The 57,671-nt window shown below is 44.6% G+C and carries 55 protein-coding genes and 1 pseudogene (1 of these 56 only partly in view); 45 read left to right on the forward strand and 11 right to left on the reverse strand.

Features of this window, described 5'->3' with window-relative positions:
- Positions 1 to 288: 288 nt before the first annotated feature.
- The 3 genes from BM049_RS08360 to BM049_RS08370 are packed head-to-tail and all read left to right on the forward strand — an operon-like array spanning position 289 to position 2,164.
- Positions 289 to 759 (forward strand): PTS sugar transporter subunit IIA, encoded by a 471-nt coding sequence (locus BM049_RS08360; RefSeq protein WP_177188652.1) that lies wholly within the window; start codon positions 289 to 291, stop codon positions 757 to 759.
- A 15-nt stretch (positions 760 to 774) separates the two neighbouring features.
- Positions 775 to 1,089 carry a PTS fructose transporter subunit IIB gene (locus BM049_RS08365; protein WP_091530460.1) on the forward strand — a complete coding sequence of 105 codons (315 nt, stop codon included), beginning with the start codon at positions 775 to 777 and terminating at the stop codon, positions 1,087 to 1,089.
- Between the two features lie 10 nt (positions 1,090 to 1,099).
- A complete protein-coding gene (locus tag BM049_RS08370) occupies positions 1,100 to 2,164 on the forward strand; it encodes a PTS fructose transporter subunit IIC (RefSeq protein WP_091530462.1) in 1,065 nt (354 codons plus the stop codon).
- A 52-nt stretch (positions 2,165 to 2,216) separates the two neighbouring features.
- Here BM049_RS08370 and BM049_RS08375 read toward each other — a convergent pair whose 3' ends face one another.
- Both BM049_RS08375 and BM049_RS08380 read right to left on the reverse strand, forming a co-directional pair.
- Complete coding sequence (locus BM049_RS08375) at positions 2,217 to 2,885, reverse strand: potassium channel family protein (RefSeq protein WP_091530465.1); 669 nt, start codon at positions 2,883 to 2,885, stop codon at positions 2,217 to 2,219.
- Between the two features lie 12 nt (positions 2,886 to 2,897).
- On the reverse strand, positions 2,898 to 4,286 hold the full coding sequence (locus tag BM049_RS08380) for a TrkH family potassium uptake protein (protein WP_091530467.1): 1,389 nt from the start codon (positions 4,284 to 4,286) through the stop codon (positions 2,898 to 2,900).
- Positions 4,287 to 4,512: 226 nt separating this feature from the next.
- On the opposite strand from BM049_RS08380, the gene BM049_RS08385 reads away from it, so the two are divergent.
- Positions 4,513 to 5,967, forward strand: a complete 1,455-nt coding sequence (locus BM049_RS08385) for an alpha-amylase (RefSeq protein ID WP_091530470.1) — start codon at positions 4,513 to 4,515, stop codon at positions 5,965 to 5,967.
- A 390-nt stretch (positions 5,968 to 6,357) separates the two neighbouring features.
- Here BM049_RS08385 and BM049_RS08390 read toward each other — a convergent pair whose 3' ends face one another.
- A complete protein-coding gene (locus BM049_RS08390) occupies positions 6,358 to 6,900 on the reverse strand; it encodes a YtxH domain-containing protein (protein WP_091530473.1) in 543 nt (180 codons plus the stop codon).
- A 30-nt stretch (positions 6,901 to 6,930) separates the two neighbouring features.
- Positions 6,931 to 7,392, reverse strand: a complete 462-nt coding sequence (locus tag BM049_RS08395) for a DUF948 domain-containing protein (protein WP_091530475.1) — start codon at positions 7,390 to 7,392, stop codon at positions 6,931 to 6,933.
- 270 nt (positions 7,393 to 7,662) lie between these two features.
- On the opposite strand from BM049_RS08395, the gene BM049_RS08400 reads away from it, so the two are divergent.
- The 10 genes from BM049_RS08400 (at position 7,663) to BM049_RS08445 (ending at position 18,118) form a co-directional block, all read left to right on the forward strand.
- Positions 7,663 to 8,202: a PTS sugar transporter subunit IIA gene (locus tag BM049_RS08400; protein WP_091530477.1), complete on the forward strand. Its 540-nt coding sequence runs from the start codon at positions 7,663 to 7,665 to the stop codon at positions 8,200 to 8,202.
- Between the two features lie 93 nt (positions 8,203 to 8,295).
- On the forward strand, positions 8,296 to 9,009 hold the full coding sequence (gene yycF, locus BM049_RS08405; RefSeq protein WP_091530480.1) for a response regulator YycF: 714 nt from the start codon (positions 8,296 to 8,298) through the stop codon (positions 9,007 to 9,009).
- Positions 9,010 to 9,015: 6 nt separating this feature from the next.
- The gene (gene walK / locus BM049_RS08410) at positions 9,016 to 10,875 is read left to right on the forward strand and encodes a cell wall metabolism sensor histidine kinase WalK (protein WP_091530483.1); all 1,860 of its coding nucleotides are present in this window, start codon (positions 9,016 to 9,018) and stop codon (positions 10,873 to 10,875) included.
- Complete coding sequence (locus tag BM049_RS08415; protein ID WP_177188653.1) at positions 10,872 to 12,188, forward strand: YycH family regulatory protein; 1,317 nt, start codon at positions 10,872 to 10,874, stop codon at positions 12,186 to 12,188. The genes walK and BM049_RS08415 overlap by 4 nt, the downstream gene beginning before the upstream one ends.
- Entirely contained in the window at positions 12,178 to 13,131 is a 954-nt protein-coding gene (locus BM049_RS08420) for a two-component system regulatory protein YycI (protein ID WP_091530488.1), read from the forward strand. The genes BM049_RS08415 and BM049_RS08420 overlap by 11 nt, the downstream gene beginning before the upstream one ends.
- 105 nt (positions 13,132 to 13,236) lie before the next feature.
- Entirely contained in the window at positions 13,237 to 14,046 is an 810-nt protein-coding gene (locus BM049_RS08425; RefSeq protein WP_091530604.1) for an MBL fold metallo-hydrolase, read from the forward strand.
- Positions 14,047 to 14,394: 348 nt separating this feature from the next.
- Entirely contained in the window at positions 14,395 to 15,597 is a 1,203-nt protein-coding gene (locus BM049_RS08430; RefSeq protein ID WP_091530490.1) for a S1C family serine protease, read from the forward strand.
- A gap of 548 nt (positions 15,598 to 16,145) precedes the next feature.
- Entirely contained in the window at positions 16,146 to 16,571 is a 426-nt protein-coding gene (locus BM049_RS08435; protein ID WP_091530493.1) for a MarR family winged helix-turn-helix transcriptional regulator, read from the forward strand.
- 16 nt (positions 16,572 to 16,587) lie between these two features.
- Positions 16,588 to 17,067: a 23S rRNA (pseudouridine(1915)-N(3))-methyltransferase RlmH gene (rlmH, locus tag BM049_RS08440; protein WP_091530496.1), complete on the forward strand. Its 480-nt coding sequence runs from the start codon at positions 16,588 to 16,590 to the stop codon at positions 17,065 to 17,067.
- A 289-nt stretch (positions 17,068 to 17,356) separates the two neighbouring features.
- Positions 17,357 to 18,118, forward strand: coding sequence for a dihydrofolate reductase family protein (locus BM049_RS08445; RefSeq protein ID WP_091530498.1), 762 nt, complete (start codon positions 17,357 to 17,359; stop codon positions 18,116 to 18,118).
- A gap of 258 nt (positions 18,119 to 18,376) precedes the next feature.
- Here BM049_RS08445 and gloA read toward each other — a convergent pair whose 3' ends face one another.
- Positions 18,377 to 18,757, reverse strand: coding sequence for a lactoylglutathione lyase (gene gloA / locus BM049_RS08450; protein WP_091530500.1), 381 nt, complete (start codon positions 18,755 to 18,757; stop codon positions 18,377 to 18,379).
- Positions 18,758 to 19,154: 397 nt separating this feature from the next.
- Between gloA and BM049_RS08455 the strand changes: the two genes are divergently transcribed.
- From BM049_RS08455 to BM049_RS08475, 6 genes are all read left to right on the forward strand, one after another.
- On the forward strand, positions 19,155 to 19,421 hold the full coding sequence (locus tag BM049_RS08455; RefSeq protein WP_091530503.1) for a hypothetical protein: 267 nt from the start codon (positions 19,155 to 19,157) through the stop codon (positions 19,419 to 19,421).
- 120 nt (positions 19,422 to 19,541) lie between these two features.
- Positions 19,542 to 20,792, forward strand: coding sequence for a DEAD/DEAH box helicase (locus BM049_RS08460; RefSeq protein WP_281242219.1), 1,251 nt, complete (start codon positions 19,542 to 19,544; stop codon positions 20,790 to 20,792).
- Positions 20,793 to 20,804: 12 nt separating this feature from the next.
- Entirely contained in the window at positions 20,805 to 21,029 is a 225-nt protein-coding gene (locus BM049_RS12120; RefSeq protein WP_281242220.1) for a DbpA RNA binding domain-containing protein, read from the forward strand.
- A 179-nt stretch (positions 21,030 to 21,208) separates the two neighbouring features.
- The gene (locus tag BM049_RS08465) at positions 21,209 to 22,081 is read left to right on the forward strand and encodes a DegV family protein (RefSeq protein ID WP_091530607.1); all 873 of its coding nucleotides are present in this window, start codon (positions 21,209 to 21,211) and stop codon (positions 22,079 to 22,081) included.
- A 220-nt stretch (positions 22,082 to 22,301) separates the two neighbouring features.
- A complete protein-coding gene (locus tag BM049_RS08470) occupies positions 22,302 to 22,775 on the forward strand; it encodes a YbaK/EbsC family protein (protein ID WP_091530505.1) in 474 nt (157 codons plus the stop codon).
- Between the two features lie 14 nt (positions 22,776 to 22,789).
- Positions 22,790 to 23,098 carry an MGMT family protein gene (locus tag BM049_RS08475; RefSeq protein WP_091530508.1) on the forward strand — a complete coding sequence of 103 codons (309 nt, stop codon included), beginning with the start codon at positions 22,790 to 22,792 and terminating at the stop codon, positions 23,096 to 23,098.
- Positions 23,099 to 23,475: 377 nt separating this feature from the next.
- On the opposite strand, the gene fabV is transcribed toward BM049_RS08475, so the two are convergent.
- Positions 23,476 to 24,672, reverse strand: coding sequence for an enoyl-ACP reductase FabV (gene fabV, locus BM049_RS08480; protein WP_177188655.1), 1,197 nt, complete (start codon positions 24,670 to 24,672; stop codon positions 23,476 to 23,478).
- Between the two features lie 177 nt (positions 24,673 to 24,849).
- Here fabV and gloB point away from each other — a divergent pair, with 177 nt between their 5' ends.
- The 5 genes from gloB (at position 24,850) to BM049_RS08510 (ending at position 31,497) form a co-directional block, all read left to right on the forward strand.
- Positions 24,850 to 25,554 carry a hydroxyacylglutathione hydrolase gene (gene gloB, locus BM049_RS08485; protein WP_091530511.1) on the forward strand — a complete coding sequence of 235 codons (705 nt, stop codon included), beginning with the start codon at positions 24,850 to 24,852 and terminating at the stop codon, positions 25,552 to 25,554.
- 871 nt (positions 25,555 to 26,425) lie between these two features.
- Positions 26,426 to 28,648: a putative bifunctional diguanylate cyclase/phosphodiesterase gene (locus BM049_RS08495; protein ID WP_091530514.1), complete on the forward strand. Its 2,223-nt coding sequence runs from the start codon at positions 26,426 to 26,428 to the stop codon at positions 28,646 to 28,648.
- A gap of 173 nt (positions 28,649 to 28,821) precedes the next feature.
- Complete coding sequence (locus tag BM049_RS08500; protein WP_091530517.1) at positions 28,822 to 30,000, forward strand: GNAT family N-acetyltransferase; 1,179 nt, start codon at positions 28,822 to 28,824, stop codon at positions 29,998 to 30,000.
- A 119-nt stretch (positions 30,001 to 30,119) separates the two neighbouring features.
- The gene (locus tag BM049_RS08505) at positions 30,120 to 30,995 is read left to right on the forward strand and encodes an alpha/beta fold hydrolase (protein WP_091530519.1); all 876 of its coding nucleotides are present in this window, start codon (positions 30,120 to 30,122) and stop codon (positions 30,993 to 30,995) included.
- A 109-nt stretch (positions 30,996 to 31,104) separates the two neighbouring features.
- Positions 31,105 to 31,497, forward strand: coding sequence for a VOC family protein (locus BM049_RS08510; protein ID WP_091530522.1), 393 nt, complete (start codon positions 31,105 to 31,107; stop codon positions 31,495 to 31,497).
- Positions 31,498 to 31,532: 35 nt separating this feature from the next.
- On the opposite strand, the pseudogene BM049_RS08515 reads toward BM049_RS08510, so the two are convergent.
- Positions 31,533 to 32,023, reverse strand: a pseudogene (locus BM049_RS08515) (cupin domain-containing protein).
- A gap of 159 nt (positions 32,024 to 32,182) precedes the next feature.
- Here BM049_RS08515 and BM049_RS08520 point away from each other — a divergent pair.
- The 7 genes from BM049_RS08520 to corA all read left to right on the forward strand — a co-directional run bounded on the left by BM049_RS08520 (position 32,183) and on the right by corA (position 39,408).
- The gene (locus BM049_RS08520; RefSeq protein WP_091530525.1) at positions 32,183 to 33,076 is read left to right on the forward strand and encodes a metallophosphoesterase; all 894 of its coding nucleotides are present in this window, start codon (positions 32,183 to 32,185) and stop codon (positions 33,074 to 33,076) included.
- Between the two features lie 111 nt (positions 33,077 to 33,187).
- Entirely contained in the window at positions 33,188 to 33,631 is a 444-nt protein-coding gene (locus BM049_RS08525) for an OsmC family protein (RefSeq protein WP_218147234.1), read from the forward strand.
- 257 nt (positions 33,632 to 33,888) lie between these two features.
- Positions 33,889 to 34,734, forward strand: coding sequence for a MurR/RpiR family transcriptional regulator (locus BM049_RS08530; protein ID WP_091530527.1), 846 nt, complete (start codon positions 33,889 to 33,891; stop codon positions 34,732 to 34,734).
- Complete coding sequence (murQ, locus tag BM049_RS08535; RefSeq protein ID WP_091530530.1) at positions 34,734 to 35,624, forward strand: N-acetylmuramic acid 6-phosphate etherase; 891 nt, start codon at positions 34,734 to 34,736, stop codon at positions 35,622 to 35,624. Before BM049_RS08530 ends, murQ begins: the two co-directional genes overlap by 1 nt.
- A 30-nt stretch (positions 35,625 to 35,654) precedes the next feature.
- A complete protein-coding gene (locus BM049_RS08540; protein ID WP_091530533.1) occupies positions 35,655 to 37,082 on the forward strand; it encodes a PTS transporter subunit EIIC in 1,428 nt (475 codons plus the stop codon).
- Positions 37,069 to 38,109, forward strand: coding sequence for a MupG family TIM beta-alpha barrel fold protein (locus tag BM049_RS08545; RefSeq protein ID WP_091530535.1), 1,041 nt, complete (start codon positions 37,069 to 37,071; stop codon positions 38,107 to 38,109). Before BM049_RS08540 ends, BM049_RS08545 begins: the two co-directional genes overlap by 14 nt.
- Positions 38,110 to 38,451: 342 nt before the next feature.
- Positions 38,452 to 39,408, forward strand: coding sequence for a magnesium/cobalt transporter CorA (gene corA / locus BM049_RS08550; protein ID WP_091530538.1), 957 nt, complete (start codon positions 38,452 to 38,454; stop codon positions 39,406 to 39,408).
- 127 nt (positions 39,409 to 39,535) lie between these two features.
- Here corA and BM049_RS08555 read toward each other — a convergent pair whose 3' ends face one another.
- Positions 39,536 to 40,186: a peptide-methionine (S)-S-oxide reductase MsrA gene (locus tag BM049_RS08555; RefSeq protein WP_091530540.1), complete on the reverse strand. Its 651-nt coding sequence runs from the start codon at positions 40,184 to 40,186 to the stop codon at positions 39,536 to 39,538.
- Between the two features lie 569 nt (positions 40,187 to 40,755).
- Here BM049_RS08555 and BM049_RS08560 point away from each other — a divergent pair.
- From BM049_RS08560 to BM049_RS08580, 5 genes are read left to right on the forward strand one after another with little or no spacing between them, the layout of a single operon-like run.
- Positions 40,756 to 41,667 (forward strand): alpha/beta hydrolase, encoded by a 912-nt coding sequence (locus tag BM049_RS08560; protein WP_177188656.1) that lies wholly within the window; start codon positions 40,756 to 40,758, stop codon positions 41,665 to 41,667.
- Between the two features lie 15 nt (positions 41,668 to 41,682).
- Positions 41,683 to 43,032, forward strand: coding sequence for a condensation domain-containing protein (locus tag BM049_RS08565; RefSeq protein WP_091530542.1), 1,350 nt, complete (start codon positions 41,683 to 41,685; stop codon positions 43,030 to 43,032).
- A complete protein-coding gene (locus BM049_RS08570; protein ID WP_091530544.1) occupies positions 43,029 to 43,697 on the forward strand; it encodes a DUF6320 domain-containing protein in 669 nt (222 codons plus the stop codon). Before BM049_RS08565 ends, BM049_RS08570 begins: the two co-directional genes overlap by 4 nt.
- A gap of 30 nt (positions 43,698 to 43,727) precedes the next feature.
- Positions 43,728 to 44,129, forward strand: a complete 402-nt coding sequence (locus BM049_RS08575; protein ID WP_091530547.1) for a (deoxy)nucleoside triphosphate pyrophosphohydrolase — start codon at positions 43,728 to 43,730, stop codon at positions 44,127 to 44,129.
- The gene (locus BM049_RS08580; protein WP_091530550.1) at positions 44,126 to 46,990 is read left to right on the forward strand and encodes a DEAD/DEAH box helicase; all 2,865 of its coding nucleotides are present in this window, start codon (positions 44,126 to 44,128) and stop codon (positions 46,988 to 46,990) included. The genes BM049_RS08575 and BM049_RS08580 overlap by 4 nt, the downstream gene beginning before the upstream one ends.
- A gap of 47 nt (positions 46,991 to 47,037) precedes the next feature.
- Here BM049_RS08580 and BM049_RS08585 read toward each other — a convergent pair whose 3' ends face one another.
- Entirely contained in the window at positions 47,038 to 48,894 is a 1,857-nt protein-coding gene (locus BM049_RS08585; RefSeq protein WP_177188657.1) for a diguanylate cyclase domain-containing protein, read from the reverse strand.
- A 272-nt stretch (positions 48,895 to 49,166) separates the two neighbouring features.
- On the opposite strand from BM049_RS08585, the gene BM049_RS08590 reads away from it, so the two are divergent.
- The gene (locus BM049_RS08590; RefSeq protein WP_091530557.1) at positions 49,167 to 50,165 is read left to right on the forward strand and encodes a potassium channel family protein; all 999 of its coding nucleotides are present in this window, start codon (positions 49,167 to 49,169) and stop codon (positions 50,163 to 50,165) included.
- 54 nt (positions 50,166 to 50,219) lie between these two features.
- On the opposite strand, the gene BM049_RS08595 is transcribed toward BM049_RS08590, so the two are convergent.
- Positions 50,220 to 51,167 carry an alpha/beta hydrolase gene (locus tag BM049_RS08595; RefSeq protein WP_091530560.1) on the reverse strand — a complete coding sequence of 316 codons (948 nt, stop codon included), beginning with the start codon at positions 51,165 to 51,167 and terminating at the stop codon, positions 50,220 to 50,222.
- Positions 51,168 to 51,321: 154 nt separating this feature from the next.
- Here BM049_RS08595 and BM049_RS08600 point away from each other — a divergent pair, with 154 nt between their 5' ends.
- The 5 genes from BM049_RS08600 to BM049_RS08620 all read left to right on the forward strand — a co-directional run bounded on the left by BM049_RS08600 (position 51,322) and on the right by BM049_RS08620 (position 54,962).
- Entirely contained in the window at positions 51,322 to 51,639 is a 318-nt protein-coding gene (locus BM049_RS08600; protein ID WP_091530563.1) for a rhodanese-like domain-containing protein, read from the forward strand.
- A gap of 1 nt (position 51,640) precedes the next feature.
- The gene (locus BM049_RS08605; RefSeq protein WP_091530566.1) at positions 51,641 to 53,323 is read left to right on the forward strand and encodes an FAD-dependent oxidoreductase; all 1,683 of its coding nucleotides are present in this window, start codon (positions 51,641 to 51,643) and stop codon (positions 53,321 to 53,323) included.
- Entirely contained in the window at positions 53,316 to 53,612 is a 297-nt protein-coding gene (locus BM049_RS08610) for a rhodanese-like domain-containing protein (RefSeq protein WP_091530569.1), read from the forward strand. Before BM049_RS08605 ends, BM049_RS08610 begins: the two co-directional genes overlap by 8 nt.
- A gap of 1 nt (position 53,613) precedes the next feature.
- Positions 53,614 to 53,874, forward strand: a complete 261-nt coding sequence (locus tag BM049_RS08615) for a metal-sensitive transcriptional regulator (RefSeq protein ID WP_091489208.1) — start codon at positions 53,614 to 53,616, stop codon at positions 53,872 to 53,874.
- A gap of 443 nt (positions 53,875 to 54,317) precedes the next feature.
- Positions 54,318 to 54,962, forward strand: coding sequence for an HD domain-containing protein (locus BM049_RS08620; protein WP_091530618.1), 645 nt, complete (start codon positions 54,318 to 54,320; stop codon positions 54,960 to 54,962).
- Between the two features lie 22 nt (positions 54,963 to 54,984).
- Here BM049_RS08620 and BM049_RS08625 read toward each other — a convergent pair whose 3' ends face one another.
- Positions 54,985 to 55,878, reverse strand: coding sequence for a CPBP family intramembrane glutamic endopeptidase (locus tag BM049_RS08625; RefSeq protein ID WP_091530571.1), 894 nt, complete (start codon positions 55,876 to 55,878; stop codon positions 54,985 to 54,987).
- A gap of 128 nt (positions 55,879 to 56,006) precedes the next feature.
- On the opposite strand from BM049_RS08625, the gene BM049_RS08630 reads away from it, so the two are divergent.
- Together BM049_RS08630 and BM049_RS08635 are read left to right on the forward strand one after the other, a co-directional pair.
- Entirely contained in the window at positions 56,007 to 56,795 is a 789-nt protein-coding gene (locus BM049_RS08630) for an ABC transporter ATP-binding protein (protein ID WP_091530573.1), read from the forward strand.
- A protein-coding gene (locus BM049_RS08635; protein ID WP_091530576.1) for a hypothetical protein crosses the window boundary here: on the forward strand, positions 56,785 to 57,671 show its 5' portion. The gene runs 778 nt beyond the window's last position; the window shows 887 of its 1,665 coding nt (coding positions 1-887); the start codon lies at positions 56,785 to 56,787; its stop codon lies beyond the right edge, outside the window. Before BM049_RS08630 ends, BM049_RS08635 begins: the two co-directional genes overlap by 11 nt.

A 57,671-nucleotide genomic window follows, 5' to 3' on the forward strand; every position in this document is an offset into this window, starting at 1 on the left:
GCTGGAGGTCATGGAATGAGGTGGCGCGTGCCCTTCATGATGAGAAAGTCGTGTTGAAGGTCACGCCATCAAAATCTGTCCCATAATGATGAAGAAAGAAAAGTATTAGAGGTCATTAAAAAGAAACAACAAAGTGGTGGCGGAAGAGATATTTAAAGCGATGCACTGAAATACGATCGAAATTTCATCCGAAAAGCACTGATTAATTTTAAATGTGGCATATCTTTTCTTCTCTAACAAATTAATTGGTATAATAAGACTACTTTTTAAGCAAAAGGAGTGAGGATATTGAATGAGTCAGCAGACAGGAGTGTCGATTACTACATCGATCCGTCCAAAATCTTTCAGTCGGGAAAAAAAACTGAGATATTCAAAGAAATGATCGATGACGTGATAAAAAAATCAGCGTTTGACTTTGAAAGAGAAGAAGTACTGGAGGAGATCGAAAAGCGTGAATCGCTCAGTACAACAGGATTTGGGAATGGCTTTGCTATCCCTCATGGAAAGTCAAGTCAGATACATACTCCGATCGTGGTACTGATGAAAACGGAACAGAAGCTTGAGTGGGAAGCGTTGGACGACCAGCCAGTCTCCATTATCTTTCTGCTTATTGTACCCAAAGAAAAAGGGGAAGCGATTCATCTAAAACTCCTGTCCAGATTATCCTATCATTTAATGGATAAGAAAATTCAGGAAGCATTTAAAGCTGCTGAAACGAAAGAGAATTGTGAAGCACTGTTGAATCAGCTCTTAGTATAGGAAGGCGGGATAATAATGAAGATCGTAGCAGTGACGGCATGTGCCACGGGGGTCGCCCATACCTTTATGGCTAAACGTGCCATCGAAGATGCCGCTAAAGAACGCGGTCATGAGGTGAAAGTGGAAACACAAGGAGCCACAGGGATAGAGGATGAACTGACTCGCAAAGATCTGCGGGAGGCAGACATCCTGATCATTGCCTCAGACGTCAAATTAGCACGGACTGAGCGCTTTGAAGGGATCAGGAAGGTCAACATACCCGTAGCCGCTGCAATCAAGAATGCGGGAAGTTTAATAAAGAAAATAGAAGAAAAATTAAAGGAAGAGTGAGGGAGAACAGATGAAAAAATTTCAGCAAGCATTGATGACCGGCGTTTCGTATATGCTGCCGCTCATTGTCTTTTCAGGTATGACGATCGCTGTAACAGGCATGATCGCCCAGTCAGCAAGCAGTGAGATCCAAGCCGTCACGCTTTTAAACGGTTTTGCCTGGACCATGATGAATATTATTCCGGCCATTTTTGCCGCGTATATGGCCTATGCGATCGGAGATAAAGCTGCCATCATTCCGGGATTCATCGGCGGGTATATTGCAGCCCATCCACTGGTCGAAGGCACTTCAGCCAGCGGGTTTTTAGGAGCCATCCTGGCAGGTTTTCTAGCCGGTTACGTTGTACTGGCCTTGAGGAAACTGCCCATGCCGGAGTTTTTACAGTCGATCCATAAAACGCTGTTTATCCCTGTACTGACAGGGTGGCTTTTATATTTCGTAATGGCTTATCCTGTAGCCATTATCGTAGGGGCATTGAATGATGTGATTATTGAGAATCTTATTACCTTATCACAGGCTCCTCAATATGCTTTCCTGCTCGGCGCCATTTTAAGTGCGATGTGTGCCTTCGATATGGGAGGCCCACTCAATAAAATCGCTATTACCTTTGTCTTTGCAGTCTGGAACAATCCAAGCGGTATCGGATTCATCGTTAATGCAGCTGTCTTTCCCGGTATCATGGTCCCGGCACTATCAGTCGGTATAGCAGCACTGCTGGCGAAAGAAAAATACACTGAAGATGAAATCAAACTGGCTCCAGCATCTATCTTGTCCGGGCTTGTCGGAATTACTGAAGCAACCTTACCCTACGCGTTCCGTGATCCGATCCGTGTCATTGGTTCGAATATGCTGGGAGCAGCGGTAGGCGGTGCGCTGATGATGGGAATGGGCATTTCGACATCTGGTGTGTCAGGCGTCTTCGGTTTACCGATGGCCAGCAATATCGTGTTATTCGTGTTAGCGATACTTGTAGGCACAGCGATTTCTGTCGGGACACAGATCGCCTGGAAGAAACCGGCCACACAAACCGTAACCGCTGAAGAAGATGATCTGGAATTTGATATTACGATGTAAAGACGATAAAGAAAACAGCGTCGACCGGACTGTCCGGTCGACGCTGTTTTTTCTACTTCAGCTGATTTGTGTAATCAAGGTGTTCAAATGTCTCGGGTTTACCGATCGCGACAATAAAACTGCCCGGTTTGATTTTTTCCTCAGGTGGGACATTGATGATAAGTTTTCCATTCGGCTCAGATTTCATGCCGATAACATTGATTTTATATTTTTTTCGAAGATCCATGTCTTTCAAGCTGCGTCCAATCCAGCGATCAGGAGCAGTGAACTCGATAATGGAATTTTCCTCATCAAGGGTAATCACATCCAGGATATTATTACGCATGATGTTTCGGGCCACTTTATCGCCCATTTCTTTTTCAGGGCGAATGATTTCGTCCGCACCCATTTCCTGCATGATTTCCATGTGGGTACGGTTCTTAGCTTTAGCCACGATACGCTTGATACCCAGTTTTTTACAGTTCATGATCGCCAGAACACTTGACTCCAGGTTTGACCCTGTACCGATAACAGCAACATCGCAATTAGAGAAGCCGATGCTTTTTAAAAGTTCGATGTCTGTGAAATTTCCCTGAACGGCCTGAATAACATACTCTTCAACACGATTGACATCCACTAAGTTTTTATCAACGGCGATAACATCGTAATGCTGCTCACCCAATTCTTTAGCAATAGTCGAGCCAAAAACCCCCAACCCTAATACTCCAACTGTTTTAACCACGTTGAACAACTCCTAACCAATTAATATGCTTCCTGTAGCGTATTTGATATCCCGTTTTCTTCTGTCTCTATTGCCCAAGGCAGTAAAGATGGTGATCGGTCCGATTCTCCCGATAAACATGCAGAACATGATGACGGTCTGACTGTACCTTGAAAGTGTGGCTGTCAAGTTTGCGGATAAACCGACAGTACCGAAAGCCGAGACGGTTTCAAAAAACAGATACTGCAGCGGGACATCTTCATCAAATATAGTCATCAAAGATAATGCAATGAAATTAAGTAAGATAAACATAACGACGATAACCAGTGCCCGCTTGATGATATCCATTTCCAGCGTTCTGTTTTTATAATTGATGTTCGTCAAACCTTTGATTTCAGTCACAATGAGTTTGACCACCAAAGCCACAGTCGAGGTCTTTGCACCACCGGCTGTTCCGCCAGGTGAACCACCGATGAACATGAAGACAGTGAAGGCGACGAGCGTGAACATATGGAATTCAGCGAAATTCAAGGTGCTGAAACCGGCTGTTCTCAGCGTGACTGCCTGAAAGAAAATCGCCTGTATTTTACCTGAAAAACTCAAACCTCCCAGCGAATCAGGATTAGTCCATTCAGCTAGAGTGAAGATCACCATGGCGGCAAGGATCAGCATCAAGGACCACTTGATGACCAGGCGTGAATGGAGGGTCAAGTGGCGGTATGTCCCTTTGATATCCAGCCAGCTTTTGGCTGATCTGAATTGTTTAAAATGCTTGGCAACGTCAAACCAGACGGAGAAGCCGATACCTCCCAGAATAATGAGGACAGGGACAACGATGTTCACGACGGGCATCGCTACAAAGTCCTGAAGACTGCTCGTTCCGAGGTTATCAAAGCCGGCATTGTTGAAGGCAGAGATCGACAGGAATATGGAATTGAATATGCCCGTCCCCCATCCGAAAAGAGGGATGAATTTAAACATGAATATAAATGCGCCCAGCGCCTCAAAAATCGTCGTGTACTTGACGACATTAAGTAAAAAATGCCTGAACCCTTTCATATCGTTCCGGTTCAAAGCCTGCTGTAAGGTGATTTCTTCTTTCATACTTACTTGTCGGCCAAACTGCATAATGATAGCTGAAACGATCGTGATCAAACCTAAACCTCCGAGTTTGATCAGTACAAGTGTAACGATCTGACCGAACAGATTATACGTTTGCGCAACCGGAACGGTAGATAAGCCAGTCACAGCAACCATTGATATAGCGCCAAACAGATGATCAAAATAAGTGGCTTGAGACGTTTCCAATTGACTGAATGGCATAGCCAGTATCAGAGAACCCACAAACATAGCAAACGCAAAACTGACTATGATTTTAATGGATATCGGCCAATTGGAAAATTGACTCAGGAATTTTTTCATCAGTAACAATCCTTCCTCATATATACTACTCTTTATTGTAACGAAACAAAACAAGAATAGCTAGATTTTACCGTGCTTTATCCATAAATACAAGCCTTCTTTATAACCAGCTTTAAGGACGGTCATCACGTATTCAAAAAGGCGTTAAAGTTGTTAAGGGCAAGTATTCAAGGTAGAATTATAGGGTGCAGTATTTCAGGCTGCAGGGTAATGGAGGGAGAAAAATATGAACGGAACGATCATGCAGTACTTTGAATGGGACCTGCCCAATGACGGCAAGCATTGGCAGCGATTGAAAGACGATGCAGAACATTTGAAAGAAATAGGGATCACTTCTGTATGGATTCCTCCGTGTTATAAAGGTGTCGGACAAGAGGACGTCGGTTATGGTGTTTATGACATGTACGATTTAGGAGAGTTCGACCAGAAAGGCACGGTCCGAACGAAATATGGGACAAAAGAAGAACTCCTGGAAGCGATCGAGGCTCTGCATAAACAGGGGATTCACGTGTATGCCGATGTGGTATTGAATCATAAAGGCGGAGCCGACGAGACAGAAACCTTTGAAGCGACCCCGGTGAGTGAGGACAACCGTCATGAAGAGATAGGAGAAACCCGCGAAATCGAAGCGTGGACCTATTTCAATTTCCCGGGGAGGAACAGGGAGTATTCAGACTTTGAATGGCACTGGTATCACTTTTCAGGTGTTTCTGATGATGAGAAGACCGGTGACCATGGCATTTTCCGTATCGAAGGCGAAGACAAAGGCTGGGCTCCTGACGAGCATGTGTCGACGGAGTACGGCAATTTCGATTACCTGATGTTTGCGGATATCGATTACAGCCATCCGGAAGTGGTTGAAGAAACAAAAAAATGGATCCACTGGTTTATTGAAGAAACGCAGATCGACGGCATCCGGCTCGATGCAGTGAAACATATCGATAGTGCCTTCATGAAAGACCTGATCGAAGATGTCAGAGCTGCGTATGATGAAGACTTTTTCTTTGTTGCTGAATACTGGCATCAGCGCTATAAATTCCTGGAAGATTATCTGGAAGAACATGAGTATGCTATTTCTATGATGGATGTGCGGTTCCATTATGCGCTGCACGAAGCCAGCAAACAGCATAATGCGTTCGATCTCAGACGTCTGATCGATGGGACGCTCTATAAATCGAATGCAGAACAGGCGGTCACCTTTGTTGAAAACCATGACTCGCAACCGGGGCAGTCTCTGGAATCGTATGTCGAACCCTGGTTCAAACCGCTGGCGTACGGTTTTATTCTGTTAAGTTCTTACGGCTATCCGTGTGTGTTCTACAGTGATTACTATGGATACAGCGGCGATATAGAGTATGACGGATGCCGGAAAGAAATCGATATCCTGCTCCATGCGCGTGAAGAGTATGCGTACGGCGAACAAAGTAATTACCTGGACCATGACAACTGCATCGGTTTCACGCGGACAGGGGATGATGAGCATCCGGAAGGGTGTGCCGTCATTATGTCCAATGGCGAGGAAGGTTACAAAGAAATGTATGTGGGCGACCTTCATGCAGGGGATGTCTACATCGACTTACTGAAAAACCGCGAAGAGGAAATAACGATCGATGAAGAGGGGAAAGCGACCTTTCTGGTCAATGCAGAATCGCTTTCTGTGTGGGTCAGAAAACCCGAATAAAGAGTGGAAGAGGCTCGGACAGCTGTCCGAGCCTCTTCTGTGTTAATTAAGATCAGTAAAGCAGCAGCTAGTAGTGGTTGGACTAATTCGTTCAGCAGTTTAAGTTCATGAATCCCGCTGTAAGGTGTTCCGCTATGTGCTGCGAAGGGGTCGTTCCACGCTATTGCGACCACTTCCTGAGACTAGGGGGCCTGAACGAGTCGCAAAACGGCTATTGCGACCACTTCCTGTGAACGCGCGGTCTGAACTGGTCGCATTACCGATATAGGCACCACTTCCCAGGAACATAGGTACCTGAAAACGCCGGAATATCGCTGGCAGCATACGCTGACTTGACTAAATACAGAAAAAGGCCGGGACTTGTTGACCCGGCCTTTTTCTATTCAAAACTTATTCGTTGGGGTTCACTTTCAGTGAAGCCTCGTCTTTGCCTTCAGCTTCAGATTTATCGATGTCGAAATCTTCATCATCTGACAGGTAATTATCGTGCAGGGCTTCATCCACTTTGTCTTTTGGAATCGCCTGATCATGTTCAGGTTCAAGCGGTGTATCTTTTACATCGCCTAATTTATCATCCGCATACACAGCCTGACTGGCAGAAGCGGCATCGGAATCAGTGGTTGTGGCTCCCTGTCTTTCGGCTTCACTTAAAGCCAGATCTCTTTCGATTTCTTCGATGGTCTGATTTAGCTTCGCCTGCTTGGCATCCAGTTTGGCCTGCTCTGACTCCAGCTCTTTTTCTGCTTCCATGTAAGACGTTTTGAAATCATCAACCAGTTCATGGGCTTTTTCTTCCCCTGAGTCTTTTAGTTTCAGGGCCTCATCTTTCAGGTCTTCTCTGAAGGCTTTACCGTTTTTAGGGGCAAACATCAGCGCAGCGAAGGCTGAAGCGGCACTCATGAGTACAGCTTTTGTTAAACTTACTTTTGGCATAATTCAGTCATCCTTTCAAAATAATATGATTTATAATGTGTTTGGCGGGGTGTTCTGGTGACGCTGTTTTTGTTTTTCCACAGTTCCTTTGAAGGCGCGCTTGAAGGTCTTGGCTAAACGCGGCCCATCGGTTTTGATTTCCGTATAGGTATTCTGAGCGATACCTTTGGAATACTCAGCGCTGTGTTCTTTCAGATAAGTCAGAGAGTGAGACAAACTGGACGCATGTTCCGACAGTTCATTCATTCTTTCCAGGCTGGTCTGTGCCACCTCTTGGGTATTATCGACGCGGTTCATGATCAGATCCACTTTCTTTTTCATCACATCCGCTTCATTATTAAAATGTTCGACCTGGTCTTGTACGTTGGTTCGTGTCCGTTCAATATTTTTCAGTGTCGGCTTCATTTTCTTCATGGCATAAAAACCCATGACGACGAGAAAAACGATTGATACACCTATAATAATGAGCGATATAAGATAACCGGCTTCCATTATATGCCCCCTTTACTGATCAGTTTCATTATTTTTACATCTATAGTATTAGAATACCATGAAGTAAAAAGAACACCAACTGAAACGCTAGCGAAAAGATATTGCTTGAAAGAGCTTTAATTGTTAGAATAGTAGCAACACAATAGGATTTTTGTGCGTTGTATCTGAAGTAGAAACAGGCGAGTGAAGGATCAACAGGATGAGATAGAGAAAATGCCGTCACTCTGCTTTTTTATATAAAAAATCTGTCGCTTTAAAAAGGAGAAAAAAATGAGTAATGAACGCAATGGGTTCGGTGATCAGGAAAGAGAGCAGGGACACGAGACCGTAGAAGTGATGCTGAGTGCTGTCACAGATGGGGAAATCATTTCCATCGAGGAAGTGCAGGATGATTTGTTTTCCCAGAAGATGATCGGCGACGGCTATGCGATCAAGCCTTCATCGGAGGTGGTCTATGCGCCTGTTTCGGGCAAACTGATCGAAGTAGCAGATGCCAAGCATGCTTATTATATAGAAACAGATGAAGGACTGAAAGTTCTGATACACATCGGTATCGACACGCTGCTGATGAACGGTGAAGGCTTCCAGACATCTTTAAGAAAGAATGAACGCGTGGAAAAAGGGGATCAGCTGGCAACGTTCGACCAGAAGCTGATCAGCAAAAAAGGCTTCAACATCGTGATACCTGTTATCGTTCTGGAACATGACGCCGTCGTAGCGCTGGAAATGTTACCTGAAAAAAAGGCCATAGCCAGAGAAACAGATGCCTTGAAAGTCACCTTGACCCGTGGAGAGTCCGCCGGGCGATGAAGTAAAATTGAACACGCTTTGCAGGTAGGGTATAATCAAAGTGAAATGCATCACAGTTTATGTCTATTAAAACAGTTCTGAGGAGGAACATCTTTGAAAAAGATACTAGTTGTCGACGATGAAAAGCCGATTTCCGATATTGTTAAATTTAATCTAGAAAAAGAAGGATTTGAAGTGGTTACTGCCTTTGATGGCGAAGAAGCCCTAAAAAAAGTCGAAGAAGAAAATCCGGACCTGATTGTTTTGGATCTTATGCTGCCTAAAATGGATGGACTGGAAGTCTGCCGTGAGGTCCGAAAAACCAAGGACGTCCCGATCATTATGGTCACAGCCAAGGATCAGGAGATCGATAAGGTGCTGGGTCTGGAGCTCGGAGCAGACGATTATGTCACGAAGCCATTCTCTAATCGCGAATTAGTGGCACGCGTGAAAGCCAATGTCAGAAGACAGGCCTCCCTGCAGAGCACGGAAGCTGCCAAAGAAGAAAGCAACGATATCGAAGTGGGAGACTTGACTGTGCATCCTGATGCCTATATCGTCTCCAAACGCGGGGAGTCCATCGAACTCACTCACCGGGAATTTGAACTGCTGCATTATCTGGCCAGACATATCGGTCAGGTCATGACGCGGGAACATTTGCTTGAAACAGTCTGGGGTTACGACTACTTTGGCGATGTCCGCACGGTAGATGTCACCGTCAGACGACTGCGTGAGAAAATCGAGGACAATCCAAGTCATCCGACCTTCCTCGTCACACGCCGAGGTGTAGGGTATTACCTGAGAAGTCCTGAACAACAGGAGAAGTAGTGATTTATGAAAAAAAAGATTCGCATTTATCAATCGATCAACACTAAAATCGTATTCGTGATCGTTCTATTACTTGTATTCGCCCTGCAGCTTATCGGGGCGAATTTTATTACCCAAATTGAGCGCCAGCTGGTTGCCAATTTTCAGGAAGACCGGCAGGTACAGATGAATTTTCTGGAAAGTACGATCCTTCCCGCGCTGGAACGTGAGGAAAACGGAGAAGAGGGTGAAGTCAGCCCGGATCAGGAGATCAGTAATCTGCTTACCGAGTTTTCAGGCAGCGGCATTACTGATCTTCAGGTCGTGAATGCTGAACTGATCGTCATGGGGACGAGTGACACGACCCAGCAGAACATCATCGGGCAATTATCCGATGATGTCGATCTGAGGCAGGCTCAGATAACTGAAAATTCTATCACCCGACAAGTGATCGATCCGGTCACTCAAAACAGAAGATGGAAAATCGTCGAGCCCGTTTTTTCAGCGGGTGAAGAGTCTCAGTTTTTAGGGGCGATCTTAATGGAAAGCAACATCGAGTCCGTTTATGAACAGATCTCTCAAATCACCGAGATATTTCTACAGTCCAGTGCGGTGGCGATCATCCTTTCCCTCGTGCTGGCGAACATGGTCTCACGGGCCTTGACGAAACCGATCAAAGAAATGCAGATCCAGACACGTCAGATCGCTGAAGGAGATTATTCAGGCACGCTGAAAGTATACGGTGAAGACGAATTGGGACAGCTCGCCGCTTTGATCAATGACTTATCCGATGATGTGGCTGATGCGCAGGAATCCATCGACGCAGAACGCCGACGTCTGGACAGTGTGCTGACCCATATGACGGACGGGGTCGTGGCCACGGACAGACGTGGCAAAATCATGATCATCAATGAGATGGCTCAGTCCATGCTGGACAAGGATCAGGAGGGCGCCCTCGGCAAAAATCTGCTGCCTATACTGGACGTCGAAGAAGATATCACCCTGCGCCGTATCCTGGAAAAACAGGATGATATATTGGTGAACAGCAGACAGAATGGTATTCCGATCATCCTGCGTGCTTCTTTCTCTCTGATCCAGAGAGAGTCCGGTTTTATCAGTGGGATCGTCTGTGTGCTCCATGACGTCACGGAACAGGAACGGATAGAAGAAGAACGTAAGCAATTTGTCTCCAACGTCTCTCACGAACTGCGTACACCGCTGACAAGTATGCGCAGTTATATCGAGGCCTTGGCAGACGGCGCCTGGCAGGATCCGGATCTGGCCCCGCGCTTTTTAGAAGTCACACAGAATGAAACGGACCGTATGATCCGTATGATCCAGGACTTGCTTCATTTATCCCGGATCGATTCGGGTAAAAGTGTACTGAATCTGGAGATCGTCGATCTTACAGAAATGCTCGAACATGTCCTGAACCGGTTCGACATGGTCATTCATTCGGCCGAGTATGAAAGTAAAAACTATCAGATCAGAAAAGACATCCTGCAGGAATCCGTGTTTGTGGAAGTGGATCCGGACAGAATGATCCAAGTCCTGGATAATATCATGAACAACGCCATCAAGTATTCACCTGATGGCGGGACCATCACCGGTAAAATGGAAAAACGACAAGACACTGTGCTGATCAGCATTCGTGATGAAGGGATGGGCATCCCTAAAGCCGATCTCACTAAGATATTCTCCCGTTTCTATCGTGTGGATCGTGCCAGGTCACGAGCCATGGGAGGCAGCGGTCTAGGTCTGGCTATTTCCAAGGAAGTCGTGGAACAGCACGGCGGCCGTATCTGGGCAGAAAGTACAGAGGGCAGGGGAACGACCTTTTATCTCTCCCTTCCTTATGTCCCTTATGAAGAGGAGGAATGGGAATGATTTGGTCTAAAATCAAACAGCTGCTTTTGGTCGTCCTTATTGGATTGAGCCTGTTCTTGAGTTTTCAGATCTGGACGACCGGCGTGCAGCTGCGCGAACCTTCAAGAAGTGGGGGGACCCCCGTTCCAGCCTCTCTGGTCGACCGGTCACGAGTGGAAGTCTTTTCACCTAAAAAAATCATCTGGCACCGCAATGAGCTGGACAGAAAACTGGAAATCAATACGTTTTATGCAACAGACTGGGCTGAAACATATTTATCGACTACCGCATTTGGGGAAGTGCAGTCGCCACAGCGATTGAGTTTTGCTTCTTATCAGGAATATCTTAACGACGACAGCTGGGTGGAATTCGTTTTTGATGCCCCAGTCCCGTTCGGGATATTTGAGGACGGCTTCAATGATCTGTCGACTGACTATGAGAACCGTACCTTTACGCATGTATTGATGAATAAAGAGAACCCGGAACTCGCCGGTTTCTATGACTCACATAACGCGTTTCTTTACCAGATCGATGGTACCGAGTATACAGAAGAAATACTCGATGAACTGCTCTACGCAGAGGACAATATCACGATCGATGTCGAAGCTTTTGAAGTCAATGAGCGGTTCATTTATCTGCCTGTAGATGAGCAGGAAGTGGAGTACCGTGACTATCTGGTCGAGCGTCTGCCGAACAATCTGTTCGTTCTGCAGTTTTTCTCTGATACATCGGAAATCGATGCGAGACGCACGGGGAGTACGACCCGCTATATCGATCTGACGACCGAATTGAGAATAAACGATTCCACGAATACCTTAACGTATCTGAGACAGCGTTCGGACATGGGACAGATGACGTTCAGTGAGCGCCTTTTAAGCAGCTATCAGACGCTGACTCAAGTCGAAAACTGGACAGAACACGTGCATTATCAGGGCTATGTACCTGAAACGAACGAAGTGACGTTCCAGCGTTATATTCAGGGGTATCCTATATACAGCTCCCAGCAATATGAATCGATGATCGAAGTGACGGTCGTCGAAAGCGGTCTGACGAGTCTGCAGGTTCCCGTGCGGGTCGTTCAGACCCCGCTGACTTTGACCGGGGAACGGACAAAAACCTTGCCGAGTGGTGCAGACATCATCGCCCAGCTCGAAGAGGCCGGCCCCGCGCTGCAAAGGATCGATGATATCCGAATCGGTTTGACATGGACAGAGAGCCAGGAAGATGAACGCGTCGTTCACTTTGAACCTCACTGGTATGTCGAATCTCAGGGCAACTGGATAGAAGTCAACCGATTTATTGAGACACTGGAGGCGTCTTTAAATGGATTTTAAAAAAATTGAAAACATTTTTCTGATTACGTTTCTGCTGTTGAATATCTACCTTCTGGTCAGTTACTTTAACCGGAACGACATTCAGCAGGCGACGAGTGCGCCTGGCCAGGTCAATCTGATACGGGAAATGGAGCAGATCGGTATCGAACTGCCCTCGCTCCAGGAAGAAGAACAAAAAGTCTTTTATGTTCAGGCGGACAGCAATCGCCTACTGGAACAGAATGTCGATCAGCTGGAAAATCAGGCCGGTTCAGTCGCGGCAGACGGGTCTCTTTACACGAGTATTCTATCTGATCCGATCGAGATCGAAGGCAATCCTGACGAGGGATTCACAGAAGCAGACTTCGCGAGACTGAACACGTTTATTTCAAGTGACTCAGTGTTGTTCGGTGAAGAGTATGCCTATTTCAGATATGACCGCAGTCAGAACCGCTTTGTTTATACCCAGATGGTGGAAGGGATCCCTGTGGCAGATGGGACATCCGAAATCTCTCTCTTTTACGGCAGTGACGGCAACATCATCTCTTACCAGCAGACCTATGCGGGACCGATGACCCCTCAGGGAACCACACAGCCGGTCATCACTGACAGACAGGCCATTGAGGTCCTTTTTCAGAACAATGAAATCAGCTCCAACTCGGTCGTTGGACAGCCGCTCCTTTCTTATTACCGGACCCTGCATCTGGAAGACTTAAGTATGTACGGTCCGGTCTGGTATGTCCCGGTCAGAGATACTGGCGGCGAGCGGATCCTTCGCGTCGATGCGCTGGAACGCACGATCATTACAGAACCGGCCGCCCCGTTAGTCCCAGAAGAGCCTGAAGAACCCGAGGAACCGGAGGAAGGAACGACCGAAGAACCAGAAGAAGATGCCGAATCGGCCACTGAAATGGAAGTAGAAACGACTCTTGAATTCGATGCAGAAATCAGTAGTGATGAATGAGAAGAATAGCTGAAAAAAGGATCTGGAAAAGTGGTCTTGCTTGTGGGTGGAGACTTGTTGTAAGATAGACAATGAGTATTCGCAGAGAGAGGAATCATTGTCATGATGCAAACAGAACGATCCGGCTTGCGTATCAGCGTATTAGCCAGCGGAAGTACCGGAAACATCACCTATATCGAAACAGATCAGACAAAAGTGTTGGTGGACTGCGGATTCAGCGGCAAGAAAGCAGTCGAAATGATGACGAAGATAGGACGTCGTCCGGAAGATCTGGATGCCATCTTAGTCACACATGAACACACGGATCACATCAAAGGCGTGGGGATCCTCGCCCGTAAATATGACTTGGATATCTATGCCAACGAAAAAACCTGGCAGGCGATGGAACCCAAGCTCGGTAAGTTGAAAATTGAACAGAAGCATCATTTTTCAAAAGAGAAGACGCTGACGCTTGGGGATATCGACATCTCCAGTTTCGGTGTGTCCCACGATGCGATCGATCCTCAATTTTACACGTTCCAGAAAAACAATAAACGCTTTGTCATGCTGACCGATACAGGTTACGTCAGCGACCGTATGCGTGGTCTGGTGAAGGACGCCGATGCGTACCTCTTTGAGAGCAATCATGATCTGAGCATGCTGCGTATGGGGAAATATCCCTGGTCGCTGAAGCAGCGTATCATCGGTGATAAAGGCCACTTGTCCAATGAAGACGGGGCGCTTGCCCTGGCGGAGATCATTGGGGACAATACCAAACGGGTGTATCTGGGTCATTTGAGCAAGGAGAACAACATCAAAGAAGTCGCCCATCAGACGGTGGAAGACATCCTTTTGAAGAAAGACACAGGCGTCAACGAACGGTTCCAGCTCTATGATACGGATCCGGCGGAACCATGCCCGTTGTTTATTCTGTAAAAGCCATCAAGTTTCCGCCATCTTTAACGTATCAGTTAGAGATGACGGAGGCTTTTTTTATGGAATTTAACTACTGTCAACACGCCGGATGGAGGAATTGGCATTTAAGGAAGAAGGGGACAGTTAACAGAAAGACCTGCCGCCTTCATGTATCGAAGAGAGGGATCAGACTGTGTGGAAATATTTTTAACACTAAATAGTCTAAATTTCTTCAAAAAGCTTAATAATACGGAAAAAAAAGCGATTATGATAGAATTGTATCATGATATAATTGCTAAAAAGACATAGAAATGTCATGGTTGAGCGTTAATATAGATAGTGAAATACGTTTACTGGAGGAATCAACGGATGAAAACAAAAGCTTATCAAACATTATTGGCATTAAGCCTTTCAGGAGCCTTACTCGCAGGATGTGATGCAATGGATCCGGAGACTGAACCTGAAACTGAGAATGAAGAAACAGTGGAAGATACGCCTGTTAATGAAGAAGGTGATGTTCAAGTATCCGAAGTACGGGTAGATGTGACCTCTGACATCACAGATGCTGTTCAGGAAGTGGATGAAGCAGTTGTTTCCATTATCAATATGCAGCGTGTGGGACAAAATCCCTACGGCTGGTATGAAGGGTCTCAGGATGCAGATGCAGAGGGAGAAGACCTGCAGCAAGTAGGCACAGGGAGTGGCGCCGTTTATAAAGTGGATGGCGATACCGCTTATGTCTTTACGAACAATCACGTCGTCGATGGCTCTGACGCTATCGAAGTGCTGTTTAAAGATGGGTCGCGTGTAGAAGCCACTATCGTAGGGGCAGATTTGTGGACTGATCTTGCCGTATTAGCGATCGACTCAGAAGACATCACGACGGTCGCGGAGTTTGGTGATTCAGAAAACCTGACCGTGGGGGAACCGGCTATTGCGATCGGCTCGCCGTTGGGAACGAACTTCGCCTCGTCCGTCACGTCAGGGATCATCTCTGCAACAGGACGAACGGTGCCTGTGGATACGAATATGGATGGCGAAAATGACTGGGAAATGACAGCTATTCAGACAGACGCTGCCATCAACCCGGGTAATTCCGGCGGACCGCTCATCAATATCGCCGGTCAGGTCGTCGGGATCAACTCGATGAAAATTTCATCTTCCACCATTGAAGGGATGGGCTTTGCCATTCCAAGTAATGATGCACTGGATATCATCAATCAGCTGGAACAGGACGGTGAAGTAGTCAGACCAGTCATAGGGGTGGCCATGGTCGACTTATCCATGGTGTCACCGCAGCAGCAGGAAGCCATACTGAACCTGCCGGATGATGTGACAGGCGGCGTCGTGATTGCAGAAGTCCAGCCTGACAGCTCCGCAGATGAAGCTGGACTGGAAGCGAATGATGTGATCGTGTCATTCAACGGTGAAGAAGTCGCGAACGGCATCGAACTGAGACAGGAAATCTATGACACTGAAATCGGTGACGAAGTGGAAATCGAATTCTATCGTGACGGCGAACTGCAGTCAGCCACACTGACGATGCGCACCACCGAAGACCAGACATTATAAACAAGAGAAACCAAACGCACAGCCTGTGAAAAGGCTGTGCGTTTTTATTTTGGGGAAAAGGTAAGAATTAACCTGTTCGGGTGTGAACAACTTTTTATAAAAAACATTTACACCGGGGATTTATCAAAAATAGTTATACACAATGAACAAACAGGCTGTGCATAACTTAATTGTTATAAGATGAGAACAATTGATTATCCCTTTAGGTAAAAGGTTATTGTGCAGGCTGACCATAAAGTTAATCCACTATCAAGGTGTGTATAACTTTCGGGATAAACGAACTGGATCTGGACGGAGCTTTAAGCTTTCATAAAGAGGAACGGGAACAAAGCCTGTGGATATGTGCATAACTTTGTGGATAACTGTGGAAAATGTGGGTATAAAAATAGAGATTTCCTGTTATACCAACAGAAAGTCCCTGTGGAGAGTGTGATTAACTCGAAGTAATCTGTTCGCGGCACGGTTATTCACAGGTCCGTCAGTTCAGTTAATACCTATAATCTTTTCCTGTTACTTGCTATAATAAGAAAGAAAAGGAGTGAATCTACATGACGAAAAATATATTAAAATTAAGCAATCAAGTGTGTTTCCCATTATATGCGGCCACAAGACAAATCACCCGACTGTACCGTCCGATGCTTGAAAAACTGGAAGTGACCTATCCGCAATACCTGGTTTTGCTGGTCTTGTTCGAAGAAGAGACTGTCACAGTGAAAGCACTGGGCGAACGCTTATACTTGGATTCAGGAACCCTGACACCGATGCTGAAGCGTATGGAAGAGCACGGCTTGGTGGAACGCAGGCGGTCCAGTAAGGATGAACGGGTCGTGGAAGTAACACTAACAGAAAAAGGACGTGGGATCGAAAAGCAGGCAGAAGAGATCCCCATCAAATTTTCCAAAGAGATACACCTGGAGCAGGAGGAATTTGAAGAACTGAAACGTCTGTTGACCAAAATACTCGATCAAGTCTAAGTAAAAGGAGCCAGTTATGGATATTACGATTTTGTCAGTAGGCAAGCTGAAAGAGAAGTACCTGAAAAAAGGCATCGATGAATACACCAAGCGTCTGGGTGCCTACACGAAAATAAAAGTCGTGGAAGTACCGGATGAAAAAGCACCTGAGAATTTGAGTGAAGCTGAGATGGAGCAGGTGAAGGAAAAAGAAGGGGAGCGTCTGCTTTCAAAAATACCGGATCAGGCCTACGTCTTCACCCTGGCCATCCAGTCTAAAGAACGCACCTCAGAATCCTTCGCCAAGGAAATCGAACAGCTCATGATCCACGGCAAAAGCAAGCTCGTCTTTGTGATCGGCGGCTCACTCGGTCTAAGCAAAGCCGTCATGGACCGCAGCGACACCACCATCTCCTTCGGAAAAATGACTTACCCCCACCAGCTCATGCGCCTGATTTTAGTTGAACAGATCTATAGAGCATTCCGGATCATGCGGAATGAACCGTATCACAAATGAATGAGTTTCACAGTAATTTAAAACATAACTGATGTAGCTGAAGAACAGAATCTTTATTATATGATTCAAAAATTCAATTATGCGTTACGCTAACCTTTAAACAGATAAAGGATGAAGTATTTGTTTCTTTGATGAAAATGGGCGACACATGGATCAGGAGAGTAGAAAATGCTTCAAAGGGGGAAAAATTATCCCTGATCAAGACAATAAAACTTAAAATTAATAACTCCCACTTATCCCCCTGCTTTATTAGATATACTATAAGTATACAATACGAGGAGAGATATATATGAAAAGACCAAATATTGTTTTGATGGTAGCCTCTTCTGTAGATGGAAGAATAGCTATACGTCCTAATATTACAATGTGGGAAGAGATGAACGATCACCGTACCCAAACGGCTGGGGGGAGTGAGATCTGGAAAGAAGTAGAAGATAGTATAACCCATGCTTATAAACCCCAAGGAGATATATTAGGAAGCAACTCTCTTGTCAAAGAAGGAGAACCACTTAGAATACTTCCCTCCTTTGAAGGAGACAGCAAATATCTATATGATGATTTTCTTCCGGATGAAGCCATAAACAGAAAAAACCATAAAAGCTGGTTAATTGTTGTTGATGGAAAAGGACGTCTAAGAAGCGGATATCAAGGAGATGAAAGTACTGGGAGATACATGGTTCACTTAGTTTCCCATGGCGTTCAGCCCGAGTACTTATATTTTCTGCAACAAAATAACATTCCCTATTTGATCTCTGGTGAGGAGCGAATAGATCTTAAGTTAGCAATGGAAAAATTAAAAAATAAGCTAGGGATAGATAATTTAGTAACGACGGCAGGAGGAAAGTTAAGTGGTGCCCTTTTAAGGGAAGGCTTAATTGATGAAGTTAACATTGTATTCAAACCACTTTTATATGGAGGATTTAAAACGCCTTGTTTATTTGACTCCCCAGAATTAAAGGATAACGAAGAACCATCTAAATTACAGTTGATCAAATCAACTACTTACAAGAATGGTCATGTATGGTTGAGATATAAAGTAGCCAGTAAATAGCACTTTAGATTACCAAGCTGAAGATGCACCCAACAAGTATAGAAATATGGTCGCCCATGATAGAGTTGCTAAGAAAAATAATATGTTTATCAAAAGTGCAGTCAGGAAAGCTTTACATTGTCACAGGAGATAGATACGATAATATAAGAATCGTATGTACAACGATATGCAAACCCTTATCATAAGCAACTTAAATTTAGAAATAGAGTAAGCCTATCGGCAACAACCAATAGGCTTACATTTAAACTACGCAATACGTTATTTTCTGCGTTTGACTTCAATGCGGTAGCCATCAGGGTCCGTCACGAAGAAATAGCTCGGTGTGCCGCCTGACAGTCCTTTTAACTCACCTGTCTTGTAAGCAGAAGCTTTACATGTTTCATGCATGTCTTCTAAGTCATCGACAGTGACGCCTAAATGACTGAAGCCATTCCCTACCTCATAGGGGTCGGCGTCGTAATTGTAAGTCAGTTCGATCTGTACAGAAGAACCAGGCGAGTTCAAATAAACTAAATCAAACTTCTTTTCAGGGAATTCTCTTCGGCTCGCCACTTCAAAATCAAATAGATTCGTATAGAAGTCTAATGTCGCATCGATATCTCTCACACGCAGGCAAATCTCAACAAGTTCTTGGCTCATACTATCATCCTCCAATAATTTCTTATCTTTATTCTAGCATGAATTAGTCTTAGAGGCATTTATTCAACTCGTACTATCTTCCCTATTGTTTTTAATAGAGCAATAGGAAAAAAGCACAGCGTTTATTCTGTTAAGACGAGCATTCGTTTATAGAATGACATTCGATAAAGTGATCAAGGATAACTGTCTTATCTAAATACAATCCAAGAAGTAGTTGATAGTCTGAATGAATGCAAGAATCAGAGTGTCTAGAGTCATTTGTTTTAGCTCATGAGAATAAGAATCTTTTGCCATACCTATGTAAAGGTACTGGCAGTAGCTAGTTGAATAGGGTAAATAAAGTCAGGACATATAACATCTAAAAGAGTATTAAAAATATACGTAGGAGGCAAACACAATGTGGATAATGAGTCAAGGTAAAGAAGATCTGGTTAAATGTGTAGCATTTTCAGTAGCAAAGAATATTGGAGGCAAGAAAAAACATGCATTGACCGGCACTGTTTCGAATGGAATCTGGGGGAGAAAAGAAATTATCCTGGGGTTATATGAGACGAAAGAGACAGCTCTAAATGAATTAGCGAATATTCAAGCTGGAATAGCAAATAATTCTAAAGTATTTGAAATGAGCGATGAGAACTTAGCTGAACTTGAAAACAACGGGTGACGAACGATCAACTACACAGAAAATACATTTAAATTGATAGAGAAACTGATCTTATCATAATTAACTCAATAAGAAGATTCTGCTCTAAGTACACTAAAGTTTTCAAATTCTGTTATACTGATGGAACGTAGAAAAAGAAAGCAGGAGAATATAATTAAACAATCATTTGAAACATTTGGGCTCAGTCCCGAGATAGTAAAAGCCTTGACGCGTTTGCGTTATTTTAAACCGACAGCGGTGCAGGAAACCGTCATTCCGTTGGCTCTGGAGAGACAGGACGTCTTGGTCGAGTCCCAGACAGGCAGCGGGAAGACCGTGGCCTTCGGCATTCCACTTTGTGAGCAGGTCGAGTGGGAGGAGAATAAACCTCAGGCTCTGATCTTGGTTCCAACACGGGAATTAGCCCTGCAGGTCAAGAACGACCTCATGAATATCGGTCGCTTGAAACGGATAAAGGTGACGGCGGTATTCGGGAAAGCCTCCTTTAAAACACAGAAATCTGAACTCAAGCAGAAAAGCCATATCGTGGTCGGTACGCCGGGGCGGATGCTGGAACATTTAAGAGAAGGCACATTGGTCGTTGATGAAGTCAGCAGTCTTGTTTTGGATGAAGCGGATGAAATGCTCAATATGGGCTTCATCGACCAGGTGGAAGACATTATTGAACATCTACCGACAGAACGCCAGACGATGCTGTTTTCCGCCACGATGCCCCCCAAGATCGAGGAGTTAGCCAGTTTTTACATGAGTCCGGACCGGGCTTCTGTCAAAATGGAACAGTCCGAGGCGAACACGCCTAAAATTTTACACTCTTACATCAACGTGGATGAAGCAGGAAAGGAAAAACGGCTGCTGGATCTATTGACCGTTGAGAACCCGGATGCCTGCATCATCTTTTGTAACACCAAAGATGCGGTGGATGCTGTTGAAAAACACTTGAACAAAGCCGGTCTGCCGATCGACAAGCTGCACGGCGGGATGGATCAGGATGATCGTCTGGCCGTCATGGATGATTTCCGCTCCGGGAAACTCCGTTATCTGGTGGCGACGGATGTGGCTGCCCGCGGGATCGACATCGACAATGTGACCCACGTCATCAACTATGATGTGCCGTTTGAAAAAGAGAGCTACACGCACCGGACCGGCCGAACGGGTCGCGCAGGTAAAACGGGACTGGCTTTAACCATGGTCAGTCAGACTGATGAGAGACGCTGGCAGGACATACGTGACTATGCCTTTAGTGACAGTCAGGAACTGACGGAAGTCTTTGCCCCGAACGAACGCCTGGTCAACCGTTCCAAGGCAGCCTTTGAGAAGAAAATAAACACCCGGGTCAAACCGAAAATTGCCCGGAATAAAGAGTTGAACTAGGACATTACCAAGGTGTACTTCAACGGCGGCAAGAAGAAAAAACTGCGTGCCGGTGATTTTGTCGGCACACTGACGAGTATCAGGGACGTGTCAGCCGACGATATCGGGATCATCACGATTCAGGAGAACGTCACCTATATTGAAATACTGAACGGCAAAGGGCCCTATGTCATCTCAGAAATGCAGAACCGCACGGTTAAAGGAAAAACACTGAAAGTCCGTAAAGCCCGCAAGTAAAGAGTACCTTCCATAAGTTAAGTACTAGCTTATGGAAGGTTTTTATTGTCGCAGGAGTAAAACTTTTAAACGTTATTAACCTCGCTTTAAATTTTTAGTGTTATATTTTACTGAAACACAGTATACTATGCAAGAGTCCCCGAGTGTTAACTAGGGATAAAATAATGGGGGAAACAAAAATGATTAAACTTATGGCTGATTCAACGTGTGATTTGTCGCAGGAGATCGTGGAGCGATATAATATTGGCATTGCACCGTTGAACATTGAAATTGAAGGCGTTAACTATCGCGACAAGGTGGACATAACGTCAGACGATTTTTTCAAACGCTTACCAGATATGGAGGAGCTGCCTAAGACAGGAGCACCGAGTCCTGAGGCTTATTTGAATATTATTGAAGAAGCAATGACAGAAGGCTACAGCGAATTTTTATGTATCTGTATGTCCAGTGGTACAAGCGCCTCTTATCAGGCCGCAGAAATCGCAAGGGAAGCTTTTTATGATAAATACGAGAAGACAGACGTGAAAATCCATGTCGTCGATTCCTGGTCAATGAGTCATGGGAGCGGCTGGCTGATACTGAAATCTGCCCAGTTACTTGAAGAAGGGTACACCTTTGAAGAACTGGTTGCTTTCAATGAAACACATAAAAAACGCGTGAAACACTTCTTATGTGTTGAGGATCTGCATAATCTGACGAAAAGCGGCCGTATTTCGAATACGGGTGCCTTGATCGGGAGTCTCCTTCGGGTCAAACCGATCATGTCCATGAAAGACACGAAAGGGGCCATCGTGGCCAAAGCAAGAGGCACGAAGAAAGCGCTGAATTATTATGTCGAAGAATTTCAGAAACGCTATGACCCGGAATGGACCAACTTTATCATCATCGGGTATTCGAATGATAAGAGCATTGCCCATGAACTGAAAGAAAAAATCAAACTAAAAACAGACTTTTTAGGCGACATGCATATCATGCAGATGGGCGTGGCCGTGGGGACACACGTCGGTCTAGGCGGCTTGTCTCTGTTCTTTATGGAAAAAGAGAATATGTAAAATGATGTAAGTCCTTCAGGATATTATCTGGAGGACTTTTTCTTGTCCTGAATGACTTAAAGATAGATGATGAGAGAGTCTCTGTCGATATCTTTGATTTAGGAAGGGAGCAGAGTATACTGAAACCAAAGGACCGGAAAAAGCGTGAGATATAAACCGCTTGATAACCCTGTTGAACGGGTAGTCTTTTACAAAATCACATAGAGGAGGACTGACTTAAATGCTCGTCGATCTTGAAGCATTTTTAAACAGGTATGACATTTATTTTGAACTGTACGAACACGATCCGATCTACACCAATGAAGATGCGGTAATCATGAAAGAAGCAAAAGGCTTTACTGGGACAGAAACCAAAGCGCTCTTTCTGAAAGGAAAGTCCGGGCGATATTATTCCTTCGTGACATTCACGACGAAAAGTGCCGATTTCAAGCAGTTGAAGAAAACGGTGGGAGAGAAGGTCTCCATCGTGAAACCGGCTGAAATGGAAGAAGTTACCGGCCAGAAACCGGGAGCTGTGACGCCCTTGGGCTATGAACGCTCCATCCCGATGATCGTGGATGCGGAGTTGTTCGAGCAGGAAAAACTAGTCTTCGCGCCTGCACGGCCGGATCAGACGATGGTCATCCGTGCTGAAGACTTGGAGAAAATCATCAGGTTGCTGGGCAATAAATTATTGATCTACCATGAAGAATGAAAGGATAGACTGCAATGAACCGTGTTTTAGATGAGGCATTGATTTATGAAATTTTGTCTGTGGTCGAGGAAATCCCAGAGGGGCAAGTGGCGACTTACGGACAGATTGCCAGGCTGATCGGCAGGAAAAGAAATGCCCGGCTTGTGGGCCGAGTGTTGAGTATGGCTGAATTCTATGGCAGCTACCCCTGTCACAGAGTCGTGAATCATGCCGGACGACTGGTGCCTGGCTGGAGCGAACAGAAACAGCTCCTGGAGGCCGAGGGCGTGGCTATGAAGAATATGGACCATGTCGATATAAAAAGACATCAATGGAGTCTTTGAGCTGATTTGAATTAAGTGTAAACACTGGACGCCCATTTCGAAGCGCAGGAAAACCAGGCAACTTCTTGGAGCTGATAGAAGTCGCCTGGTTTTTCTGTGCATTAAAACAGCTAAAGAAGTTTATCTTCAGAAGTTGGGACAAAAATACAGGAAACTCCTGAAGATAGGCAGCGTTTCTTCAGAACTTTTACCAAAAAATGTGCTCACTTCTTACGTTTATCATGAAACTTAAGAAGTCGCCGATATTTTTCTGAAAACTTCTGAAGATCCCGAAAAATATTCTCGTTTTTAGATAGAAGAATAAAAAAATCAACAGTAACGTCAAATGAAAAAAGGTCATGGCTCATTTTCGCCATAACCTTTTTTATTTATTTCAATCAGTACTCCAGTGCTTTCAGTTCCTCGATCGTCACGTTCTGTTCCTCGCAGTTATCGACCATGAAGCCGCTGAGATTGGAGAATTCTTTATAAAAGAGAGCATAGGCAGTCTTGTCGGTAGTGAAATTCTCTTCATTGATTTCACCGATCAATGCCTTCGTCTGCGCCTGGGTGTCGCTGTCCAGCTCCCAGCTGTCGGGTCTTAGGCGTCCTTGCTCGTCGTACTCGGACTTGTTACCGTATATCATCTCGCGGTAGATACGGTCCATATGCATGATCGGTGTTTCATGCGTCCCTTTTTCCGACATCACTTTATACAGGCCGATGCAGTAGACCGGGAAGAAGGGGATGACGGAACTGGCTTTCGTCGTCACGGCTGTAGCCACGACGATCTGAGCTTTGCCATCGATGTCTTTAAGCAGTTCATTGATATTCTCCGCTTTTTCGTCACAGTCGGCTTTGGCGCGGCCAAGTGTCCCGTGACCGTAGTAAGGGTGGTTCAGCTCTGACCCTAAATAAGAATAGTTGGTCGTCAATACGCCGTCAGCCAGCACGTCGGCCTCTTTCAGTGCTTTCATCCAGCGTTCCCAGTCTTCGCCGCCCATCACTTTGACGGTATCTTCGATTTCCTGTTCTGTTGCCGGTTCCAGCGTTTCTGTGTAGTATTCTTCCTTTTGCATGTTGATGTTCGGGCCGACGACCGGCTCACCGATGGCTTTGATCGATGACGTGTAAGTCTCGCCAGTTTCGGAATCGGTGCGTCTGCCGCTTGCCAGACTGTAAACCACGAGGTCGACTTTGCCGCCGAATTCGTTTTTGATATAGTTGATGACTTCCTGTTTGGTCTCGTTGCTGAAGGCGTCCTGCACGAAATTCTTGGCGATCAGTCCCTCTTTTTCAGCGGCTTCTTTGAAGAAAATGTTGTTGTACCAGCCCGCTGTTCCCAGGTTGCGTTCGCTCTTCGGTCCCTTTTCAAAGGAAACACCGATCGTATCGGCGCCGGCACCGAAAGCGAGACTGATCCGTGTCGCTAAACCGTAGCTGGATGACGCGCCGATGATCAGCACTTTTTTCGGCCCTTCATAACTTCCTTGACTTTTGACATAATCGATGTGATTCAAGACTTGCTGTTTGCGTCCAAGCGGGTTGACACTGACTGCAATGTTCCCCCGAAGTTTTTGTTCGAATTCCACCATGCTTTTTCCCCCTGTTAATGTGTTATAGGACTATAATAGCAGAAAACAGATTTATTTTGAATATCAAAGTAATTTTTCTTCTCGCCATTTAGTGTAATACTCGATGAGTTAGATTAGGCTAAAAAATCTGCTATACTGAATGGAGAACGATCAATTTCTGAGCGAGGAGTGCTTCATATGACTATTCATCCAATCAACGCTTTATCTGACAATTATATATGGGTCATTGAGGAAAATGACGAGGCTATCGTCGTCGATCCCGGCGAAGCTGAAGGCGTATTGAAATTATTGGAAGATAAACAGCTCTATTTAAATGCCATTATTCTGACGCATGGCCATGAGGACCATACAGCAGGGGTAAACAGGATCTTAGCTTGTTTTCCAGAAACGCCTGTCTATGGACCGGAAGAAACGGCTGACCTGAACACGGAGACACTGAAAGGCGAGGATACCGTTGAACTCTTAGGGCAGGATTTCGATGTATTCGTAACAGCCGGACATACACACGGGCATATCAGTCTTTTGATGAATAATGACGCCCTTTTCTGCGGCGATGCCTTGTTTTCCGGCGGATGCGGCCGAGTCTTTACGCAAGATTATCAGGCCCAGTTTGCGGCCATAGAGAAATTCAAAGAGCTGGATGATGACGTGAAGGTCTATGCCGGGCATGAATATACAGAAAAAAACCTGAACTTTGCCCATACGATAGAGCCGGACAATGCCGTCATTTCTGAAGCCCTCGAAAAGGTCGAACGTCTCAGAAAAGAAGGTCGTCCGACACTACCGTCGACCATCGGCAGAGAAAAAGATATCAATCTGTTTCTTCAGGCTGAGACGTTAAAAGCCTTTAAAGAACTGCGTCAGGCACGGGACGACTTTTAGTGGATGCGGCAAAAAAAATAACCCCTCACTGACTGCGTTCAAACGACGCAGTCAGTGAGGGACCTTACATAACGGTTTTACCATTCTCCAGGAGTACAGGAGGATTTTTTTAAGAGCTGGTTTTTCTCTTTTGTGGATAAATAGAGCCACCGTCCGATAGGCTTTTTGACCAAGTAGATGTTCATGATCTTCCCATCGTTCGTAAGTAAGATGAGACCTTTGGAATCCTTATCCGGACGATCGATATGAAACACACGGAACGGGTGGTTGATCAGATCGACGATGCTGCCTTTGAGGTTTTTTCGGTCGTGCTCGTGACGCCGACAGGCACGTCATCTCCGGGTTCGACCTGACTGTTGAAATGTGAGGATGTCCTTCTCTTATTCACTATACATTAATATGAATGAGGAATCCGGATATGAGCGACTTCAATACGGACTGGCTGTTTTGTCTATCTATCAGTTTCCTTTATATAATGTTGAAGTCAATTCAAAGCTATATATTTGAGTAGAATGGCAAGATAGATACCATACTAAAGAGGATAGTGACAGGGGGAGCTGGTTTCACTGTTAAGATTTTTATTAAAATAATCTTAACTTACTATAAAAAAGTGCGACAATAAGACTGTAGACTATATAAAAAAGAAAGCGTTATACTTACATGGTATTAGTAAAATAGCGATGAAAAAATGAAATAAAAATAAAGAAGTGACTTGAATAAGATTCTGCCAAGGTAAGAGGCAAAGATATGTTTCAAGTGAACACGCTATGATAAACTGTGTCGTTTATGAACTATATATTCAAGATAAAGAGGGATAAGAGTGTTAAAACGTGGAAAATTTATTATCGGCATACTAGGAATAAATATAATAATGTTTTATGGGTGGCGGTTGTATAGCGGAGATAATTCCTGGCTGTTAGCAATAGGAATCAATATGCAGCACATACTCGGGCTGGTATTTGCCAATGTTTTTACTTTTAGAGCGTTTAAACGCTCTAAAAATCAAGAGTGGAAATTCTGGTTCACGCTTAATTTGGGTTTGTTCATTTATCTGCTTGCCAACCTCTTCTGGATGGTTTTTCTTGTTCAGAGAGAAAGTCTGATTTTATCAGATACAGCCTATTCTCTATGGTTGACTGCATATGCTTTATTTTTATCTTCGCTTATTAACTGGTTAAAGTGGGCAAAACCTAATACGTTTAAAGGTGTTTATTTATTTAACATCATCGTTTTTATGATCACGGCAGCTTCTATCAGTCTGCACTTTCTGATTGAACCAATCATTACCCTATCCAATTCCTCGATGTGGAAGATCATTACTATGCTAGCCTTTCCTATTATAGATCTAAGTCTGCTTTTTCTTTCAGTCATCACTTATTATCTAATTCATAAAGATACGGATAAGCGAGTGATGCTGCTTATCGTATCAGGGATTTTTTTACATACGATGGCTGACTCTTATGCTGTTTATTCCGGTGCATTAGAACAGTATACACGAGGGGGACTATCTGATTTTCTCTGGCTGAGCAGTATATGGCTGATAGGTCTGGCCGGATATTATATGACAGCAGATAGAGATGAGCCTTCAAAAAGTTTCGAAAAAACATATGAGCAAATGACTGGGATTTTACCTTACATTAGCACAGTGGTACTGATGCTCTTAGTTTTGGAAAGCTATCAATGGGATCTAAATACGTTGATTCTCGGTCTAATTATTATAGTAGTTATGATAATAGCGCGTCAGTTACATATTCTGAAAGAAAACAACCAACTCATCGACGAATACCGGCACTTAGCCTATCATGATCCGTTGACCGGCTTAAGCAATCGGGAAAGTTTCGAAGAGCAGATGAATAGCGAGATGGAAAATAACGAGAATAGCCTTACGGCATTGCTGCTGATCGACTTGGATCGCTTTAAAGTGGTTAACGATACGCTGGGACATCAGGCCGGCGACTATATCCTCGTGAAAATCTCTGAATATTTACAGCAGATACTAGGTTCAGATACGCCATTATTCAGACTGGGCGGCGACGAATTCACGATCATCCTCTCTGATGCAACGGTTGAAAAGTGTGAACGGGTTGCCGGGACGATTCTTGAAACATTCCAGAAACCTTTTGCTATTTATGATCATGAAATCATCGTAACGGCAAGTATGGGCATCAGTATGTATCCTGACCACGGAGAGACATTTGAAAAGCTGTTCAGATTTGCTGATGCTGCTATGTATCTTGCAAAGGAAGGCGGAAAAAATGGGTATCGATTTTACAATGATGACTTGAATCAGAAAATGTTGCGGCGGATGAGGATCGAGAGTGATTTAAGAAAAGCTCTTGAAGAAGAACAGTTTGAAGTGTATTACCAGCCAAAAGTCGAATTGAAGACGAAAAAAATAATAGGGATGGAAGCTTTACTAAGATGGCAGCATCCGGAACTTGGCTGGATCTCACCGGCCGAATTCATTCCAATAGCTGAAGAAAATGGACAGATTATCTCGATTGGAGAATGGGTTCTTAAAACAGCTTGTCTTCAAAGTAAACGCTGGCAGCATGACGGTTTGTCGCCGACAAATATATCGGTCAATGTTTCAGTGCGGCAATTCCAGCAGGGAACACTCCTGACATTGGTCAAAGAAGCCTTGCAAGAGGCAGAGTTGGTTCCCAGTCTACTGGAAATCGAAGTGACAGAAAGTATCATGCAGAATACGAAAGAGAGCACAGAAATCATTCGCGGATTGAGAGACCTGGGTGTACAAATCTCGATCGATGATTTTGGAACGGGGTATTCTTCGCTTTATATCATCAATCAGCTGCCTATTGATACGATCAAACTGGATAAAACCTTCATCGATGATATGAAGAGTGTCGATCAGCAGGCCATGGTCAGAACGATCGTTGACTTGGGCATGAATATGAAGTTAAAGGTCGTGGCTGAAGGCATAGAAACGGATTATCAGCTGAATAAACTGATCGAAGCTAAATGTGAGTATGGACAAGGTTACCTTTTTTCTAAAGCTGTGCGGGCAGAAGAAATTGAGAATCTGCTCCAGGAGGCCCCAGAACCAGATACACAACTGGCTTTGTCTCACTAAAGAATGACAGTTGAACACAGAGACACTGGTGAGATACCAGTGTCTCTTTTTTAAAAAAAACCGTTTGAGATGCCTTTGAATACTGGGAAAAGTCAGGATCGTTCACTTTAACGTTTCAAAGGAATATCACGTATAATAAGACCATCAGACTTTATCAAAAAGGAGACTGCAGGATGGATAACATTGTTCATTTACCAAAAGAGAAGTGGGAAGGCACGCTCATCCCGATAAAATACAGCACGAACCAGTATTTCGATGTAAGCATCGGTCATGAGCCAAGAGGTTATCGCATAGCTATTGAGAAGAAGGACTTTCTGCACACAGTGACCCATTCAGTAGAAGAGGATGATCAGCCGGATCGTTTATACGCGGATCACTGCGAGCATCCTTTTGCCTGGGGGATCATTGATGAGGAGAAACTGGTGGCGGCGATCGAAACGGATCAGGAAAACTGGTCGAACCGGCTGCGGATCACAGAGCTCTGGGTAGCAGATGACTACCAGAAAAAAGGCGTTGGCCGGGCTTTGATCGCTATCGCCAAAGAGCAGGCGAGACATGAACGTCGCCGGACTGTCATACTGGAAACGCAGTCATCCAACGTGAATGCAATCGGCTTTTACCGGCATCAAGGATTCGACCTGATCGGCCTGGATACATGCAGCTACAGCAATGACGATGTAGAACGGAAGGAAGTCAGACTTGAATTCGGCTGGTTTCCGGCTGACAAGGAAAAACTGTCGCGCGATGAGATAGATATCCGCCAGGAAACAGAAAAAGATCACCATGCTGTCGAACTGATGACTCAGCGCGCCTTCTGGAACAAATATAAGCCGGGGTGTGATGAACATTATCTCGTCCATCTGTTGCGTCAGGACAGCCAGTATCTTCCTGAGTTAAGTCGCATAGCCATTAAAGATGGACAAGTCATTGGATGCATCATGTACTCAAAAGCGGAGGTCGTGGAGGGGGATCGATCGCAAGATGTTCTGACTTTTGGTCCTTTATGCGTTGACCCCAAATGGCAGGGGATGGGTGTTGGTGAAATCCTTCTAAAAGAAACGATGGCACTGGCAAGTGAAGCAGGATACAAAGGGATCATCATTTTCGGCGACCCCGATTATTATCCACGGTTGGGGTTTGAACCGTGCGACAGATTTGAGGTCACAACAGCCGGCGGTGAAAACTTCGATGCCTTCATGGGGACCGAGCTATATGAAAACAGCCTGAAAGACGTTAAAGGAAAGTTTCATGCCTCACCAGTCTTTGAAAATATTCCAGAAGAAAAAGTGGAAGAGTTTAGCAGAAACTTTCCCCCCCTGCAAAAACGGCAATTCCCGGGACAATGGGAATGATTGGAGCTGCCGGTCATTATATTTGAATAGTCTGTTCCAGATAAAATAGTATGAAGGTAAGCAAAAATATCAAATTACTAACAAATCGGCTTTCACTAAAAAATAAGGAGGAAATTTGAATGAGCTCTCTGGAACATAACTCTATCAAAACCAATAGGATCCGTCTGCATGTTGTTGAAGCAGGCCCCAAGGACGGTGCCGGTATTCTTTTTCTGCATGGCTTTCCTGAGTTCTGGTACAGCTGGCAAAAACACCTCACTTATCTTGCAGATAAAGGCTACCGGGTCATGGCACCGGATCAGCGCGGCTATAATCTGAGTGATAAGCCCAAAAGGGTCAATGATTATAAACTGGATGAGCTGGTGTCTGATATCGTGGGACTGATAAGAGCATCAGAAAAAGAGACGGTCACCCTCGTTGGCCACGACTGGGGCGGAATCGTGGCCTGGCATGTTGCCAGACAGTATCCTGAACTCATTAATAAACTGGTCATCTTGAATGCGCCGCATGAAGCAGCGATGGTCAAGCACATACGTCATAAACCTTCACAGCTTCTGAAAAGTTCCTATATCTTCTCTTTCCAGTTCAGAGGTGTATTTGAGTGGAGCCTCAGTCTCTTTGACTGGAAGCCATTCACTAAAACGATGCAGGCGAGCAGTCAGAAAGGCACATTCAAAGAAGCCGATTTAAAACAGTATACCGATGCCTGGTCACAGCCGCGGGCAATGACTTCCATGCTGAACTGGTATCGGGCTAATGGCAAAGCCTTCGTGAATGGGCAGGAACCCGTACACGTCACTGTGCCGACGTTAGTCCTTTGGGGCATGAAGGATCAGTTTTTGGATCCGGAGCTGGCGCATGAGAGCCTGGCATACTGTGAGGATGGTAAAGGGATTTTAATTGGGGAAGGCACGCACTGGGTCCATATCGAAGAAGCAGACCGTGTCAGTCAGCTTATCTCTGATTTTATTGAGGGAAAGAACGATCGGGCCTAGCTCGGTTCTTTCAAACAGATGAAAGACTTATACTTAAGCACAGCCCGGGAAAGGTGTATACTGAAAACAGCTGAAAAAAACTATATTAAATAAAAGGTGAGTGGAGAGTATGATCAAAGGGATCCATCATAAAGGACTGCAAGTGACTGATATGGAGAGAACACTGCATTTTTACTGTGATATCCTTGGTTTCAAACATGCCTTCGGTTTGAAAGACGATGACGGAAAGCCATGGATCGAATATGTCAAGGTTGCCGACGGCTCATTTGTGGAGTTTTTCTATGGCGGGACCAAAGAAGCAAAACATCAGCATGATCACATCTGTTTTGAAGTGGAGGAGATAGAACAACTAGCACAGGAACTGAGAGAAAAAGAAGTCGACTTTGCGCAGGAACTCTCGGTAGGCAAAGATACCAACACCCAGTTCTGGCTCAGAGATCCCGATGGGAACTGGCTTGAATTCATGGAGATCGATCCGCAGTCGCCTCAAAAGACAAGCTAATAGTAAAATGAAAGACTCGCTGACAGCGCACCCGTTTAATCCGGGAGCGTGTCGTAAGCGAGTCTTTTTATGATGGTTGAGTGTTCGGGGTGTTTTTTTAAAAGTTCTTTTTTCGTAAACAGCCTGAAATCGGAGAGGTCGAAGCCGGGAACGACTATGCAGCTGACCAAGGCATAGACGGCTTCAACAGTGGATCCAAAAATAGTTACGGCCCGAACGGTGTGATGCAGGTGATGCCCTTTTTCAATATCCAAACTTAGTGTCGTCTTTTTGTATGACCCGTCGCGTAAAAGAGAATGCACCGTCAGTGGATGACCGGCATGATAGAACCACATTTCATCGGAAACGAGTCTGTGAAAATGAGAGGGATTATCTGAGGTCAAAAGAAAATAGATGCTGGTGTATAAAACGGATACTTTTTCTTCCTGTATACATTTTTCTTTAGACAGATCCGTCTGTCTGAAGTCCCCCCTTCCGGATGGGGTTCGAGATTTAGTTCTCTGATCCATTGTTCTGCTGTTTTCATTGCCATGCTCCTTACGAAAATGAAGTCGTCTTACAGTATATCAAATAAAAGCAGGAATATGAAAACCTGTCTATCAGAAATCCAGAATGCATCATATTAATAAAAATAGACGGTATTCGGTATACTAGATACAAAGAATGAAGGAGAAGGTGGAAAGATATGAATAAAAAGGCGAAAAGATGGCTGCTTGCTGTGGGGGCGGTCCTGTTAGCTATAGTTATGTGGGGATTCGTTGAACCTTATATCCTGGATGTTGAGGAGCAGGAGGCGGTGATCACGAACCTGCCCGCAGATATGGAAGGGGAAAAGATCGCTGTCATCGGCGATTTTCAAGTTGGCTTGTGGCTGGATAATGTGTGGACCGCCAGACAGGCAGTGGAAGATGTGATCGAGATGGACCCTGCAGCGATACTGATCACGGGCGATTATTTATATCACGTAGAGAGTATGGACGACCCTAAACTAGCAGAAGTCATGGACATCATGCGTCCTTTGGCTGACAGCGGCATACCAGTCTACAGCGTACTCGGGAATCATGATTACGCCATGTCCGCGGAGGATGCCGAACCGAATATGGAACTGGCGCAAGGATTGGCTGATGAACTGAGGACTTTAGGTGTCGTGATGCTCGACAACAGAAATGAGATCCTCTTAGAAGGAACTGATGAAGACTTTTATGTTGTCGGACTGGGTTCCCACTGGGCGGGTAATGATTTACCGAATGAAGCCTTCGAAGGGGTCCCTGAAGAAGCGCCCCGAATGGTTCTGATGCATAACCCTGATTCATTCGCAATGCTAGAAGCTGGGGCCGCCCCAGTGGCCGTAGCCGGACACACACACGGGGGACAGATACGCACGCCCTTCAGCAGCACTTGGTCTTATCTCTCTTTATTTCAGGGGGGCGAAGTCACTGCGGATGGGTGGATAGAAGATGAATATGGAGCTGAAGAAAACGACCTATATGTAAACAGAGGGATCGGCATGAGCATTACGCCAATGAGAATAAACTCAGTACCTGAGATCACGGTATTCACTCTGACAGCCAGCGACTGATTTATGTATGAATGTTCACAAAAACATCACAAACTTACTATTAGTACTTATTTATTAAAAGTTGATTTAATGATATAATGAACAAAGATTTGAGAAAAGGGATGATGAATGATGATGAACAACAAAATGAAATTTGCGGTGAACGCCAAAACGGACGGTTTTGCTTTGACAGCCAAGGTTGGAAAACATGAACTGGTTCTGGATGAATCAGAAACACTTGGTGGGAAAAATTCAGGTCCTAATCCGATGCAGACAGCACTAGCTGCATTGGTTTCATGCGAAAACGTGACAGCTAATATGGCCGCCAGAGAAATGGACTTTGATTTAAAAGGATTGACGATCAATGTTTCAGGCACGTTCGATCCCCGCGGTTTTATGGGTGATACATCTGTTCAGCCATATTTTGAGGAAGTGACGATCAATGTCAAAGTCGACACATCAGAATCTGACGAGCGCATCCAGCTGATCAAGGAGCAAGTCGAAGCTCGCTGCCCGATCTACACATTATTTAAAGCGGCAGGTGTCAAAATGAACGATACCTGGGTAAAAGCATAAAAAATACAAAATAAAGAAAGCAGGCATCCCAAGGATGCCTGCTTTCTTTATTTTTCATTACATATAAGAGGTTATGATTTGTAATGTTATCTTTTACAGTGGATTTAATATAATATAAATAGAGCAGGTTTTGTTTCATAAAATTAGGCGTATTCACTGAATCGCAACCAATTTATGGTACTTTATTTTATAAAGTAAGCGTTTCATTGACACTATGTTTTATACTGTTAATATTGAAATGAAGAGGGAGATAAATTATGGCCATAGCAACGTTAAAATTAAAAGAATATAAAAAAGATGCAAGCCCGACAGAAGTGGCGATCATCGATTACATTCTAAAAAACGCGGAAGAAACCAGTCAAATGACGATATATGATTTAGCGGAGAAGACGTTCTCATCCCCTTCGACAATTATTCGTCTATGTAAAAAGACTGGCTACAAAGGCTACAAGGACTTTTTGAAAGATCTGATCTATGAACAGGCTGTTCGCTCGAATTACAAAAAGAAGCATATAGCTGAACTGACCAAAACGGATGAGGTCGAAGAAATCATCAATAAAGTGACGCACAAGAACATTCTTTCACTGGAAGAGACAGAAAAGCTGATCGATACAGAAACGATCAAAACCTGTGTGGACAAACTATTTGAATGCGAAAAGCTGACCATCTTTGGTATGGGCGCATCGCTGATCGTAGCGAAAGATGCCCAGCTGAAGTTCACACGCATCAATAAAATGTCTTATGTCAGCGAAGACTGGCACACCCAGCTGCTCATGGCTAAAAATATGAGCGAAAAGGATGTTGCCTTAGTGATTTCCTATTCCGGTCAGACGGAAGAAATGATCACCTGCACGGAAGTGGCAAAAGAAAATGGGGCCACGATCATTTCGATCACGAAAACAGACGAGTCACCGATCAACAGACTGGCAGATTATGCAATTTATGTCGCATCAAATGAGTTCAGCTTCAGAAGCGGGGCGATGTCGTCGCGTATTGCACAGTTGAATATCATCGATATCCTCTTTACGAGTTATATCAATAAAATGTATGAAGAGACTATCGAGATACTTGAAAAAACACAGATCAAAAAGGAGCAGGACTGATGGTAGAGTTAGGAAAGATGGAAACAGAGAAACAGAACCCCAATACGATGGATCTTGATCAGATGAGTGTGAAAGAAGCACTCACTGTGATGAACAATGAGGATAAAAAGGTCGCAGAAGCCATTGAGGAGGTGATTCCTGAAATTGAAAGCGCCGTCCTTACGATCATTGAGCAATTGAGAAAAGGAGGTCGACTGATTTACACAGGAGCCGGTACGAGCGGGCGGCTGGGCGTGCTGGATGCATCGGAGTGTCCACCGACATTCGGTACCCCAAAAGAAAAAGTCGTGGGTCTGATCGCAGGAGGCGAACGTGCCTTTACGGAAGCTATCGAAGGTGCGGAAGACAGCCGGGAGCTGGGAAAAGAAGATCTGATCAAGCTGGAATTGAACGAAAATGACGTCGTTGTTGGACTTGCCGCGAGCGGACGCACCCCTTACGTTATTGGGGCATTGAATTATGCGAGTGAAATCAAGGTTCCGACGATCGCCATCGCCTGCAATAAAGACACAAAGATCGGCCAGGCCGCAGATATTGCCATTGAAGCTGTTCCCGGTCCTGAGGTCCTGACTGGCTCGACACGCCTCAAAGCGGGTTCCACACAAAAAATGATCTTGAATATGCTTTCGACGATCGCCATGGTAGGGGTCGGCAAGGTTTATAAAAACCTGATGGTCGATGTCCAGCCGACGAATGAAAAACTTGTTTCACGTGCCGAGAACATTGTGATGAAAGCAACCGATGTCGAGCGTGAAACGGCTAAGGAAGCTTTAGCGGAAAGTGACGGAAAAGTCAAAGTTGCCATTATAATGATTTTATTAGATATCGATAAAGAGGCTGCCGTCAAAAAGCTTGAAGAGTCAGAAGGCCACGTAAGAAAAGCACTATAATAAAAAACATTGAAAAGGAGCAACACACAGATGGTTAAAAATAACGAAAAGTTAGCTCAAGAAATCGTCGATGCTGTTGGTGGCAAGGATAATATTGCTTCCTCCACAAACTGTATGACACGCGTCAGGATGAACGTCAAAGACAAAAGCCTGATCGACGAAGATAAACTTAAAAATACCGAAGGCGTCATGGGTGTGAACGATGCAGATACCTATCAGGTCATTGTTGGACCGGGAACGGCTAAAAAAATCAATGATCTGCTCGTGGAAAAATATAGTGTACAGGATTCCTCCGGCAGCGCCAATAACTGGCAGGAAAACAAACAGCAGATCAAAGGCGCGCAGAAACAAGGCAAATTCAAACAGGCTTTAGCCACGATTGCCAATATCTTTATTCCAATGATCCCTGCGATCATCGCTGCCGGTATTTTCCAGGGCTTAAGCGGTCTGCTTGGCACAATGATCAGCGAAGGAACGATCAGCGGAGATGTTTGGGAAGGTATCCGCATCACCTTTGCATTGATCGGCAATTCATTCCTGGGCTACTTCGCTATCTTCACTGGGGTGAATGCAGCCAAACGCTTTGGTGCTACAGAAGCCTTAGGTGGGATGATCGGGGCTATGTCCATTGCGGCACCGCTGATCGATCTGTCCACACTTGTTGGTCTGTATGATGCCGAACAGCCGCTGAATTCGATCCTGACAACAGGTAAAGGTGGGATCATCGGTGTTATCTTCGGTGTATTCATCCTGGCTAAGATAGAAAAAGCTGTACGAAAACGTACACCGGATGTCCTGGACTTGATGGTCACACCGATCGTGACCTTACTCATTACGACACTGATCTTTGTCTTTATCATCATGCCGGTTTCAGGCTTCTTTTCTGACTGGCTGGTACGCGGATTGAGCCTGATCATTGGTTCTGAAAATACATTTGTAAGTATTTTGTCTGGCTATATCTTAGCTGCAGTCTTCCTTCCAATGGTATTGGTTGGTCTGCATCACGGCCTGATCCCTATCTATGCTATTCAACTTGAAGCATTAGGTGGCGTGTCACTGTTCCCAGTATTGGCTATGGCTGGTGCCGGACAAGTTGGAGCAGCCATAGCGATTTACTTGATCGCTAAAAAAGTCGGCGATGAAAGAATGAAAGGCGTTATTTCAGGGGCATTGCCTGCAGGGGTGCTTGGGATCGGTGAACCGCTGATCTACGGTGTCACATTGCCTTTAGGTAAACCGTTCATCACAGCCGGACTGGGTGCTGGCTTTGGTGGTGCGTATGTCATGCTGATGGGCGTTATGGCAAATGCCTGGGGACCATCCGGCTGGGTTGCCCTTCCATTGATGCAGGATGGAATGATTCATTACGCAATCGGTATACTGATCTCTTATCTTGGAGGTTTCATTATCACACGTCTGTTCATTAAAGAGGACGATTTAAGAAATGCAAACATCTAAAACATTTGGATTCGCCGTTTATGTGTCCGCATTTAAACGGCAGCGTCCATTCCTTGAAAAGTTGAAGCATCAAAACGCACCAGTCTTTACCTCCCTTCATATGAATGAAGAAGTGAATGACGACTATGTAAAAAATGTAGAAGAAATGTGTGAATGGCTGCATGAGAATGGGTTCTGGCTCATGGCAGATGTGTCGCCGCTTACTCTGGAACGGTTTGAAGAAGACTCATTAGCCTCGCTGGCCCGTCGGCTTCATCTGAATAACTTGAGAATCGACTTTGGGTTTGATTTAAAGGAGCTGAAAAGAGAAGAGATGGATGTCAGTTTCACCTATAATGCTTCGACCTTGTTGAATCAGGAGAGTGAAGAAGCTGAAGCTTTCTACATGCACAACTTTTATCCAAGACCAGAAACGGGGCTAGATGAGCTTTTCTTTACTTCTTTGAATAAGCGGATCAGAGAAAATTCAGGTCAGACGCTGGCTTTCATATCCGGTGACGAAGAAAAGCGTGGCCCTTTGTATGAAGGGTTGCCGACTCTTGAAACTCATCGGTATCTCTCACCTTATGCGCAGTGTGTCGATTTACTAAAGCGTTACGGTATAGATAAAGTCTTTCTGGGTGACATAAAAATGTCCGACTTTGACCTGGACTTGATCATGAAGTTTTTAGAAGATGGTCTGATCCGTCTTCCAGTCAAGCTGACTGAAGAACAGGTTAGCTTGTATAACGAACGATTTACTGTCCGAGTGGACTCTCCAGCCACGCTGATTCGTGTCCAGGAGTCCAGACAATATGCGCAAACCGGAAAACGCGTCGAACCGGATCAGACAGATGAACGTCTGAAAGGATCCGTTACGATGGATAATGAACGGTATAAACGCTATTCAGGAGAGGTTCAAGTGACGAAAGCTGATTATCCGGAAGATGAACGTGTGAATGTCGTTGGAAGGATAGACAAAAAATATCATCTCCTGCTCGATAACCTTCATAATGGTGATAGGTTCATGTTTGTACCAGCTGATTAAGCGAAGAGAGCGTAGTCATCAAAAAATAATATTCGACGACAACAGGCTGGGACTTTTGTTTCAGCCTGTTTTCCTGCCTTTAGTCAAGGTGAACTATTCTTCCTGCGGTAGTGTGACTATTTCCACTGAAGAAACTGCGTAAAGTGGTCTCAATAATCGTATTGCGACCAGTTCCGGAACCTCTACTCCCGTGAAGTGGTCTCAACTGCCTAACATGACCGGCTCATATCTGACCCCATAAAAAGTGAGGACGAATGAACAGTGCTAATTAGAATGTTAGAATAGTTTCTTATATTATCGTATAATGAAGTATAAAGTGACATGACAAAGGATGTTTAATCTATGATCAATATTATTGGCGTACTGCCAGATGACACGCTGGAAACTGAGGTCAAAGTGACTGAGGAAAACTTGAAGAGATATAAATGGTACTGGGTGGATTTCAGCGATCCGACTGCTGACGAATTTCGTCTGCTGGACTCTGTTTTTCATTTTCATCCCTTAGCGATTGAAGACTGTGGGATCCTGCTCCAGCGGCCTAAACTGGATTATTATGACGAATACGATTTCTATGTGACCCATATCGCTAAGCAGGAAGATAAAGAAATCATAAAAGAAGAACTGGATTTCTTCGTCGGTCCGAATTATATCGTCACGTTTCACTTTGAAGAATCCAAAGAAGTTGAACAAGTATGGAACCGGATCACGAATCAGGCAGCCATTGAAAAATGGGATCCCTACTACATCTTTTATCAAACGCTGGACAAGCTGGTCGACGCCTATTTTCCGCTTATTTATACTATCGAGGCCAAGCTGGATGTGATCGAAGATAACAGGCAAAATCAGTCTATGGATGAACTGATGGATGAACTTTTTGATATTCGGCATATGCTGCTGCATATACGGCAGACAGTCAACCCGATGAGGGATCTGCTCTATCGTATGCTGAATTCCCAGCATTTAACAGAAGTGATAAACAGACGTGAGTATTTCTCTGATATCTACGATCACTTGCTCAAAGTGTCGGAAATGGTCAGTTCAAATAGAGAAATCACCACGGACATTAGAGACAACTACCTTTCTGTGACTTCCCATCAATCCAATGAAGTCATGAAAATCTTGACCATCATTACGTCTATCTTTACGCCACTCACACTGATTTCCGGGATCTACGGCATGAACTTTCACTATATGCCAGAGCTGGATGAAAGGTACAGCTACTTTATTGTGCTGGGGATCATGCTGGTCATAGGCCTGTCACTGTTTTTCTGGTTCAAGAAAAAAGGCTGGTTCGACTAGTCATCATTTAAATGATTAAAAAGCTCCCGCTAACGCAGAGGATAAAGTGATTCTGCCTTGGCGGGAGCTTTTTCATAAAAATGTTTCACGTGAAGCAATTTGCTGTAAAAGCCAGAGAAGACAAGGACTACCAGCGGATGTTTTGCAATACCTTGCGAAGAACTTTCTCTTCCTCTTCTGACAGCTGCCAGTCTGATAGTTCATCTTTTATATCAGTTAAACGCCCGTTCTCCCTGACAAAGCCGTTTAAGCGGGCAGCGATAGTGGAATGTATGAAACTCGAATGATCCGGGAATAAAGGCAGGAGGGTATCCATCGCTTTATCGAACCGCTTAAGAAAATATTTCTGATGACGATTTTCTGCGGGATAAAAAGGCAGGTCATAAAGGATCTCTGTCCCGATCTCTTTTCCGTTTTGCTTTTCCCGTTCACTTTTCATTCTTTTGGCTGTTTCCAACTGTTCAGTGGAATGGACGATCAGCAGTGAGAGGTATTGACGTCCTTTGTAACTGCGGTCCTTTGCGGCATCGTGACTGTTCCAGAAAATGTTTAGAATATCTTCATAGGAGAGAAGAGACGCATCGAAAGCGATCTGAATCGTTTCCGTATGGTCACCGATTTTCCTGTAGGTGGGTTCAGCGGTCGTTCCTCCCGCAAATCCTGTTTGCGTACGGATCACACCGGGGTACTGGCCAAAACGGCTTTCTGGTCCCCAGAAACAGCCCATCCCGAATGTTGCAGTCTCCAGTTTTCGTGCGCGACGGTTGATATTAAGCATCAGAGCTTCCTCCTTTCAGCTGACAGAATCCAGCCAGTTCGTGTCTACTAGTTTAACACGTGCAGGTCTGTTTTCTCGAATGCTTGCTTTGGCTTCTGCAGAGGGAAAGGTAAAATAACTGAACAGTCAGGATGTGTGCTGGAATGTCAGGGGGAAAAGGGGGAGTCATATGAAACGGTGAAATGAAATCTGCCGGGAATATCCCCGGTCATTTTTGGTATACTGCTTATAAATGGACTATGCATAAATCAATGGAGAAAGAGATATAGAATATAGTGAATGTACTGTCGCTGGTCATGTAGGCATATGGCGCGGCAGTAGTGGCCCCCTTCGTTATATCTGGCTTGAATCTCACTATGAAAAGACTAGGGGAATAAGTCTTTATGGGACAGCACAGGTATCTCGTGGGGCTGTCCGTTTTTATATGTATCGGGGCGTTTCTCATCTTTAAGTAAAACAAAGAGGATCTCCTGTTTATCTGGATAAACACGTAAAATAAAGGTATGATTGTAGGATATTCGAACGGTCCATTCACGTGAAAAAGAGTCTGAGGATAATGAGGGAAAAAGATGAATCCAGTATTTAAATTTTTACTACGCTTAGCTTCATCGCCGCGTATCGATATGCAGGAAGACTACCGATGGGTGAGAAAAGTGCAGAAATTTTTTTCGAGCGCACCGACAGCCCGTTTCCGTACACTGGATGAAAAGATCTATTCAGTGGACAATAACCATGAAATCCCCGTCCGTATTTTTTATCCCAAGAAGAAAAGACATCCGGAACCGATCCTCTATATTCACGGAGGCGGCTGGGTGATCGGCGATATCGATTACTACACGCGAGCCTGTGTCAACATTGCGGATCAGCTCGGTCGTGTGGTTTATTCGGTGGACTACCGGCTGGCACCTGAGAACCCGTTTCCGGCGGGGTTGAACGATGTCTACCGCGTAGCGGAAGTCCTTCTGACCCCTCTGGAAGATGAAGAAGACGAGGACTGGATCATCATGGGAGATTCGGCCGGCGGAAATTTAGCCGCGGTCGTCTCGATGCTGCTGCGTGACCGTGAAAAAAGAATGCCCCAGAAGCAAGTGCTGATCTATCCATTGACTTACTGGGACCATACGGAAAAGTCTCCGTTTGAATCAGTCCGGACGAACGGTTATGATTACGGCATGACGATCAAGAAAATCCAGGGGTTCATGGAGCTTTATGGACCGGATATGGCAGAACGGAAAAGTCCGATGATTTCACCTTTGATGGCGGAAGACTTAAACGGACTTCCGGATACGCTGATCATAACAGCCGAATTCGATCCACTGCGTGATGAAGGAGAAGCTTACGGAAAAGCGTTGAGAAAAGCAGGAAACAGGGTAAGGATCCATCGTGTACTGAATAGTGTCCATGGCTTCATCAACTATCCCGCTTTTACTGAACCTATGGAAGAAACACTGAAAGAAATGGAAACTTTTTTAAACGATTAAGGAGGTCCAGCAGCTATGGAAAAGAAAAAATGGGTCAGGCTGGATAACGCCTCAAATATCTTTTTAGCTGCCAGAAATGAAACAGATACGAAAGTTTTTCGCTTGTCGGCTGAAATGACTGAAGTGGTGGATCCTGTTTTACTACAGTCTGCGCTTCAGAAGACATTTAAAGTCTATCCGTTGTTTCATAATGTGCTGAGACGGGGCATTTTCTGGTATTATCTGGAAGAAAGCCAAGGCACACCGAAAGTGAAACCGGAAACGGATCCGCCATGTTCGCCGCTGTATCACTATGACAAGCGGGAGTTTCTGTTCAGAGTGCTTTACTATAAAGACCGGATCCACCTGGAAGTCTTTCATGCCCTGACCGATGGTACAGGAGCCTTGTGGTTTTTTGAAGATCTTCTGACCGAATATGTCAGACTTCGCCAGGCCAAGCTCCTGAAAGCTTTAGATGAACCGGAAAAAAGAGACAAGGCCGATCTGGAAGACAGTTTTAAACGTTATTTCAGCAAAAAGAAAAAGTATGCAGCGATCGAAGCCAGCATTGAACCTCTGGAAAAGTACAGAGAAAACGAGCTGGCAGACGATGCAAAACCACTGGAGCCGGAGCCTGAATCGTCCTCTATTTACCGGATCAAAGGTGAAAAAACACCAGATCACCGCCAGCGGGTCATAGAAATGAGTCTGCCTTTAAAAGAAGCACTCGATCTGGCCCGGCGTGAACATATTTCCCTGACACTCTATATGACAGCTCTTTATATGCTGGCTGTTTACCGGGCAAAAGAAGATAAATCGGAAGATGTGACGATCACGACCTCCATTCCTATAAATCTGAGACAGTTTTTCCCGTCAGTATCCGTGCGCAACTTCTTCAGTACGACAATCGTCACATACACCTTTAAACCGGACAAAGAAAACGACCTGAATGATCTGTTTGAAAAACTGACACAGCAGTTCAAATCGCAGCTGCAGAAGGAAGCGCTGGAGAAAAGGCTGAAACGGTTCATCCGTTTCGAGTTCAATCCGCTTACGCGTATCGCCCCCCGTCCGCTTAAAGATGGCGTGCTGAAACTGGTGAACTACTTCAATAATAAAAATATCACCGTAGCCATGTCGAACTTGGGGCGGGTGCAGTTACCGAAAGGTATGGAGCAGTACGTCAAGCAGACGCTGTTTTATACAGCTGCTGTGCGCCCGCAGTTTTGCCTGATCAGTTATCAGGATGTTCTGACCATAAGCTTTACGAGCCCCTTTGTCGAAACGGATATCCAGCGTGAATTTGTCCGGCTGCTGACAGATAGAAAGGTCCATGTCACCATGGATGTGAATAGAGTATCCAGAGAGGAGATGACCGATTCATGAAACACTGTCCTGCCTGCCATGCTGATGTAAAAGGGGATTGGGAAAGATGTCCGCTTTGTCATACACGTTTAAAAGATACAAAGGGTCAGCGGTCAGAAGATTCGGATTTTCCGGAAGTGCCTCTCAAGTTCAACCGGAAGAAAATCAGACAGATCCTGAGTTTGAGTTCGATCGTTCTGATCATCCTTTATTTTACAGCTCATTTTATCTGGCGCTTTCAGTTTTTCAATCTGGAATATGTCCTGTTCGGTATCATGATCATGTGGCTGATGATGCTCGTCATCATAAGAAAACGCCGGAATATTGTAAAAGGCATTGTGTACATCCTGTTCCTGTTTTCCTTATTAAGTTTGTATTTCGACTATATCAATGGATGGCTGGGGTGGTCGCTGACATTTGTGATCCCTATCCTGTGTATCTCTGCGCTGCTTGCTATGTTCATTTCTATCCAGGTGGTGAATCTGAGGGCAGAAGACTACGTTCTCTATCTTCAGCTGGCGGCTATCGTGGGTTTGATCCCCGCTGTCTTTTTACTGCTGGACTGGGTCGTGTTTTCTCTGCCCAGTCTGCTGTCTGTCGTGTTCAGTCTCGTCATGTCCGTTGCAGTTTTTTTCAAGCACCGACAGGCAGTTATCGATGAACTTGAAAAACGTATGCATGTGTAAAAAAGAATGACAAGCAAGGAAGTGTATAGAATGAAAGACATTTATGTGGTAGGAGCAATCATAGAAAATACTGGAAAGATCTTGTGTGCTCAAAGAAGTTCATCCATGACGCTGTCTGATTTGTGGGAATTTCCCGGAGGAAAAATAGAAGGAACTGAAACCCATCAGGAAGCGTTAAAACGTGAAATAAAAGAAGAGCTGAACCTTGATATAAAAGTAGAGGCCCGGCTATTTGAAGAAACGATATATGAGTACGACTTTGGCCGGGTGCACCTCGCCGCTTATGTATGTGAATACGTGAAAGGCATCCCGGACCTAACTGAACATAAGGCTGTAAAATGGCTGGAACCTCATGAGCTGTCAAACCTGAAGTGGGTTCCTGCGGATATTCCCATTGTAGAAAAACTGATGAAAGAGGGCGTCTCTACATGACCGATATGCTGGAACGTTCACTGAAAAAGGCATTTATTGATCATCAGTTTCAAGGGTCCCACTACGATCCGTATCTGATCATTAATGATGTCTCAAAAAAAGAATTCATGCTGAATGTGATACATGAGGAATTAGTTGCCTGTACGGATTTTTTCTTTTCAGTCGCTTTTGTGACCCAGGATGGCTTGGCTGCTTTGAAAACGCAGCTGGCTGATTTACATAAAAAAGGGATTCAGGGACGTCTCTTGACCTCTGTTTATCTGGCCTTCAATAAACCGGAGGTCTTTAATGATTTACTGAATATTCCTAACATCGATGTCCGCATTTCTAAAAAAGAAGGCTTCCATTCTAAGGGATACATGTTTACGCATAACACGCATCATTCTATTATAGTGGGCAGTTCAAATTTAACCATGAGTGCGTTGAAGATCAATTATGAATGGAACGTGAAACTGACATCATATAATCATGGACAGATGATCCAGGACATCCACGATCACATGGAATCAGAGTGGCAGCAGGCAGAAGTGCTGACCCGTAAATGGATAGAAGATTACCAGAAGAACTATGATTCAAAAGTTGACATAAAAGCAGGGACGCTTACAGAAGACGAGACCCCTTATATTCGTCCCAACACGATGCAGAAGCAGGCGCTTAGCAATATTCGGGCACTTAGAGCCCGAGGAGCCGACAAAGGCCTGGTGATATCAGCAACTGGAACGGGTAAAACCTTCCTTTCTGCTTTTGATGTCAATCAGTTTTCACCGGATCGTGTCTTGTTTATCGTGCATCGGGAACAAATTTTGAATAAGGCTAAAGAGGATTACATGAAAATACTTGGGGGTCAGCCTTCAGACTATGGTATTTTATCAGGCGCACAAAAAGATTTTAAAGCCAAGTATCTGTTTGCGACGATTCAGACCCTGTCAAAAGAATCAGTATACAGTCAATTTCTTGAAGAACACTTTGATTATATACTGATCGATGAGGTCCACAAGGCGGGAGCCGTTTCTTATCATAAGGTGATCGATTATTTTTCTCCAAAATTCCTTCTGGGGATGACAGCAACACCTGAGCGGACAGACGGGTTCAACATATTCGAGCTGTTTGATTATAATATTGCCTACGAGATCCGCCTGCAGGAAGCATTGGAAGAAGATATGCTGTGCCCCTTCCATTATTTCGGTGTCACTGATCATGAGAAAAATGGCGAATTGATATCTGAGAAAACTGATTTTTCTCAACTTATCGAGAAAGACCGTGTCAATTTTCTTATGGATAAATTGAGTTACTATGGCTGCTCGAGAAACAAACCGAAAGGGCTGGTTTTCTGCAGCCGTAAAAAAGAAGCCCAGGCACTGGCTGATCGCTTTAATGCTAACGGCATGGCCAGTACGTACTTATCGGGAGAGGATTCTCTGCAAACAAGAGAAGATGAAGTCAGTCGATTGGAAAAAGGTGAGATCAGCTATATCTTCACCGTCGATATTTTTAATGAAGGCATTGATATACCAAAGATCAATCAGGTCGTGATGTTGAGAAACACCCAGTCCAGTATCATCTTTATTCAGCAGTTGGGTCGCGGTCTTCGAAAAGATCCGTCCAAAGAGTATGTGACCGTTATTGATTTTATAGGTAATTATAAAAACAACTATCTAATACCGATGGCCTTATCCGGAGATGTCTCACGGAACAAAAACAAAGTAAGAAAAGACACGTATGACACTGATTTTATCTCAGGCGTCTCATCAATAAATTTTGAAGAAATAGCTAAAAAACAAATTTTTGAGTCGATTGATCAGACTAAGATGGATGCCATGCAGGAGCTGAGAAAAGCCTTCAATCTTCTCTACAATCGGTTGGGCAGGGTCCCTTATCTGAAAGATTTTAAAGAACAGGCGGTACTCGATCCAGTACTGCTTTCTGACAAAAAGAAAAGTTACTATGGTTTTTTGGAGAGTATGAAAGAAAACGAAGCAACGTTAAGTGAAAAACAGCAGAAATACCTGGTGATTGCCTCGCGTGAACTGCTTCCTGGGATCAGGCTTCACGAACTTTTGTTACTGAAGAAGCTGATACGCGAGCATAAAAAAGGAAAAAATACAAAGGTTTCTATCAAAGCTTTGCAAGAATGGTACAGTGATTCAGGGATACCCAGCAGTGAAAAAACGGTTAGGTCAGTACTGGGCATACTTGATTTATGCTTCTTTACTGGAATGACAAAAAAGACATACGGGAAAGCTCCTTTTATAAGTGTTCAAGACAGTAAGATCGACCTTTCGATCGCCTTTAAGTCGGCCTTATCAGATAGGTATTTCCATAAGTTATTTATGGATAGTATTGAAACAGGTCTGCTGAATGCGAAAGAATATGATCCAGAAAAACCCTTGACGCTCTATCAGAAGTATAAGAGAAGAGAGGTTTTGAAACTCCTTAACTGGAAAGAACAGATGGTCGATCAGAATATAGGTGGTTATACAGCAAATGATGGAGAGTTCGTCATTTTCGTTACCCTGGAAAAAGGAGCATCCTTTACTGGGGCACTCATGGCTTATGAAGATGAGTTGCTGGACTCCAGTACAATGAAGTGGTTTACAAAGTCACCAAGGACATTGAAATCACCGGAAGTGGAAAAACTGAAAGATCCGTCAAATTGGACCTATCGCTTGTTTGTCAAAAAATCGGACGACGAGGGCAGTGATTTTTACTATTTAGGAGTAGTTGAGCCTATCCAAAGTTCGCTTCAAGAAATAAAGAAATATACCCAAGAGGGCAAAGAGAAAAGTGTGGTCACGATGGACTTGAAATTACAGCAGCCAATCGAAAACAGCTTGTATCGCTATCTGCTCTTGAAAAAATAAAAAGACGGCGTATCCACTCGAATCGAGCGGATACGCCGTCTTTTGCTTTAGTGGTGTTTGGACCGGCGCTTGTTTGCATACATGGCGTCATCGGCGCGTTTTAGTAGAGCGGCTGCCGTGGTCCCGTCCTCTGGGAAAAGCGAATAACCGATGCTTGGGATGCATGTCAGTTTTTTATCTTTGATTTGATAAGGCTGACTTAACGTTTCAGAGAGTTCCTGAATACGCGAGCTGATGTCTTCACGAGAGGAGATACCGGTCAAAAGAAGCGTGAACTCATCGCCGCCTAAGCGTGCTCCGTGTTCTATATCTTTCAATATGAGTCGGAGGCGATTGCCGACTTCAGAAAGCAGTTCATCGCCAGCGGCATGTCCGTAAGTATCATTGATCTGTTTGAAATTATCCAGATCCATAAATATAACCGCAAAGGGTTCATTCATATTTTTAGATTGCCTGATTCGTTCGTCGAGAGTTTCTTCAAAATGTGTCCGGTTAGCCAGGTCGGTCAGTGTGTCATGATAGGCCATGTAATGGATCCGTTCTTCATTACGTTTATTTTGCGTAATATCCTGGACGATAGCAAAGACGCCGACTCGTTCCTTTTTTATCATTATCGGGATGTGAGTAACATTGACATATATATTACGGCCGAAATAATTTGTAATAGTGAATTCATCATGCTGAGCTATTCCTTTTTTAGTGTTGTAGAAATTTACCCGCACGTTTTCTTTATGTTCATCTGCTACATACTGCATGACAGACCGACTGATCAGTTTTTCTCGACTGACTCCCAGCAGGTCTTCACCCTTTTCATTGACACTCAAGACATTGCCGTTCAAATCAAGGGAAAAGACCGCATCAGGGTGATGATAGAAAAGAGACTTATATCTTTGTTCACTCAGGAGCAATTCTCTCGTCTGAACATCATAGTTCTGGATAAGACGTTTGTTCTCAACCAGGACAAGCAGCTGTCTGACGATGATGACAACGATCGTTATACCGGCCCCGAGCGTCACTTCATTGAGGGTGGAAGCGTTGACGATCATATAAAGGAAAAGGACACTGACATAAACGTAAGGGAACAGCATGCGAAAGTTTCCGCTGGATTCATCGCACAGCACGTTAGTTCTCTCATCTGGGGAGGACTCTCTTTGAAGCAGGCCGGTGTAGCCGATAAGCATCACACCCAAAACGAATAAGGGATCCAGCACACTACCGGAAATGTAATGATTTGCATTCTGCATAAGCATAAAGCCAATATCTGCCGTGATCTGGAGGAGGATGCCTGAAAGCAGAAAGAATGACGTGTATCGGTGAAACAGATCTCGGCCGTTTACAAACAGTACGAGAATGAAAAAGAGAAGAGCCAGGTCTCCAAGCGGATAAAAGAGAGAAAGTGCCAGTTCAAAAGGGGGGACCGTATTATTCGCAATAAGCGGTTTAATGAGAAAATACCAGAAAAAGGTCGTATAGACCGTCATCACGAGAAAAATATCGAAGATGAACTTGGCAATGGACAGGTGCTTTTTCACTATTTTTAATTTATAGCTGAATGCAGCCAGATAAAAGACGAGATTCAGTATATGAAAAATATCGGGACTTCCAGGATAAGGAACATCCCGCAGCAACACTGTTTCGTATATGAACCAGAAGACTTCTGCGACAAGGAAGCTGAACGTTCCCAATGAAAGGAAAAGCCAGAAAGGTCTGTCTGCTTCAGGGCTTCGCTTATAGGTCTGAACTAACCAGATCGTGGCCAGAAAGGGACCTGTGATAGAGAGAAGGTTTCCCCCAAGTATCCGTATGTATTCGTGCGTATCCAATAGTGTTATCCAACCGTAATAGAAAAAGGTATAAACAAAAATAAACACAAGAATGACTTTATTTCTGTGTTTAGTCAACATATGCGGTAATCCCCTTAAACTGAGATATTTCTTCATAAAAACCATACCATAATATAACTGAAAGTAACATAGAGAGTTGCGGGATGAAACGAAAAAGCAAAACAAAGCGTGAACAAAAGATGTCGACCAATACCGATGTATGACTAAGTGATTATGCATCCAATCATATATATTGCCGGGGAAATGTAACGTAAAACAGGGTCATTTAGTTGCAAAACGTCTTCTGAGTCGCGTACTATAAAGGTAATCAATAAAAGGAAGTGTAAAGGATAATGTCATATCTTTACTATATTTTTGGGTTCGGGATCACTTTTTTTGCTATTATGGATCTGATCTGGACAACGCTTTGGATCGATGGCGGAGCGGGACCTTTATCTAAAAGAGTGGCACGGTATACTTGGAAGAGTATCGAAAAAATGACAAGAAAAAACAATAATATTTTGACCTTGGTCGGCCCGATCATTCTCGTCGTTACACTGTTCAGCTGGATATTTTTCATGTGGTTCGGTATCACTCTGTTTTATTCGGGAGATCCTTCTTCCATCATCGATACACAGACAGGCGGTCCCATTATCTGGTATGAAAGAGTATACTTCACCGGGTATACCATCTTTACCTTAGGTATCGGTGATTATTCTCCTCAGCCGGGATTCTGGCAGGTGGCTACGGCAGTCAGTTCGGGCATCGGTATCCTGTTCTTAACGCTGGGCGCGTCCTATGTCATTAATGTCGTGGGGGCAGTCGTGCAGAAACGCTCATTTGCCCGTTCGATCACAGGGCTTGGCATGTCGAGTGAAGAAATTCTAAGATTTGCATGGAACGGGAAGGATTTTCATCAGCTGGACCTGGTCTTGATGGAAGCCTCTTCTGAAATCTCTACTTTGACCCAGCAGCATCAGGCCTATCCTCTGCTTCACTACTACCACAGCGAAACGCCAGAAGAAGCATCTGCCATAGGTATTGCGATCCTGGACGATCTTTTATCTCTGCTGCATTTCGGATTGACAGATAAGGAATCTGTCAATGTCGTGCTGGTTCAGGAAACACGGTCAAGTATAGAAACATATCTCGATTCACTGACGTCTGTCTTCGTTCATCCCGCTGAGGTCGAACCCGATCGCCCGGCTATAAACAAACTTGGTGACACGGGCATTCCTTTTGTAACTGAAGAAGACTTTTCCCGCGATTTGGATACTGTAATCGAACGCAGGCAAAAACTGCTGGGGGCGGTTATTTCTGATAACCATGAATGGCCAAAGCATAAAGAGTAACTAAATAGACTCACGAGAAAAGACCAGGGATGACCCTGGTCTTTTCTCGTGAGTCTAAATCTTTTGAGAAAGGTGTTTTGAGAGGAAGCATGTGATGCGTTTACGGTATTCTTCCTTATTTGTAATATACCCATAGGCGTGTCCGGCTTCGGGGACGATATACAGCTCTTTTGGACTGGAAGCTGCCTGATAAAGATCGTATGCCATGTGAGTGGGTACGAACGCATCGCTGCCGCCATGGATAAACAGGAGGGGTGTCTGGCTCTTTCGCACTTGTTTTTCCGGGTTGGCTTCTCCGAACCAGTATCCTGCTTTCAGTTTTGTAATGAAACTGGTCATAGGAATGAAGGGGTACTGCGGGAGCTTGTACATGGTTTTTAACTGATGGGCCATTTCTTTGGACACCGAACTGTATCCGCAGTCTTCCACGATGGCTTTGACATTTTCAGGTAAGGTTTCTCCGCTGACGTTCAAGACAGTGGCTCCCCCCATACTCAGACCATACAACACCACTTCAGTATCTTCCCCGAATTTTTCGATCATCTGCTCGATCCATAGAACATAATCTTCCCGTTCATGCCAGCCGAATCCGATATAATCGCCCTCGCTTTCGCCGTGTCCGCGTGCATCCGGCAACAGGAGATTGAAGCCCAGATCATAAAACAGTTTGGCCCAGGGGGCCATGTCACGGTTGGTCCCACTGTAACCGTGAGCGATGATGGCGACTTTCCTGGAGGAATCTTGAGCCGGTATAAAAAGACCAGAAAGCAGCAGGCCGTCTGTCGAACGCTGGATCAGGACATCCTTCTCGACAGTCTGGTACCATCTTTTCTCCTTTTCCCAGGGATCATCCGGGTATATTTCTTCCATACTGTATTCAGCGACGAATTCTTTTTTACTGATACCCACAGCGGTTTTATAAAAATATGTACTGGCATAGGTGAATAAACTGGTGGTCAAGCTGATCGCTCCGAACAGCCCCCACTTTGTTCTCTTTCTCATAAATCATCCTCCTTAAAACCTTTAATACCAGTATAACCTAGAAAATTGAAAAAAGTACGAAGTTTTTTATTCCTCGAGCTTGACATCTTGGTTTATAAGGTTTAGTATACCTAGTGGGGTATTTAGAAAAGCGAAGAAAGCAGAGGAGATAAGCATGTTTGGACTTTTTAACCGTATACCGACCATCACGACTAAACAGCTGGAAGCAGAATTAAACAAGAAACCTACCATATTAGATGTGCGTATGCCGGGCGAATACCGTCTGGGGCATATCCCGGGATCAAAGAACTTCCCGTTAAATAAAATTGAACAGTATAAAGGTAAAACCGAGGACAAATTGTATGTCGTTTGTCAGTCAGGTATGAGAAGCAAACGCGCAGCGTCAGCACTACAGAAAAAAGGGTTTGATGTAGTGAATGTACGCGGCGGAATGAATCAATGGAATGGAACAGTTCGAGGAGGAAAATTATAAAATGAGTAAAGTAGTTATTGTTGGAGGCGTAGCCGGCGGCATGTCAGCCGCAACACGTCTGCGTCGTTTAGATGAAAAGGCAGAAATCGTTATTTTTGAAAAAGGACCCTATGTTTCTTTTGCAAACTGTGGCTTACCCTACTATGTATCAGGTGAGATCGCAGACCGCAGCAAGCTGTTAGTTCAGACACCGGAAGCTTTGTATGACCGTTTCCGTCTGGATGTCAGACCAGAACATGAAGTCTTGTCTATCAATGCAGAAGACAAAACGGTAACAGTAAGAAACAATGGTGAAGAATCGACTGAAAGCTACGATAAACTGATCCTTTCACCAGGTGCGAGACCGTTTGTTCCACCGATCAAAGGACTAAATGAAACAGAGAACGTGTACACATTAAGAAATGTTCCGGATCTGGACAAGATCATGAAACGTATCGATGGGACCAACCCTGAAAAAGCGGTCGTAATAGGTGCCGGCTTTATCGGTATCGAGATGGCTGAAAACCTCAAGCATAAAGGCATCGAAGTCGTCGTTGTCGAGAAAGCCCCTCAAGTCCTGCCGCCATTAGATGAAGAAATGGCTGCTTTCGTTGAAAACGAACTGGAAGACAATGGCATAAAAGTCATCACGTCTCAATCTGCTGTGGCCTTTAAAGACAAAGGTCAGCGCGTCGTACTGGAAGACGGCAGCGAACTGGAAGCAGATATGACCGTCATGTCCGTAGGTGTTCAGCCTGAAAATACTTTAGCAGAATCTGCAGGGATCGAACTGGGCTTCCGCGGCGGCATTTTGGTCGATGAAAACTACGAAACCAACGTTTCTGACATCTATGCAGTTGGAGATGCGATCGTCGTTAAAAACCAGATCACAGGCGCAGATGCTCTGATTTCTCTTGCCTCACCCGCTAACCGTCAGGGCCGTCAGGTGGCTGACATAATTTCCGGCATGAAACGCAAGAACAAAGGAAGCATTGGGACAGCGATCGTTCGTGCCTTTGGACTTACTGCAGCCTCAGCTGGTTTGAGTGAGCGCATGGTAAAAATGGCTGGACTGGACGTTGCTTCTGTCCACACATTAAGTAAAGACCACGCCGGTTACTATCCTGGCGCTACAGATATCACTCTGAAACTGGTGTTCAACCCGAATGACGGGACCATTTATGGTGCTCAAGGCGTTGGTGTTAAAGGTGTCGACAAGCGTATCGATATTCTTTCAACAGCGATCAAAGCGGGTCTGACCGTTTATGATCTTCCTGAACTTGAATTCACTTATGCCCCACCATTCGGTTCAGCTAAAGATCCAGTCAATATGATCGGCTATGCTGCACTGAATATTATGGAAGGCATGAGTGACTCTGTTCAGTGGCATGAACTGAAAGATGAACTGGAAAACGGAGCAGTTTTATTGGATGTTCGCGGAGAATCAGAACTTGAAGCATCCGGTCGTTTCCCTGACTCAATCAATATCCCACTAAACGATCTGCGTGACCGTATCGACGAGCTGGACAAAGACCAGACCTATGTCGTCAGCTGCCGAAGTGGTCAGAGAAGTTATATCGGCGAACGTTTGCTCAAACAATTAGGCTTTAAAGCCAAAAACCTGGATGGTGCCTTTGCACTGTACCAAACGGTAAAACCTGAAGAACTTGAACTTATCAAACAGGAGGAAATCATTAATGTTTAACTCAGTAAGTATGGATGAATTTGGACAAAAACAGAGAAAAGAAGACCTCAATATCATAGATGTCAGAGAAGCAGGTGAATTTACATCTGGACACATTCCAGGAGCCATCAATGTTCCTTTGAGTGAATTTGCTCAGCACCTGGATAAAATCGACAAAAACAAAGAGTACCACGTCGTTTGTCTTTCCGGTGCACGTTCTTCAGTTGCATGTGACTTTTTAGGAAATAACGGGTATACTGTAACTAATGTTATGGGTGGTATGTCTGCCTGGAGAGGGGATATCGAGTAAGATGGTAAAATGTGACAAAAGCATTCTTAATCGCTTGAAAAGAACTGAGGGCCAGATCAGAGGCATTCAACGCATGCTTGAAGAGGAAAAAGAATGTTCAGATCTTGTCACACAGTTATCGGCTGTTCGTTCCAGTGTGGATCGGATTATGGGTCTGATCGTTGCAGAGAATTTGAAACAGTGTGTTGAGAATCCTGATGCAGATCCTGAAGAACAGGCAGAAAAAATTCAAAAAGCAATTCAGCTGGTTATAAAAAAATAATATTTAGGAAACAGACCCTGCATCATGAGCAGGGTCTGTTTTGTTTTCAGGAAAGCAGTTGAAGTGTTTGTTTAAGAAATGTGAGGAATGATCTGAAAGAAGAGTCCTGAAGACTCTTCTTTTCAATTTTTATCTTGAGGGAAGTTATTTTGGACGATCAGAAGCAAAATAGCGACGAGTTCTCGAAATGACGGGTTATTCCCGAGACTGGAGGTCAATGATAGCGATGAGGTCTTGGAATAAGAACTCCTTTCCGAAACTGAGCATCAACAATAGCGACGAGTTTCTTAAATTGGAAGTTATTCCCTGAACTGGACACTGGGAAAAGTTGAGTTTCCGATATAGCTTTCAAAAAACGTGAACGCAATACAGCGCCAAAACTTTTTTAGGTGAATGGTTTCTGAATGTGTTAAAGTGAAGAAAAAGAAAAAGGGATGTCTGAAATGTATAATGAAGCGATCATCAATGATACGAAAGAAATGGTGCGGGAGAAACTCTTGAACGAAGGGACCGGTCATGACTGGTACCATATCGAACGGGTATGGAAAACGGCTGTCACTTTGGCGGAAAAAGAAAAGGCCAACCGGTTTATCGTCGAACTTGCGGCTCTTTTGCATGACTTGATCGATGACAAGCTCGTCGCAAATAAAGATGAAGCGGTGCAGGAAGTGATGTACTGGCTGGAAGGCGTCGGGGTCACGTCAAAAGACAGCGAACGGATACTGGAGATCATCGAAACGATTTCTTTCAGAGGCGGCCATTCTAAAAAGCTGAACACCCTAGAAGCGCAGATCGTCCAGGATGCGGACCGTCTGGATGCCATCGGTGCCATAGGTATTGCCCGCTGCTTCGCTTATGCCGGGAGCAAAGGTGATCCATTGTTTGATCCGAAACTGTCTGTCAGAGAAAAGATGACGGAAGAAGAATATCGTAAAGGAAAATCCAATGCTGTCCATCATTTTTACGAGAAACTGCTGAAACTGAAAGACCTGATGAATACAGGAGCGGCCAGAGAAATGGCGGAAGAGCGCCATGCCTTCATGGAAGACTACTTGACGCGTTTCTTCAATGAATGGGAAGGTCACTAGAAAAAAAGACGGTCACGTAAACTTAATACGTGACTGTCTTTTCTATCTGTTCTAAATTATCAGCGTAGGGGCTTTGTTCACTTTTAATGGACCGGAATATTCTTGCAAAAAGAAAGATCACGATAAACAGTCCGACGATAAAAATGACGGAAAAGATGATAAAATCAGGCGGAATATCTTCCGATAGCTCTAATAAGCTCTCTATCGCGGCTTCCTCACCGCTGCTCGGGACAAGAAGTGCGGGCAGGATGACGAGAAAGTTGTACAGACTGTGTGTGAAGATGGCATAAAAAAGATTCCGGTACTTCACATAAACCAAAGCGCACAACAGACCTAAGAGCAGCTGTGGGATGAAGAACGAACTAAAATGAAAAATCATGAAAAGCAGGGAACTGAAGATGATGCCTTTTCTGACGGAATACTTATCCACCCATTTGTTCATTATGTAGCCTCTGAAAACGACCTCTTCGACGATCGGTGCCACGATAACAGCGATGACAAAGAGATATGAAGCAGACAAACCATCGTCGGTGGATATCTGTTCAAGATAAGGGACGAGCCGGTCAAAAATATTAGGGATAAATGAAACCAGTGTCAGCAGGAATATAGAAAAACTGGTAGCGACAATAGCTATGAGCAGTGTCCAGCCTGCAATTTTAAGCAGCTCACGACCGTTTTTAGGGGTCGAATAAGCCACAGCATCGACACTTAACGCCTGCTTTTTCATCTGGGAAATCACTATTTTATAGACCAGAAAATAAAGCACGCTGTCAGATAAGATCCGGACAAAAGAAACATGTTCCCCCGCAAAAGCGAGCAGCAGTAACGTGGTCAGGATGGTCACGGAGATGAAGGATAAAATGGTCCATCCCAAGAGTCCCCAAAGCGACGCATGCTTGAATGACTTCTGATACATTCGATTCCCTTCTTTCCATTTGTGTTTTAAGTATAGACTAGCACAATTCAGTCCGGAATCATATTATGAAGGTTAAAGCGATGAATTTTATGATAAACTAGGGTCAAAGTGAATCAAAGGAGAATCGTATGGAACCAATCGTAGAATTAGTCGATGTAACCAAACAGTTTGACGGGACACCGGTACTTAAAGGCGTGACCTTTTCCGTGATGCCCGGTGAGATCATCGGCTACATAGGCCCGAACGGTGCGGGAAAAAGCACCACCGTAAAAATAATTTTAGGTATGCTGAAAAAAGACTCAGGCACCATACGGCTGTTCGATCAGCCGCTTGACCCAAACGATGTGACCTACAAAGCACGCATTGGATATGTCCCGGAGAATGCGGAACTGTATGAAACGCTGACAGCGAAAGAATATCTGCTCTTTGTCGGTGAACTGTACGGGATGGAAGAGCAGGATATTGTTGAAAGAGCCGGGCAGATGATGGATGCGTTAGGCATCAAGGATGCTTTTCATGGACGTTTGTCCAGCTTTTCCAAAGGGATGCGCCAGAAAGTACTGATCATTTCCAGTCTGATCCATGATCCGGATATCCTGTTCTGGGATGAACCGCTGAGCGGTCTGGATGCCAACAGCGTGCAGATCATCAAGGAACTCTTAGCCAAACTGAAAGAGGAAGGAAAAACGATTTTTTATTCTTCCCATGTCATGGACACTGTTGAGAAACTGAGTGACCGGATCCTGATCCTGCATGACGGTCACGTGGTCGCAGACGGACCGTTCAGTGAACTGAAAAAAGAAGCGGCCGGGACACTCGAGCAGCTCTTCAATACCCTGACCGGCTTTGACCAGCATGAAGCCCTGGCTGAACAGTTCCTCAATGGGATGAAAGGGGAAATCACGCATGATGCGTAATGTGTTCGGCACAGGGGAGCAGGCCAAAGAGCCGGTCTATCTGAAACTGATCGATAAGCTGGCTCCCTTATATACCAAAGTCGGTGTCGACTACCGGCAGATGCGGACCATCCTGGAAATGAAGATGACGGTGGACAGCCGGAAGGAAGCCGTGATCCAGAGCGTGGGCTCCAATGCGAAACAAAAGGAAGAGAAGAATCATTTCTTCTCAAGCTTGTGGGTCTATGCGATCATCAGTGTATTTTTATTGTTCCTGTTTGTTTATGATAACTGGGTCTTCCAGTACACGACTTATTTCAGCTACATCTTCATCATGCTGTTTTCAACGATGCTGGCGAATTTTTCCAACATCCTGCTGGATACTAAAGATGCCGAACTGATCGGGACGAAGCCGGTCTCACAGAAGACCATCGGAGCAGCCAAAGCAACACATATCGGTATTTATCTGGTATCATTCACCTTTGCCGTGGGACTGGCGGTCATGCTGGCGACCTTCTACTTCAATGGTATCCTGGCCGGTATCCTGATCATACTCCTGACCTTTCTGTCTTCACTGTGGGCGCTGGGGTTGACGATCATCATGTACTCCACCGTCTTGAAGCACTTTGACGGTGAAAAGCTGAAGAACATCATTGCCTACAGCCAGATCGGTGTGTCCATATTTATGGTCATGGGGTATTACTTGATGGGGCAGATCTTTGAGGTCATCGATCCGGCGACCTTTCTGGTTGAAATGAACCTCTCAGTGGGGCATGCCCTGCTGTTTCCGATGTGGTTCGTAGCGCCGTTCGGCCTTTTACAGGAAGGGATCCAAACGGTGTATGTCGTCTACACGCTGTTTCTTGTCGCAGGGACGGTCGCTATCGGCATTCTCTA

It is taken from the genome of Alkalibacterium subtropicum (assembly GCF_900112455.1).
Classification (GTDB): Bacteria; Bacillota; Bacilli; order Lactobacillales; family Carnobacteriaceae_A; genus Alkalibacterium; species Alkalibacterium subtropicum.

What these genes read in the sequence shown, in the direction of transcription:
- BM049_RS08365 (WP_091530460.1), top strand. Translation starts at nt 775, where the DNA reads ATGAAGATCGTAGCAGTGACGGCATGTGCCACGGGGGTCGCCCATACC.
- BM049_RS08370 (WP_091530462.1), top strand. Translation starts at nt 1,100, where the DNA reads ATGAAAAAATTTCAGCAAGCATTGATGACCGGCGTTTCGTATATGCTG.
- BM049_RS08380 (WP_091530467.1), bottom strand. Translation starts at nt 4,286, where the DNA reads ATGAAAAAATTCCTGAGTCAATTTTCCAATTGGCCGATATCCATTAAA.
- BM049_RS08385 (WP_091530470.1), top strand. Translation starts at nt 4,513, where the DNA reads ATGAACGGAACGATCATGCAGTACTTTGAATGGGACCTGCCCAATGAC.
- BM049_RS08390 (WP_091530473.1), bottom strand. Translation starts at nt 6,900, where the DNA reads ATGCCAAAAGTAAGTTTAACAAAAGCTGTACTCATGAGTGCCGCTTCA.
- BM049_RS08395 (WP_091530475.1), bottom strand. Translation starts at nt 7,392, where the DNA reads ATGGAAGCCGGTTATCTTATATCGCTCATTATTATAGGTGTATCAATC.
- BM049_RS08400 (WP_091530477.1), top strand. Translation starts at nt 7,663, where the DNA reads ATGAGTAATGAACGCAATGGGTTCGGTGATCAGGAAAGAGAGCAGGGA.
- walK (WP_091530483.1), top strand. Translation starts at nt 9,016, where the DNA reads ATGAAAAAAAAGATTCGCATTTATCAATCGATCAACACTAAAATCGTA.
- BM049_RS08415 (WP_177188653.1), top strand. Translation starts at nt 10,872, where the DNA reads ATGATTTGGTCTAAAATCAAACAGCTGCTTTTGGTCGTCCTTATTGGA.
- BM049_RS08420 (WP_091530488.1), top strand. Translation starts at nt 12,178, where the DNA reads ATGGATTTTAAAAAAATTGAAAACATTTTTCTGATTACGTTTCTGCTG.
- BM049_RS08425 (WP_091530604.1), top strand. Translation starts at nt 13,237, where the DNA reads ATGCAAACAGAACGATCCGGCTTGCGTATCAGCGTATTAGCCAGCGGA.
- BM049_RS08430 (WP_091530490.1), top strand. Translation starts at nt 14,395, where the DNA reads ATGAAAACAAAAGCTTATCAAACATTATTGGCATTAAGCCTTTCAGGA.
- BM049_RS08435 (WP_091530493.1), top strand. Translation starts at nt 16,146, where the DNA reads ATGACGAAAAATATATTAAAATTAAGCAATCAAGTGTGTTTCCCATTA.
- rlmH (WP_091530496.1), top strand. Translation starts at nt 16,588, where the DNA reads ATGGATATTACGATTTTGTCAGTAGGCAAGCTGAAAGAGAAGTACCTG.
- BM049_RS08445 (WP_091530498.1), top strand. Translation starts at nt 17,357, where the DNA reads ATGAAAAGACCAAATATTGTTTTGATGGTAGCCTCTTCTGTAGATGGA.
- gloA (WP_091530500.1), bottom strand. Translation starts at nt 18,757, where the DNA reads ATGAGCCAAGAACTTGTTGAGATTTGCCTGCGTGTGAGAGATATCGAT.
- BM049_RS08455 (WP_091530503.1), top strand. Translation starts at nt 19,155, where the DNA reads ATGTGGATAATGAGTCAAGGTAAAGAAGATCTGGTTAAATGTGTAGCA.
- BM049_RS08460 (WP_281242219.1), top strand. Translation starts at nt 19,542, where the DNA reads ATGGAACGTAGAAAAAGAAAGCAGGAGAATATAATTAAACAATCATTT.
- BM049_RS08465 (WP_091530607.1), top strand. Translation starts at nt 21,209, where the DNA reads ATGATTAAACTTATGGCTGATTCAACGTGTGATTTGTCGCAGGAGATC.
- BM049_RS08470 (WP_091530505.1), top strand. Translation starts at nt 22,302, where the DNA reads ATGCTCGTCGATCTTGAAGCATTTTTAAACAGGTATGACATTTATTTT.
- BM049_RS08475 (WP_091530508.1), top strand. Translation starts at nt 22,790, where the DNA reads ATGAACCGTGTTTTAGATGAGGCATTGATTTATGAAATTTTGTCTGTG.
- fabV (WP_177188655.1), bottom strand. Translation starts at nt 24,672, where the DNA reads ATGGTGGAATTCGAACAAAAACTTCGGGGGAACATTGCAGTCAGTGTC.
- gloB (WP_091530511.1), top strand. Translation starts at nt 24,850, where the DNA reads ATGACTATTCATCCAATCAACGCTTTATCTGACAATTATATATGGGTC.
- BM049_RS08495 (WP_091530514.1), top strand. Translation starts at nt 26,426, where the DNA reads ATGTTTTATGGGTGGCGGTTGTATAGCGGAGATAATTCCTGGCTGTTA.
- BM049_RS08500 (WP_091530517.1), top strand. Translation starts at nt 28,822, where the DNA reads ATGGATAACATTGTTCATTTACCAAAAGAGAAGTGGGAAGGCACGCTC.
- BM049_RS08505 (WP_091530519.1), top strand. Translation starts at nt 30,120, where the DNA reads ATGAGCTCTCTGGAACATAACTCTATCAAAACCAATAGGATCCGTCTG.
- BM049_RS08510 (WP_091530522.1), top strand. Translation starts at nt 31,105, where the DNA reads ATGATCAAAGGGATCCATCATAAAGGACTGCAAGTGACTGATATGGAG.
- BM049_RS08520 (WP_091530525.1), top strand. Translation starts at nt 32,183, where the DNA reads ATGAATAAAAAGGCGAAAAGATGGCTGCTTGCTGTGGGGGCGGTCCTG.
- BM049_RS08525 (WP_218147234.1), top strand. Translation starts at nt 33,188, where the DNA reads ATGATGAACAACAAAATGAAATTTGCGGTGAACGCCAAAACGGACGGT.
- BM049_RS08530 (WP_091530527.1), top strand. Translation starts at nt 33,889, where the DNA reads ATGGCCATAGCAACGTTAAAATTAAAAGAATATAAAAAAGATGCAAGC.
- murQ (WP_091530530.1), top strand. Translation starts at nt 34,734, where the DNA reads ATGGTAGAGTTAGGAAAGATGGAAACAGAGAAACAGAACCCCAATACG.
- BM049_RS08540 (WP_091530533.1), top strand. Translation starts at nt 35,655, where the DNA reads ATGGTTAAAAATAACGAAAAGTTAGCTCAAGAAATCGTCGATGCTGTT.
- BM049_RS08545 (WP_091530535.1), top strand. Translation starts at nt 37,069, where the DNA reads ATGCAAACATCTAAAACATTTGGATTCGCCGTTTATGTGTCCGCATTT.
- corA (WP_091530538.1), top strand. Translation starts at nt 38,452, where the DNA reads ATGATCAATATTATTGGCGTACTGCCAGATGACACGCTGGAAACTGAG.
- BM049_RS08555 (WP_091530540.1), bottom strand. Translation starts at nt 40,186, where the DNA reads ATGCTTAATATCAACCGTCGCGCACGAAAACTGGAGACTGCAACATTC.
- BM049_RS08560 (WP_177188656.1), top strand. Translation starts at nt 40,756, where the DNA reads ATGAATCCAGTATTTAAATTTTTACTACGCTTAGCTTCATCGCCGCGT.
- BM049_RS08565 (WP_091530542.1), top strand. Translation starts at nt 41,683, where the DNA reads ATGGAAAAGAAAAAATGGGTCAGGCTGGATAACGCCTCAAATATCTTT.
- BM049_RS08570 (WP_091530544.1), top strand. Translation starts at nt 43,029, where the DNA reads ATGAAACACTGTCCTGCCTGCCATGCTGATGTAAAAGGGGATTGGGAA.
- BM049_RS08575 (WP_091530547.1), top strand. Translation starts at nt 43,728, where the DNA reads ATGAAAGACATTTATGTGGTAGGAGCAATCATAGAAAATACTGGAAAG.
- BM049_RS08580 (WP_091530550.1), top strand. Translation starts at nt 44,126, where the DNA reads ATGACCGATATGCTGGAACGTTCACTGAAAAAGGCATTTATTGATCAT.
- BM049_RS08585 (WP_177188657.1), bottom strand. Translation starts at nt 48,894, where the DNA reads ATGTTGACTAAACACAGAAATAAAGTCATTCTTGTGTTTATTTTTGTT.
- BM049_RS08590 (WP_091530557.1), top strand. Translation starts at nt 49,167, where the DNA reads ATGTCATATCTTTACTATATTTTTGGGTTCGGGATCACTTTTTTTGCT.
- BM049_RS08595 (WP_091530560.1), bottom strand. Translation starts at nt 51,167, where the DNA reads ATGAGAAAGAGAACAAAGTGGGGGCTGTTCGGAGCGATCAGCTTGACC.
- BM049_RS08600 (WP_091530563.1), top strand. Translation starts at nt 51,322, where the DNA reads ATGTTTGGACTTTTTAACCGTATACCGACCATCACGACTAAACAGCTG.
- BM049_RS08605 (WP_091530566.1), top strand. Translation starts at nt 51,641, where the DNA reads ATGAGTAAAGTAGTTATTGTTGGAGGCGTAGCCGGCGGCATGTCAGCC.
- BM049_RS08610 (WP_091530569.1), top strand. Translation starts at nt 53,316, where the DNA reads ATGTTTAACTCAGTAAGTATGGATGAATTTGGACAAAAACAGAGAAAA.
- BM049_RS08615 (WP_091489208.1), top strand. Translation starts at nt 53,614, where the DNA reads ATGGTAAAATGTGACAAAAGCATTCTTAATCGCTTGAAAAGAACTGAG.
- BM049_RS08620 (WP_091530618.1), top strand. Translation starts at nt 54,318, where the DNA reads ATGTATAATGAAGCGATCATCAATGATACGAAAGAAATGGTGCGGGAG.
- BM049_RS08625 (WP_091530571.1), bottom strand. Translation starts at nt 55,878, where the DNA reads ATGTATCAGAAGTCATTCAAGCATGCGTCGCTTTGGGGACTCTTGGGA.
- BM049_RS08630 (WP_091530573.1), top strand. Translation starts at nt 56,007, where the DNA reads ATGGAACCAATCGTAGAATTAGTCGATGTAACCAAACAGTTTGACGGG.